The 56,374-nt window shown below is 67.0% G+C and carries 50 protein-coding genes (2 of these 50 only partly in view); 28 read left to right on the top strand and 22 right to left on the bottom strand.

Going from position 1 to position 56,374, the window contains the following annotated elements; all coding sequences use genetic code 11:
• Positions 1–328: the 3' portion of a hypothetical protein gene (locus ACK8OU_RS10665; protein ID WP_410303392.1), read on the top strand. Its footprint begins 62 nt before the window's first position; 328 of the gene's 390 nt are visible here — the last part of the coding sequence; the start codon falls outside the window, past its left edge; its stop codon occupies positions 326–328.
• Between the two features lie 7 nt (positions 329–335).
• Here the strand turns inward: ACK8OU_RS10665 and ACK8OU_RS10660 are convergent, their stop codons facing one another.
• From ACK8OU_RS10660 to ACK8OU_RS10640, 5 genes are all read right to left on the bottom strand, one after another.
• On the bottom strand, positions 336–503 hold the full coding sequence (locus tag ACK8OU_RS10660) for a hypothetical protein (RefSeq protein WP_250040873.1): 168 nt from the start codon (positions 501–503) through the stop codon (positions 336–338).
• 54 nt (positions 504–557) lie between these two features.
• Complete coding sequence (locus tag ACK8OU_RS10655; protein WP_410303391.1) at positions 558–1,079, bottom strand: gamma carbonic anhydrase family protein; 522 nt, start codon at positions 1,077–1,079, stop codon at positions 558–560.
• Positions 1,076–1,711 (bottom strand): guanylate kinase, encoded by a 636-nt coding sequence (gene gmk, locus ACK8OU_RS10650; RefSeq protein ID WP_410303390.1) that lies wholly within the window; start codon positions 1,709–1,711, stop codon positions 1,076–1,078. Before gmk ends, ACK8OU_RS10655 begins: the two co-directional genes overlap by 4 nt.
• A gap of 4 nt (positions 1,712–1,715) precedes the next feature.
• Entirely contained in the window at positions 1,716–2,597 is an 882-nt protein-coding gene (locus tag ACK8OU_RS10645; RefSeq protein WP_410303412.1) for a YicC/YloC family endoribonuclease, read from the bottom strand.
• A 61-nt stretch (positions 2,598–2,658) separates the two neighbouring features.
• Positions 2,659–2,880 (bottom strand): hypothetical protein, encoded by a 222-nt coding sequence (locus ACK8OU_RS10640; protein ID WP_410303388.1) that lies wholly within the window; start codon positions 2,878–2,880, stop codon positions 2,659–2,661.
• On the opposite strand from ACK8OU_RS10640, the gene ACK8OU_RS10635 reads away from it, so the two are divergent.
• Positions 2,879–3,538, top strand: coding sequence for a PAS domain-containing protein (locus ACK8OU_RS10635; RefSeq protein WP_410303387.1), 660 nt, complete (start codon positions 2,879–2,881; stop codon positions 3,536–3,538). The two genes, ACK8OU_RS10640 and ACK8OU_RS10635, sit on opposite strands and share 2 nt — an antisense overlap.
• 81 nt (positions 3,539–3,619) lie before the next feature.
• On the opposite strand, the gene ACK8OU_RS10630 is transcribed toward ACK8OU_RS10635, so the two are convergent.
• Positions 3,620–4,990, bottom strand: coding sequence for a class II 3-deoxy-7-phosphoheptulonate synthase (locus tag ACK8OU_RS10630; RefSeq protein WP_410303385.1), 1,371 nt, complete (start codon positions 4,988–4,990; stop codon positions 3,620–3,622).
• Positions 4,991–5,158: 168 nt separating this feature from the next.
• Here ACK8OU_RS10630 and ACK8OU_RS10625 point away from each other — a divergent pair, with 168 nt between their 5' ends.
• The 7 genes from ACK8OU_RS10625 (at position 5,159) to guaA (ending at position 13,319) form a co-directional block, all read left to right on the top strand.
• Positions 5,159–6,244 carry a GlxA family transcriptional regulator gene (locus ACK8OU_RS10625; protein ID WP_410303383.1) on the top strand — a complete coding sequence of 362 codons (1,086 nt, stop codon included), beginning with the start codon at positions 5,159–5,161 and terminating at the stop codon, positions 6,242–6,244.
• Positions 6,245–6,374: 130 nt separating this feature from the next.
• On the top strand, positions 6,375–7,559 hold the full coding sequence (locus ACK8OU_RS10620; RefSeq protein WP_410303382.1) for an ABC transporter substrate-binding protein: 1,185 nt from the start codon (positions 6,375–6,377) through the stop codon (positions 7,557–7,559).
• A 108-nt stretch (positions 7,560–7,667) separates the two neighbouring features.
• A complete protein-coding gene (locus ACK8OU_RS10615; protein ID WP_410303381.1) occupies positions 7,668–8,531 on the top strand; it encodes an ABC transporter ATP-binding protein in 864 nt (287 codons plus the stop codon).
• A gap of 88 nt (positions 8,532–8,619) precedes the next feature.
• Complete coding sequence (locus ACK8OU_RS10610) at positions 8,620–9,324, top strand: ABC transporter ATP-binding protein (protein ID WP_410303379.1); 705 nt, start codon at positions 8,620–8,622, stop codon at positions 9,322–9,324.
• Between the two features lies 1 nt (position 9,325).
• Positions 9,326–10,333, top strand: a complete 1,008-nt coding sequence (locus ACK8OU_RS10605; protein WP_410303378.1) for a branched-chain amino acid ABC transporter permease — start codon at positions 9,326–9,328, stop codon at positions 10,331–10,333.
• Positions 10,330–11,661, top strand: a complete 1,332-nt coding sequence (locus tag ACK8OU_RS10600; RefSeq protein WP_410303377.1) for a branched-chain amino acid ABC transporter permease — start codon at positions 10,330–10,332, stop codon at positions 11,659–11,661. The genes ACK8OU_RS10605 and ACK8OU_RS10600 overlap by 4 nt, the downstream gene beginning before the upstream one ends.
• Positions 11,662–11,759: 98 nt before the next feature.
• Positions 11,760–13,319 (top strand): glutamine-hydrolyzing GMP synthase, encoded by a 1,560-nt coding sequence (guaA, locus tag ACK8OU_RS10595; RefSeq protein WP_410303376.1) that lies wholly within the window; start codon positions 11,760–11,762, stop codon positions 13,317–13,319.
• A gap of 49 nt (positions 13,320–13,368) precedes the next feature.
• On the opposite strand, the gene yecR is transcribed toward guaA, so the two are convergent.
• The 3 genes from yecR to ACK8OU_RS10580 all read right to left on the bottom strand — a co-directional run bounded on the left by yecR (position 13,369) and on the right by ACK8OU_RS10580 (position 15,614).
• A complete protein-coding gene (gene yecR, locus ACK8OU_RS10590) occupies positions 13,369–13,686 on the bottom strand; it encodes a YecR family lipoprotein (protein ID WP_410303375.1) in 318 nt (105 codons plus the stop codon).
• Between the two features lie 273 nt (positions 13,687–13,959).
• Positions 13,960–15,069, bottom strand: coding sequence for a 3-dehydroquinate synthase (gene aroB, locus ACK8OU_RS10585; RefSeq protein ID WP_410303373.1), 1,110 nt, complete (start codon positions 15,067–15,069; stop codon positions 13,960–13,962).
• Positions 15,069–15,614, bottom strand: a complete 546-nt coding sequence (locus ACK8OU_RS10580; protein WP_410303410.1) for a shikimate kinase — start codon at positions 15,612–15,614, stop codon at positions 15,069–15,071. Before ACK8OU_RS10580 ends, aroB begins: the two co-directional genes overlap by 1 nt.
• Positions 15,615–15,855: 241 nt before the next feature.
• Between ACK8OU_RS10580 and ACK8OU_RS10575 the strand changes: the two genes are divergently transcribed.
• The 4 genes from ACK8OU_RS10575 (at position 15,856) to ACK8OU_RS10560 (ending at position 20,000) form a co-directional block, all read left to right on the top strand.
• Complete coding sequence (locus tag ACK8OU_RS10575; RefSeq protein ID WP_410303371.1) at positions 15,856–15,993, top strand: hypothetical protein; 138 nt, start codon at positions 15,856–15,858, stop codon at positions 15,991–15,993.
• Positions 15,980–17,602, top strand: a complete 1,623-nt coding sequence (locus ACK8OU_RS10570; RefSeq protein WP_410303370.1) for a hypothetical protein — start codon at positions 15,980–15,982, stop codon at positions 17,600–17,602. The genes ACK8OU_RS10575 and ACK8OU_RS10570 overlap by 14 nt, the downstream gene beginning before the upstream one ends.
• Positions 17,599–18,600 carry a site-specific tyrosine recombinase XerD gene (locus ACK8OU_RS10565; protein ID WP_410303368.1) on the top strand — a complete coding sequence of 334 codons (1,002 nt, stop codon included), beginning with the start codon at positions 17,599–17,601 and terminating at the stop codon, positions 18,598–18,600. Before ACK8OU_RS10570 ends, ACK8OU_RS10565 begins: the two co-directional genes overlap by 4 nt.
• Before the next feature lie 74 nt (positions 18,601–18,674).
• Positions 18,675–20,000, top strand: a complete 1,326-nt coding sequence (locus tag ACK8OU_RS10560) for an HlyC/CorC family transporter (RefSeq protein WP_410303366.1) — start codon at positions 18,675–18,677, stop codon at positions 19,998–20,000.
• Between the two features lie 90 nt (positions 20,001–20,090).
• On the opposite strand, the gene ACK8OU_RS10555 is transcribed toward ACK8OU_RS10560, so the two are convergent.
• The 4 genes from ACK8OU_RS10555 to ACK8OU_RS10540 all read right to left on the bottom strand — a co-directional run bounded on the left by ACK8OU_RS10555 (position 20,091) and on the right by ACK8OU_RS10540 (position 25,130).
• The gene (locus tag ACK8OU_RS10555; RefSeq protein WP_410303364.1) at positions 20,091–21,650 is read right to left on the bottom strand and encodes a trimethylamine methyltransferase family protein; all 1,560 of its coding nucleotides are present in this window, start codon (positions 21,648–21,650) and stop codon (positions 20,091–20,093) included.
• Positions 21,651–21,761: 111 nt separating this feature from the next.
• Positions 21,762–22,898: a carbohydrate ABC transporter permease gene (locus ACK8OU_RS10550; protein ID WP_410303363.1), complete on the bottom strand. Its 1,137-nt coding sequence runs from the start codon at positions 22,896–22,898 to the stop codon at positions 21,762–21,764.
• Positions 22,895–23,764: a carbohydrate ABC transporter permease gene (locus ACK8OU_RS10545; protein ID WP_410303362.1), complete on the bottom strand. Its 870-nt coding sequence runs from the start codon at positions 23,762–23,764 to the stop codon at positions 22,895–22,897. The genes ACK8OU_RS10550 and ACK8OU_RS10545 overlap by 4 nt, the downstream gene beginning before the upstream one ends.
• A gap of 16 nt (positions 23,765–23,780) precedes the next feature.
• Positions 23,781–25,130 (bottom strand): ABC transporter substrate-binding protein, encoded by a 1,350-nt coding sequence (locus tag ACK8OU_RS10540; RefSeq protein WP_410303361.1) that lies wholly within the window; start codon positions 25,128–25,130, stop codon positions 23,781–23,783.
• 275 nt (positions 25,131–25,405) lie between these two features.
• Here ACK8OU_RS10540 and ACK8OU_RS10535 point away from each other — a divergent pair, with 275 nt between their 5' ends.
• The 8 genes from ACK8OU_RS10535 to ACK8OU_RS10500 all read left to right on the top strand — a co-directional run bounded on the left by ACK8OU_RS10535 (position 25,406) and on the right by ACK8OU_RS10500 (position 31,189).
• Complete coding sequence (locus tag ACK8OU_RS10535; protein ID WP_410303359.1) at positions 25,406–25,681, top strand: STAS domain-containing protein; 276 nt, start codon at positions 25,406–25,408, stop codon at positions 25,679–25,681.
• The gene (locus tag ACK8OU_RS10530) at positions 25,678–26,043 is read left to right on the top strand and encodes a response regulator (protein ID WP_410303358.1); all 366 of its coding nucleotides are present in this window, start codon (positions 25,678–25,680) and stop codon (positions 26,041–26,043) included. Before ACK8OU_RS10535 ends, ACK8OU_RS10530 begins: the two co-directional genes overlap by 4 nt.
• Before the next feature lie 10 nt (positions 26,044–26,053).
• The gene (locus tag ACK8OU_RS10525) at positions 26,054–28,264 is read left to right on the top strand and encodes a chemotaxis protein CheA (RefSeq protein ID WP_410303357.1); all 2,211 of its coding nucleotides are present in this window, start codon (positions 26,054–26,056) and stop codon (positions 28,262–28,264) included.
• A gap of 5 nt (positions 28,265–28,269) precedes the next feature.
• Positions 28,270–28,737 carry a chemotaxis protein CheW gene (locus ACK8OU_RS10520; RefSeq protein ID WP_410303355.1) on the top strand — a complete coding sequence of 156 codons (468 nt, stop codon included), beginning with the start codon at positions 28,270–28,272 and terminating at the stop codon, positions 28,735–28,737.
• Complete coding sequence (locus ACK8OU_RS10515) at positions 28,734–29,609, top strand: CheR family methyltransferase (protein WP_410303354.1); 876 nt, start codon at positions 28,734–28,736, stop codon at positions 29,607–29,609. The genes ACK8OU_RS10520 and ACK8OU_RS10515 overlap by 4 nt, the downstream gene beginning before the upstream one ends.
• Positions 29,600–29,986, top strand: a complete 387-nt coding sequence (locus tag ACK8OU_RS10510; RefSeq protein ID WP_410303352.1) for a response regulator — start codon at positions 29,600–29,602, stop codon at positions 29,984–29,986. The genes ACK8OU_RS10515 and ACK8OU_RS10510 overlap by 10 nt, the downstream gene beginning before the upstream one ends.
• Positions 29,983–30,369 (top strand): hypothetical protein, encoded by a 387-nt coding sequence (locus ACK8OU_RS10505; protein ID WP_410303351.1) that lies wholly within the window; start codon positions 29,983–29,985, stop codon positions 30,367–30,369. Before ACK8OU_RS10510 ends, ACK8OU_RS10505 begins: the two co-directional genes overlap by 4 nt.
• A gap of 202 nt (positions 30,370–30,571) precedes the next feature.
• On the top strand, positions 30,572–31,189 hold the full coding sequence (locus ACK8OU_RS10500; protein WP_410303349.1) for a class I SAM-dependent methyltransferase: 618 nt from the start codon (positions 30,572–30,574) through the stop codon (positions 31,187–31,189).
• 24 nt (positions 31,190–31,213) lie between these two features.
• On the opposite strand, the gene ACK8OU_RS10495 is transcribed toward ACK8OU_RS10500, so the two are convergent.
• The 6 genes from ACK8OU_RS10495 to ACK8OU_RS10470 form a co-directional block, all read right to left on the bottom strand.
• Entirely contained in the window at positions 31,214–32,824 is a 1,611-nt protein-coding gene (locus ACK8OU_RS10495) for an FMN-binding glutamate synthase family protein (RefSeq protein WP_410303348.1), read from the bottom strand.
• Positions 32,825–32,899: 75 nt separating this feature from the next.
• Entirely contained in the window at positions 32,900–33,673 is a 774-nt protein-coding gene (locus ACK8OU_RS10490; protein WP_410303346.1) for a beta-keto acid cleavage family enzyme, read from the bottom strand.
• The gene (locus ACK8OU_RS10485) at positions 33,670–34,998 is read right to left on the bottom strand and encodes an aspartate aminotransferase family protein (RefSeq protein ID WP_410303345.1); all 1,329 of its coding nucleotides are present in this window, start codon (positions 34,996–34,998) and stop codon (positions 33,670–33,672) included. The genes ACK8OU_RS10490 and ACK8OU_RS10485 overlap by 4 nt, the downstream gene beginning before the upstream one ends.
• A gap of 5 nt (positions 34,999–35,003) precedes the next feature.
• Positions 35,004–35,429, bottom strand: coding sequence for a universal stress protein (locus tag ACK8OU_RS10480; RefSeq protein ID WP_410303344.1), 426 nt, complete (start codon positions 35,427–35,429; stop codon positions 35,004–35,006).
• An 11-nt stretch (positions 35,430–35,440) separates the two neighbouring features.
• On the bottom strand, positions 35,441–38,092 hold the full coding sequence (locus ACK8OU_RS10475) for a TRAP transporter permease (RefSeq protein WP_410303342.1): 2,652 nt from the start codon (positions 38,090–38,092) through the stop codon (positions 35,441–35,443).
• 76 nt (positions 38,093–38,168) lie between these two features.
• Positions 38,169–39,131, bottom strand: a complete 963-nt coding sequence (locus ACK8OU_RS10470) for a TAXI family TRAP transporter solute-binding subunit (RefSeq protein ID WP_410303341.1) — start codon at positions 39,129–39,131, stop codon at positions 38,169–38,171.
• 109 nt (positions 39,132–39,240) lie between these two features.
• On the opposite strand from ACK8OU_RS10470, the gene ACK8OU_RS10465 reads away from it, so the two are divergent.
• Entirely contained in the window at positions 39,241–40,104 is an 864-nt protein-coding gene (locus ACK8OU_RS10465) for a MurR/RpiR family transcriptional regulator (RefSeq protein ID WP_410303340.1), read from the top strand.
• A gap of 65 nt (positions 40,105–40,169) precedes the next feature.
• Here ACK8OU_RS10465 and ACK8OU_RS10460 read toward each other — a convergent pair whose 3' ends face one another.
• Entirely contained in the window at positions 40,170–41,768 is a 1,599-nt protein-coding gene (locus tag ACK8OU_RS10460; RefSeq protein WP_410303339.1) for a GMC family oxidoreductase, read from the bottom strand.
• A gap of 108 nt (positions 41,769–41,876) precedes the next feature.
• Here ACK8OU_RS10460 and ACK8OU_RS10455 point away from each other — a divergent pair, with 108 nt between their 5' ends.
• The 4 genes from ACK8OU_RS10455 to ACK8OU_RS10440 all read left to right on the top strand — a co-directional run bounded on the left by ACK8OU_RS10455 (position 41,877) and on the right by ACK8OU_RS10440 (position 49,813).
• Complete coding sequence (locus ACK8OU_RS10455) at positions 41,877–42,866, top strand: LysR family transcriptional regulator (protein WP_410303338.1); 990 nt, start codon at positions 41,877–41,879, stop codon at positions 42,864–42,866.
• A complete protein-coding gene (locus ACK8OU_RS10450) occupies positions 42,848–44,512 on the top strand; it encodes an MBL fold metallo-hydrolase RNA specificity domain-containing protein (RefSeq protein ID WP_410303337.1) in 1,665 nt (554 codons plus the stop codon). Before ACK8OU_RS10455 ends, ACK8OU_RS10450 begins: the two co-directional genes overlap by 19 nt.
• Positions 44,513–44,516: 4 nt before the next feature.
• On the top strand, positions 44,517–47,063 hold the full coding sequence (locus ACK8OU_RS10445) for a cation-translocating P-type ATPase (protein ID WP_410303336.1): 2,547 nt from the start codon (positions 44,517–44,519) through the stop codon (positions 47,061–47,063).
• A 233-nt stretch (positions 47,064–47,296) separates the two neighbouring features.
• Entirely contained in the window at positions 47,297–49,813 is a 2,517-nt protein-coding gene (locus ACK8OU_RS10440) for a cation:proton antiporter (protein ID WP_410303335.1), read from the top strand.
• Between the two features lie 49 nt (positions 49,814–49,862).
• Here the strand turns inward: ACK8OU_RS10440 and ACK8OU_RS10435 are convergent, their stop codons facing one another.
• Complete coding sequence (locus ACK8OU_RS10435) at positions 49,863–50,432, bottom strand: peroxidase-related enzyme (RefSeq protein ID WP_410303334.1); 570 nt, start codon at positions 50,430–50,432, stop codon at positions 49,863–49,865.
• Between the two features lie 131 nt (positions 50,433–50,563).
• Positions 50,564–52,786: an NADP-dependent isocitrate dehydrogenase gene (locus ACK8OU_RS10430; protein ID WP_410303333.1), complete on the bottom strand. Its 2,223-nt coding sequence runs from the start codon at positions 52,784–52,786 to the stop codon at positions 50,564–50,566.
• A gap of 466 nt (positions 52,787–53,252) precedes the next feature.
• Between ACK8OU_RS10430 and ACK8OU_RS10425 the strand changes: the two genes are divergently transcribed.
• The gene (locus ACK8OU_RS10425; protein WP_410303332.1) at positions 53,253–54,545 is read left to right on the top strand and encodes an efflux RND transporter periplasmic adaptor subunit; all 1,293 of its coding nucleotides are present in this window, start codon (positions 53,253–53,255) and stop codon (positions 54,543–54,545) included.
• A 3-nt stretch (positions 54,546–54,548) separates the two neighbouring features.
• On the top strand, positions 54,549–56,374 hold the 5' portion of the coding sequence (locus ACK8OU_RS10420) for an efflux RND transporter permease subunit (RefSeq protein WP_410303331.1). The gene runs 1,261 nt beyond the window's last position; the window shows 1,826 of its 3,087 coding nt (coding positions 1–1,826); its start codon is at positions 54,549–54,551; its stop codon lies off the right edge, out of view.

The raw sequence follows: 56,374 nt of genomic DNA, 5'->3' as shown, positions 1-56,374 counted from the left end.
CGACCGCCGGTGCATCCTGGTGGTCGAAACCAGCCAGGTGCCGCCCCTTGCGATGCAGGGCGTGTCGGGCGCGGTGGCGACGATCATCAAGTTCCCCGATCTTGACGGCGCCCTTCTGGCGCGGCTTCAACCCGATATTGTGGTGGCGCCGCTGATCGGGGATCGTTTCGACATCCTGGATCTGGCGGTGGAACTGGACCGTCTGGGCTATCGTGGCGCGCTGCGTGCGGTGACGCGGCCCTTGCCCAATGCCGACCTTGTGCGCCGCGAAATCGCCGCGCAATGTCCGCGGATCGATTTCGCGCTGATCGAACTGCCGCTGGTCTGACCCCTGATCAGGGCAGAAACAGCCGCCGGAACACCCAGCCCGACAGCAGCGTCAGCCCCGCGCCGGGAAAGACCCAGCCGGTGGCAAAGGCATAGGCCGCGCCCGCCAGCGGCACCGCTACCACCAAAAGCCGCATCGGCAGCGGGCGCAGCAGGGGATGTTGTGGATCGATCATGCTTTGGCCTTTCCTGATCTGCCCTGCGGGTCACAGGGCCTTGCCGGGCGGATCTTATCCGATGGCGCGCAGCCCCGCACGATAGCGCGCCGCATTGTCGCGGTAATGCTGCGCCGAGGCCAGAAGCCGGGCCACCGCCGCCTCGTCCAGCTGCCGTACCACCTTGCCGGGCGCCCCCATCACCAGGCTGAAATCGGGGATTTCCTTGCCCTCGGTGATCAGCGCGCCCGCGCCGATCAGGCAGCCCCGGCCGATCTTCGCGCCGTTCAGCACCGTCGCCCCCATCCCGATCAGCGACCCTTCGCCAATGATGCAGCCATGCAGCATCGCCTTGTGCCCGATCGTGCAATGCGCACCGATCACCAGCGGATAGCCCATGTCGGTGTGGCAGACGACGTTTTCCTGAATGTTCGCGCCGCGGCCCACGCGGATTTCCTCATTGTCGCCGCGCAGGGTGGCGCCGAACCAGACCGAGGCCTCATCCTCCAGCACCACCTTGCCGATCAGGTTGGCATCGGGGGCGACCCAGACGCCCTGCCCCAGCACCGGGGCCACACCGTCCAGTTCATAGATCATCGTGCCTCAAACTCCTTGTTCAGGCCGCGCACGAAATCGTTCAGCCCCGGCTGGCGGTCGCGGCGCATCCGTTCAGCCATCAGGATAGTTCTCAACTGGGCCTCGGCGGTATCCAGATCGCGGTTGACCAGGACATAGTCATATTCCGCCCAATGGCTGATTTCCGCCTGCGACCTGGCCATCCGGCCCGCGATCACCTCGGCGCTGTCCTGCGCGCGGGTCCGCAGGCGGCTTTCCAGTTCCGCGATCGAGGGCGGCAGGATGAAGACCGACACCACATCCTTGCCCAGCGACGAGTTGCGGATCTGCTGGCCGCCCTGCCAGTCGATGTCGAACAGCGTATCGCGCCCCGCGGCCATCGCGGCCTCGACCGGGGCCTTTGGCGTGCCGTAGAAATTGCCGAAGACCTCGGCATGTTCCAGCATCTCGCCGGCTTCGACCATCGCTTCGAAATCGGCGCGGCTGCGGAAGTAATATTCGCGTCCGTCCTGTTCCCCCGCGCGCGGCGCCCGCGTCGTGGCCGAGACCGAGAATTTCAGCGACGGGTCCCAGACCATCAGGCGCTTGGCCAGCGTCGATTTGCCCGCGCCCGAAGGCGAGGACAGGATGATCAGAAGGCCCCGGCGATTCATCGGCTTACTCCACGTTCTGGATCTGCTCGCGCATCTGGTCGATCACATGTTTAAGGTCAAGCCCGATCGCGGTCAGCCGCGCGGAACCCGATTTGGAACACAGCGTATTCGCCTCGCGCACGAATTCCTGGGTCAGAAAGTCGAGCTTGCGGCCCACGGGCGCGGCATCGCGCAACAGGGCGCGGGCGGCGGTGACATGGGCGCGCAGCCGGTCCAGTTCCTCGGCCACATCGGCCTTGACCGCCAGAAGCGCCAGTTCCTGCGCCACGCGCGCCGGATCGGCGCCCGGCGCACCGTCCAGCACGCGGGCAAGGTTCGCCTGCAGCTGGGCGGCCAGCTCGGGGCGGCGGGCCTCGGCGGCCTCGGCGGCCGTTTCGGTCAGGGCGGCGATGCGGTCGATCTGGGCCGCGATCACCGCGCCGATCTGGCGTCCCTCGGCGGCGCGCATCGCGGCAAAATCGGCCAGCAGCAGGTCCAGACCGGCCAGAAGCGCCGCCAGCAGCGGGCCGGTATCGCCCGGATCCGTGCCGCCCTGTTCGGTCACCCCGCGCAGCGCCAGAATGTCCGCGGCACTGGCGGGGTGGACCACCAGCCCCTGCCCCCGCGCCGCGGCCTCGACCTGCGCCAACGCCGCCAGCGCGCCCGCCAGCCCCGCCGGGCTGATCCGCAGCGCCTCGGCCCCCTCGGCCCGGGTCAGCTTCAGCCCCAGCGTGACATTGCCCCGTGCCGCCACCCGCGCCACCGCCGCGCGGACCGCGGGTTCCAGCCCCTCGATCCCGTCGGGCAGCCGCAGGCGCAGATCCAGCCCCTTGCCATTGACCGACCGGATTTCCCAGGCCCAGTCCTGCCCTGCCCCCGACCCGTTACACGCGGCAAAGCCGGTCATCGACACGGTGGCCAGCGGGGCTTGGGTATGGGACGCTTCGATACGGGACGCTTCGGGATACTTAACCATTTAAGACTTTAATTCTCCCTGCAGCGGAAAAATGGCGTATTAATACTTCAGTAAGCATTTCCCCCCCGGGGTCAACCGCCAGCGCGGTCATCGCCCGGGGGATCGCGGGTTCGATGGCCCGTGGCAATAATCCGCAGGGGCCGCGCGCGCCGGTCAAAAGGAACAGGTAGAACATGTTTGGGCGGGATGATCCCTCGGGGAAGGTGGTCTCCATGACGCGGCAAGGGTCTGGCACGGCACGGCGCGCGGTCGCGGAACTGCGCGCCTATTGGGAGGCGCTGCGCCGCGGGCGGCTGGTGCCCGCGCGGACGGATGTGAACCCGCGCGGAATTGAACGGTCGCTGGAATATGCCTTCATCCTGGAACGCGTCGCGCCGGGGGTGGCGCGGTTCCGGCTGGCGGGGACGCATCTGACCGACCTGATGGGGATGGAGGTGCGCGGCATGCCATTGGGCGCGCTGTTCGTGCCCGCGGGGCGCCAAAGGCTGGCCGATGCGCTGGAAACCGTCTTCCAGGGCCCGGCGGTGGCCGAACTTTCGCTGGCCGCGGAAACCGGCATCGGCAAGCCGCCGCTGGCGGCACGGCTGCTGCTGTTGCCGCTGAAATCCGATCTGGGCGATATCACCCGCGCGCTGGGGTGTCTTGTGGCCGAGGGCGAGATCGGTCGCCGCCCGCGCCGTTTTGCGATAAGCGGGGCCGAGATGACGCCCCTGTCAAGCGAAATCCCGCAGCTTGAGCCTGCCCCGCGGGATCGCGCGCCCTGCGCGCCGGTCGCTGGTCTTGCCGAACCGCCCGCCCCGCAGATACCAGATCCCGCCATGACCCCCGAACTGCGCCGCGCGTTGTTGCGCGTGGTTCGCGCAGAGGATTAAAAATACCCCATAAGGCACCTTCATAAAACAAAAAAACCGCGCCAATGGCGCGGTTTTCCCTGGCCGGACATTGACCCGAGATCAGAGCGCGGCAGCCTTTTGCATCTGCCGGCGGTCCTGCAGTTCCTCGGCCACCAGGAAGGCCAGTTCCAGCGATTGCGAGGCATTCAGCCGCGGGTCGCAGGCGGTATGATAGCGATCCGACAGATCCTCATCCGATACGGCGCGCACACCGCCGGTGCATTCGGTCACGTCCTTGCCGGTCATCTCGAAATGCACGCCGCCCGGGATCGTGCCTTCTGCCTTGTGGATGGCAAAGAATTCGCGCACCTCGCGCAGGACCGAATCGAAGGGCCGCGTCTTGTAACCCGAGGCTGCCTTGATCGTGTTGCCGTGCATCGGGTCGCAGGTCCAGACGACATTGGCACCTTCCTGCTGCACGGTGCGGATCAGCCGCGGCAGGTTGTCGCCCACCTTGCCCGCCCCGAAGCGCGCGATCAGCGTCAGCCGGCCGGGCTCGTTTTCCGGGTTCAGCCTGGCCATCAGCACCTTCAGATCCTCAGCCGTGGTCGAGGGCCCGCATTTGAGCCCGATCGGGTTTTGCACGCCGCGGCAGAATTCCACATGCGCGCCATCGGGCTGGCGGGTACGGTCGCCGATCCAGATCATGTGCCCGGACCCCGCCACCGGCAGGCCGCTGGTCGAATCGATCCGGCACAAAGCCTCTTCATATTCCAGCAACAGCGCCTCGTGGCTGGTGTAGAAATCCACCGTCGCCAGCGAATGCGCCGTGGTCGAGGTGACGCCCGCCGCGGTCATGAAATCCATCGCATCGGCAATGCGGTTGGCGATTTCACGGTAGCGTTCGGCCTCATCCTCTTCGGTGAAACCCGCGATCCAGCTTTGCACGCGGTGGATATCGGCATAGCCCCCGGTGGAAAAGGCGCGCAGCAGGTTCAGGCTGGCCGCGGCCTGGGTATAGGCCTGCAGCATCCGCGACGGATCGGGCTGGCGCGCGGCCATCGTGGGTTCGAAACCGTTGATGATATCGCCGCGATAGCTGGGGTATTCGACGCCGTCGATCACCTCGGTGGGGGCGGATCGGGGCTTGGCGAACTGGCCGGCCATGCGGCCCACCTTGACCACCGGCAGTTTGGCGCCCCAGGTCAGCACCACCGCCATCTGCAGGATCACCTTGAAGGTGTCGCGGATGTTGTCGGCCGAGAATTCGGAAAAGCTTTCCGCGCAATCGCCCCCCTGCAACAGGAAGGCCCGGCCTTCGGCGACCTTGGCCAGATCGGATTTCAGCCGCCGCGCCTCGCCCGCAAAGACCAGTGGCGGCATCTTGGATAACGTCGCCTCAACCGCGCGCAGCACCGCCGGGTCGGGATAATCCGGCATCTGCACCCGCGGTTTTGCGCGCCAGTCCGATTTCGTCCATCCCTTGCCCATCTTCGCCTCCGGGTCACATGCCACTGCGCCGCTTATACCGCCCGGGCCCCCGAGAACAAACCCCCAATTGCGCGCGCCGCCTGCACCCCTTTGCGCCGTGCCAAGCCATCTTGCGGGGGCGCGGCGCGCGTGATTTGCTGGCGGGATACGACATGCAAAGGGTCGCTTATGCACAAGCCGTCCGCCCCTGCCCCTTCTGTCCCGGCCCGTTCCGCCGGCGCCCCCGCCACGAAACCGCGCCGCTTCATCTTTTTGCTCCTGGACAATTTCACCCTGATCTCTTTCGCCGGCGCGATCGAGCCGCTGCGCCTGGCCAACCGGGTGTCGGGGCGGGCGTTGTACGACTGGCGGCTGGCGGGTGAAAACGGGCGCGAGGCGCGCTGTTCCAACGGTACGGTGCTGCGGCTGGACATGGGCCTGGACGAGGTTGGCCGCGACGATACGGTGCTGGTCTGCGGCGGCGTCGACGTGGCCGAGGCCACGACCCGCCCGATCCTGAACTGGCTGCGGCGCGAGGCGCGGCGCGGCGCGGGGCTGGGGGGGCTTTGCACCGGGGCCTGGGCGCTGGCCCGCGCGGGGCTGCTGGAAGGCAGGCGCGCCACCATCCACTGGGAAAACCAGGACAGTTTTCAAGAGGAATTCCAGGATCTGACCCTGACCAAATCGGTCTTTGTCGTCGACGGCAACCGGATGAGCAGCTCGGGCGGGATATCCTCGATCGACCTGATGCTGAAACTGATCGCGCGCGATCATGGCGAGGGGCTGGCCAATACGGTGGCCGATCAGCTGATCTATACCTCGATCCGCACCGATCAGGACAGCCAGCGCCTGTCGATCCCCACCCGCATCGGCGTGCGCCACCCCAAGCTTGCCCAGGTGATCGGCCGGATGGAAGGCAATATCGAGGACCCGATCAGCCCCGCCCGCCTGGCCGATGAGGTCGGCATGTCCACCCGTCAGCTGGAACGGCTGTTCCGCCGCTATCTGAACCGCAGCCCCAAGCGTTACTATATGGAATTGCGCCTGCAAAAGGCGCGCAACCTGCTGATGCAGACGGAAATGAGCGTGATCAACGTGGCGCTGGCCTGCGGCTTTGCCAGCCCTTCGCATTTTTCCAAATGCTACCGCGCGCATTACGCCACCACCCCCTACCGCGAACGCGGCACTTCGGGCGGTGCGGTGGCGGATGGTCCGGGGGGCGATGACGCGATGGCAGACGGCGCGATGGGCGCCGGGGCACATCCCCTTCCCTAAGGTCATGCGCAAAATGCCCCCGACCTGCGGCTTTTGGACAGCCCAAACCGGCGCCATGGGGGATTTTCTTTTCAGCAAGGCCACACTAACTTGCGTGGTCAGGATAACGATCCAATATGGGAGTGAACGAATGAAAAAGCTTCTTCTGGCCACCGCCGCCACCGCGCTGGTCGCAGGCGCCGCGCAAGCCGAGGATGTCAGGCTGGGCGTTCTGCTGGGCTTCACCGGCCCGCTGGAATCGATGTCGCCCTCGATGGCCGCGGGCGCCGAGATGGCGATGAAGGAAGTCACGGATTCGGGCAAGTTCATGGGCGGGTCCGCCGTGGTTCCGGTGCGCGGTGACACCACCTGCATCGACGCCGCCGCCGCCACCGCCGCCGCCGAACGCCTGATCACCGCCGATGGCGTCAAGGGTATCGTGGGGGGCATGTGCTCGGGCGAAACCACCGCCTCGCTGCAAAACGTCGCCATGCCCAATGGCATCGTGATGATCTCGCCCTCGGCCACCTCGCCGGCGCTGTCCACGCTGGAAGACAACGGCCTGTTCTTCCGCACCTCGCCCTCGGATGCGCGTCAGGGCGTGGTGATGACCGAAATCATCATGGAACACGGCATCAAGGAAGTCGCCGTCACCTATACCAACAACGACTATGGCAAGGGTCTGGCCGACAGCTTCCAGGCCGCGTTTGAGGCCGCGGGCGGCAAGGTCACGATCAACGCCGCCCATGACGACGGCAAGGCGGATTACGCCGCCGAAGTCGGTGCGCTGGCATCGGCCGGGGGTCAGGCGCTGGTGATCGCGGGCTATGTCGATCAGGGCGGTTCGGGCATCCTGCGCGGTGCGCTCGATTCGGGCGCGTTCGAAACCTTCGTCTTCCCCGACGGCATGGTCGGCGGCGCGCTGGAAGCCAACTTTGGCGCCGAGCTGTCCGGGTCGTTCGGTCAGATCCCGTCGTCGGAAGGCGAAGGCAAGGACAAGTTCCTGGAGCTGGCCACCGCCGCAGGCTTTGACGGCACCGGCGTCTATTCCAGCGAGGCCTATGACGCCGCGGCCCTGATCATGCTGGCAATGGCCGCGGCCGGGTCCACCGACGCCGCGGCCTACAAGGACAAGGTCATGGATGTGGCCAACGCCCCGGGCGAACCGATCCTGCCGGGTGAACTGGGCAAGGCGCTGGAACTGATCGCGGCGGGCACCGAGATCGATTATGTCGGCGCCACCGCGGTCGAGCTGATCGGCTCGGGCGAAAGCGCCGGCACCTTCCGCGAAATCGAGTTCAAGGACGGCAAGATCGAAACCGTCCGCTACCGCTAAGGCGCGGAGAGACGACTTGGGCAGCCCGGATCAATCCGGGCTGTTCCCATTAAATAACAGGCCACTAAAGGCCGTTCTTCATGAAAATCATGAAGTCAGGGGATGAAGATGATCCGGGTTGAGAACCTGCACAAGCATTTCGGCGGCTTTCGCGCCGTGGACGGGGCGTCGCTGGAGATTGCGACCGGCTCGATCACGGGGTTGATCGGCCCCAACGGCGCGGGCAAGTCCACGCTGTTCAACGTGATCGCCGGGGTGCACAAGCCGACCTCGGGACGCGTGATCATGGATGGCGAGGAAATCACCGGCCTTGCCCCGCATGAGCTGTTTCACAAGGGCCTGCTGCGCACCTTCCAGATCGCGCATGAATTTCCCACGATGAGCGTGCGGGAAAACCTGATGATGGTGCCGGGCGCGCAATCGGGGGAAACGCTGTGGAACGCGCTGTTCGCACGCGGCAGGATCGCGCAGGAAGAGACCGCCCTGCTGAAGAAAGCCGATGAGGTTCTTGATTTCCTGACGATTTCGCATCTGAAGGATGAAAAGGCCGGCAACCTGTCGGGCGGGCAGAAAAAGCTGCTGGAACTGGGCCGGACGATGATGGTCGAGGCCAAGATCGTCTTTCTGGATGAGGTCGGCGCGGGCGTGAACCGGACGCTGCTGAACACGATCGGCGATGCGATCGTGCGGCTGAACAAGGAGCGCGGCTATACCTTCTGCGTGATCGAGCATGACATGGATTTCATCGGCCGTCTGTGTGACCCGGTGATCGTCATGGCCGAGGGCAAGGTGCTGGCCGAAGGGTCCGCCGAAAGCATCATGCAGAACGAGGCGGTGATCGAGGCCTATCTGGGCACCGGCCTGAAGAACAAGGTCAAGGCCGAGATCGGGCTGGAAACCGCGCGCCACGAAAGCCACGGCGCGCAGCCCGGCCTTGGCGACGAGGCGGGCCGGGGGGGGATCGGCGCATGACCGGCCGCGCGCATTTGGGCGCAGGTTGCGCCATGAGTATTTTTTCCAAGAAGAAGCAGCAGGTTGCGGCGCTTCGTGGGGGTGTTGCATGAGCTTTCTTCTGGCAGAGGGAATGACCGGCGGCTATGGCGCGGCAGATATCCTGCATGGCTGTACGCTGAAGGTCGAAAAGGGCCAGATCGCGGTGATCGTGGGGCCCAATGGCGCGGGCAAGTCGACCGCGATGAAGGCGGTTTTCGGCATGCTGAAGCTGCGGGGCGGCCATGTGATCCTGGATGGCGAGGATATCACCACGCTCAGCCCGCAGGCGCGCGTGGCCAAGGGCATGGGCTTTGTGCCGCAGGTCAACAATGTCTTCCCTACCATGTCGGTCGAGGAAAACCTGGAAATGGGCGCCTTCCTGCGCCGTGACGATTTCCGCGACACGATGGGGCAGGTCTATGACCTGTTCCCGATCCTGAAGGAAAAGCGCCGCCAGAACGCGGGCGAGCTGTCGGGCGGGCAGCGCCAGCAGGTCGCGGTGGGCCGCGCGCTGATGACCCGGCCGAAGCTGTTGATGCTGGATGAACCGACGGCCGGTGTTTCGCCCATCGTGATGGATGAGCTGTTCGACCGCATCATCGAGGTGGCGCGCACCGGCATTTCCATCCTGATGGTGGAACAGAACGCCCGGCAGGCGCTGGAAATCGCCGACATGGGCTATGTTCTGGTGCAGGGCGCGAACCGCTATACCGACACCGGGGCCGCGCTGATGGCCGACCCCGAGGTCCGCCGCACCTTCCTGGGGGGCTGAGATGGATATTCTGAACGCGCTGGTCGCACTTTTGAATTTCGTGGTGGTCCCCGCGGCCGCCTATGGCGCGCAGCTGGCGCTGGGGGCGCTGGGGGTGACGCTGATCTATGGCATCTTGCGGTTTTCCAACTTTGCCCATGGCGACACGATGGCCTTTGGCACGGCGATGACCATCCTGGTGACCTGGGCGCTGCAGGCGGCAGGCCTTACGCTGGGCCCCTTGCCCACGGCGCTTCTGGCACTGCCTTTCGCGATCGCGCTGACGGCGGGGCTGGTGCTGGCGACCGACCGGGTGGTCTATGGCTATTACCGCCGGGTACGGGCGGCGCCGGTGATCCTGGTGATGGTGTCGGTCGGGGTGATGTTCGTGATGAACGGGCTGACGCGCTTTGTGATCGGGGTGGATGAGATCCAGTTTGCCGATGGCGCGCGCTTCGTGATCTCGGCGCGTGGCTTTCGTGAGGCGACGGGCCTGGCCGAACCGCTGACGCTGCGCAGTTCGCAGCTGATCACGCTGATCACCGCGGCGCTGGTGGTCTGGGCGCTGTTCCGGTTCCTGGGGCGCACCCGCACCGGCAAGTCGATGCGCGCCTTTTCCGACAATGAGGATCTGGCGCTGTTGTCGGGGATCAACCCGAACCGGGTGGTCGCGGTCACCTGGATCATCGCGGCGGCGCTGGCCACCACGGCCGGCACGCTTTACGGGCTGGATAAATCCTTTAAGGCCTTCAACTATTTCCAGCTGCTGTTGCCGATCTTCGCCGCCGCCGTGGTGGGCGGACTGGGCAGCCCGGTAGGCGCCATCGCCGGCGGCTTCGTGATCGCCTTTTCCGAGGTGGGCGTGACCTATGCCTGGAAGAAGGTGGCAGGCTATCTGATCCCCGCCTGGCAGCCCGAAGGGTTGCTGCAGCTTCTGTCCACCGAATACAAATTCGCCGTCAGCTTTGCGATCCTGATCATCGTGCTGCTGTTCAAGCCGACGGGCCTGTTCAAGGGGAAAGCGGTATGAGCCTTCGTCAACCCGACGCCGCCACGGGTGGCCGCCTGCGCGCGCCACTGCTGTTTGCCGCCATGGCCGCGCTGATTGCGATCGAAGCCGCCACGGGCGGCTGGAATACCGCGCTGGGCATCGTCAACATGGGCCTGATCTCGGCCGTGCTGGCGCTGGGCATCAACATGCAATGGGGCTATGCGGGCCTGTTCAACACCGGCATCGTGGGCTTTCTGGCGCTGGGCGGCCTGGCCCCGGTGCTGGTCGCAATGCCGTCCACGCCTGGCGCCTTTTCCGGCGGCGGACCGGGCATCGCACTGGCCGCGCTGGTGGCGCTGGCCAGCGTCATCGCCGCCATCGCCGTCAATCGCCGCCTGCGGGGCAGGCCGCGCGCGGTGGCCATTATCGCGGTTCTGGGCGCGGGCTTCTTCGCCTATCGCGCGCTCTTTGATCCCGCCGTGGCGATGATCCAGGCCATCAACCCCTCGGCCCAGGGCAATCTGGGCGGACTGGGCCTGCCGGTGCTGCTGGCCTGGCCCGTTGGCGCCATGTTCGCTGCCGGTGCCGCCTGGATCATCGGCAAGACCGCGCTGGGCCTGCGCTCGGACTATCTGGCCATCGCCACGCTGGGCATCGGCGAGATCATCGTGGCCGTCCTGCGCAATGAGGAATGGCTGTCCCGCGGTGTGATGAACGTGAACGGCATCCCCCGCCCCTGGCCCGTCCCCTATGAGGTGCAGCTTCAGGCCGACCCCGCCTTCGTCAGCCGCATGGCGGGCCTGGGCGTCGATCCCGTCACCGGATCGACGATCATGGTCAAGCTGCTCTATACCGGGCTGTTCCTGATCGTGCTGCTGGCACTGATCTGGGCCGCGCAGATGGCGCTGAAATCGCCCTGGGGCCGGATGATGCGCGCGATCCGCGACAATGAAACCGCCGCCGCCGCCATGGGCAAGGATGTCACCCGCCGCCACCTGCAGATCTTCGTGATCGGCTCGGCCGTCTGCGGGCTGGCGGGCGCGATGATGATCACGCTCGACGGCCAGATGACGCCGGGCAGCTACAACCCGCTGCGCTACACCTTCCTGATCTGGGTGATGGTGATCGTGGGCGGATCGGGCAACAACTGGGGCTCGGTGCTGGGCGGCATGCTGATCTGGTACCTCTGGATCAAGGCCGAGGCCTGGGGCCCGGTGCTGATGTCCGTCATCACCTCGGGCATGGCCGAAGGCGCGCTGAAATCCCACCTGCTCGATTCGGCGGCGCATATGCGGCTGTTCACCATGGGGCTGATCCTGCTTCTGGTGCTGCGCTTCGCGCCCCGCGGCCTCTTGCCTGAAAAATGACCCGGGTCCTTCTTCTTGGGTAAAATACTCCGGGGGGTCCGGGGGGCAGCGCCCCCCGGCCTCTTGCATTGCGCGCGGCTCCCGCCTATTCCGCGCACATGACACAGCACCAGCGCCTCCTCATCATCGACTTCGGCTCCCAGGTCACGCAGCTGATTGCGCGGCGCCTGCGCGAATTGAACGTCTATTGCGAAATCCATCCCTTCCAGAAGGTGACGGAACAGACGATCCGCGACCTTGCGCCGCGGGCCGTGATCCTGTCGGGCGGCCCCGCCTCGGTGACCGAGGATGGTTCTCCCCGCGCGCCGCAGGCGCTGTTCGATATGGGCCTGCCGGTCTTCGGCATCTGCTATGGCCAGCAGGTGATGATGACGCAACTGGGTGGGCGCGTCGAATCCGGCCATCATGCCGAATTCGGGCGCGCCTTTGTCACCCCGGCCGAAGGGCACCGCACCGACGGCATCTTTGCGGGCCTGTTCGAGACGGGCCGCGAAGAAGTCTGGATGAGCCATGGCGACCGCGTCACCGAGCTTGCCCCCGGCTTCCAGGTCATCGGCACCTCGCCCAACGCGCCTTATGCGATGATCGCGGATGAGGCACGCCATTTCTACGCGGTGCAATTCCACCCCGAGGTGCATCACACCCCGAATGGCCGCCGGATGCTGGAAAACTTCCTGCGCATCGCGGGCTTCACCGGCGACTGGACGATGGCCTCCTACCGCGACGACGCGATTGCCAGGATTCGCGCCCGGGTCGGTGACAAGCGGGTGATCTGCGGCCTCTCGGGCGGGGTCGACAGTTCGGTCGCCGCCGTGCTGATCCACGAGGCGATCGGCGATCAGCTGACCTGCGTTTTCGTCGACCACGGTCTCTTGCGTCAGGGCGAGGCGGACGAAGTCGTCACCATGTTCCGCGACAATTACAACATCCCGCTGATCCATGCGGATGAAAGCGAATTGTTCCTGGGTGAACTGGACGGGGTCTCCGACCCGGAAACCAAGCGCAAGACCATCGGGCGCCTGTTCATCGACGTGTTCCAGAAATACGCCAACCAGATCGAGGGTGCGGAATTCCTGGCCCAGGGCACGCTGTATCCCGACGTGATCGAATCGGTCAGCTTCTCGGGCGGGCCCTCGGTCACGATCAAGTCGCACCACAACGTCGGCGGCCTGCCGGAAAAGATGGGCCTGAAACTGGTGGAACCGCTGCGCGAACTGTTCAAGGATGAAGTCCGCGCACTTGGCCGCGAACTGGGCCTGCCCGAAAGCTTCATCGGCCGCCACCCCTTTCCCGGCCCGGGCCTTGCCATCCGCTGTCCCGGCGAGATTACCCGCGAAAAGCTGGATATCCTGCGCAAGGCGGATGCGGTCTATATCGACCAGATCCGTAAACACGGCCTTTACGATGACATCTGGCAAGCCTTCGTCGCGATCCTGCCGGTCAAGACGGTGGGCGTGATGGGCGACGGGCGCACCTATGACTATGCCTGCGCGCTGCGCGCGGTCACCTCGGTCGATGGCATGACAGCGGATTACTATCCTTTCTCCCACGACTTCCTGGGCGAAACCGCGACCCGCATCATCAACGAGGTCAAGGGCATCAATCGCGTGACCTACGACATCACCTCGAAGCCGCCAGGCACGATTGAGTGGGAGTGACCCAACATGGAAACGCCCCCTTTCGGGGGCGTTTCAGTTAACACTGTCGTCAGTTCACGCACTGATAAGTCTTGGAGACCTGAAAAATACTCGGACCCGCGTAGCTGCGGGCCTCTCCTTCGAAGGCATCCGCGCGACGATAGCCCCAAGCCTGACACCGCTTGTCCGCATTCTTCTGCGCGGCAACCCAGTCAACCCGCGCAATTTCCATTTCATGCAGGGTATAACCAAGAACCACAGTTCCGTCCGCGCGGCTTCCACCGATCGGCAGGGCATCTTTAGGCACTTCACACCCGGCAAGCATCAATGCAGCTAGGATCAACAATCCGGAAGAATGCTTCACGTTTATCTCCTTGATCACAAACATGTGAATGCTAGATGCCCAAAAAGCTGCAGTCAAGTTTATGAAAAACAAAAACTTACGAAAATCTTTGCAGATATCTCCGCACTGCCTTCGGCATTTCCGGCCCTACCCCTCCTTATGATACGTCACATCGGCTTGAGGGGCTCTGCCCCCGCTCGCTTGCGCGAGCTCCCCCGAGGTATTTTTTGCAAGATGAAAGCGCCAATGCGCCGTTCGTTTCATCTTGCCACAAATACCTTGGGGTGAATTGGCGCCAGCCAAGAGGAGCAAAGCCCCTTAGCCCCGCCCCGCCAGCGCATCGGTCAGCAGGGTTTTCAGCACATCGCGCGGCACGTCCGAGGTCACAAACGCCGCGCCGATGCCGTGGGCGAGGATGAAGCGCATCTTGCCGTCCAGCACCTTCTTGTCCTGCGCCATCAGCGCGATCAGCGCCTCGGCATCGGGCAGATCGCCGGGGATATCGGCCAGGTCGACCTTCATGCCCATCTGCGCCAGATGCGCGCGCACGCGGCTGGGGGCCTCCTGCGAACACAGGCCCATGCGCTGCGACAATTCGAAAGCCAGCGCGCAGCCGATGGCAACGCCTTCGCCATGCAGCAGCCGGTCGGAGTAGCCGGTGGCCGATTCCAGCGCGTGGCAGAAAGTGTGGCCCAGGTTCAGCAGCGCGCGGTCACCCTCTTCCGTCTCGTCGCGTTCCACGATCCCGGCCTTCATCTGGACCGAGCGCGTGACCGCATGCAGCCGCGCCGCCTTGTCGCCTGCGGCAAGCCGCGGGCCATTCGCTTCCAGCCAGTCAAAAAAGGCCGCGTCCCCCAGAAGGCCGTATTTCACCACCTCGCCATAGCCTGACAGAAAATCCCGCCGCGGCAGGCTGTCCAGAAGATCGATATCGGCCAGCACCAGGCCTGGCTGGTGGAAGGCGCCGATCAGGTTCTTGCCGTGGGGTGAATTGATGCCGGTCTTGCCGCCGACCGAACTGTCGACCTGCGCCAGCAGCGTGGTGGGGATCTGCACGAAGCGCACACCGCGGCGCAGGACGGCCGCCGCAAACCCCACCAGATCGCCGATCACCCCGCCGCCGAAGGCGATGACAATATCCTTGCGTTCGACCTTTTGTTCCAGCAGCCATTCCACGGTGCGCGAAAATTCGGGCCAGCCCTTGGTCGCCTCGCCTGCGGGCAGCGAGAGGCTGACCATCCCGATATCGCCAAGGCCTGCGCGCAGGGCCTCAAGGTGCAGCGCGCCCACGGTTTCGTCGGTCACCACCGCCACGCGCGGGCGGCGCAGCAGCGGCGCGATTTCGGCGCCCGCACGCGCCAGAAGCCCGGTGCCGATGCGCACCTCATAGGATCGTTCGCCCAGGTTCACCGCCACCGTTTCGCGCATCATTCCCCCTTTGCCGCAAAGGCACCGGGCTGCGTTTGCAGCGCGGCGACGACCTTTTGCGCCATATCCTCGATCGACAGGCCGGGCTGTGCCTCGACCACCACCTGCGCCAGCGCATAGACCGGTTCGCGGTCCGTCAGAAGCCGCGCCAGCGTGCCCTTTGGGTCGGGCGTGCGCAACAGCGGCCGGGTGTTCTTGTGCCGGACCCGGTTCCACAGCAGGTCCAGGTCGGCCTTCAGCCAGACCGACACCCCCCGTTCGGCAATGGCCGTGCGGTTGCGATCGGCCATGAAGGCCCCGCCCCCGGTCGACACCACCGCCGGCACCCCCGCCAGCAGCCGCGCCAGCACCTCTGATTCCCGGGCGCGGAAAAAGGCCTCGCCGTCGCGGGCAAAGATTTCGCTGACCGTCATCTGCGCGGCGCGTTCGATTTCCTCATCGCTGTCCAGGAAGGGCACGCCCAGAAGGCGTGCCAGCGCCGTGCCGACCGCCGTCTTGCCCGAGCCCATCATCCCCACAAGCACCACCGGCCGTGTCAGGCGCAGCCCGCCCCCCCGTGCCGGGCCCGGTCCATCCGGGCCCGATCCCGCCCGCGATCCTGACTGCGTCTGCGCCACGCGCCCGCCCCCTGCCTGCCCTGCGCGGCGCCCCGCTGATGGGCGGGCGCTTGCGCAATCGTGATTTTCATCGCCCTGAATGGCGTGATCTTCCGCGAAATGCCATATATAATCGCACCACTTCGGCACGGAACAGGCCGCGTCACAAGCGGCCGGAAAGAAAGAACTCATGGGGCGCATCTTCAAGGCTATCGTGATCCTGGTCCTTCTCGCGGCGATTGGCGTCGTGGGCTATGCCTATCTGGGGGACATGTCGCCCGAACGGCAGGAACAAAGACTTGAGGTGGATCTGAATGGGGCGGGCTGATCCCGGCCCGCACCGATCCCACGGCCGGGGCGCCATGGTGCGGGCGCGGCGGTGTCTTGTCCTTGTCCTGGCCGGGTGCCTGCAGGGCCTGCCCGCGCCGGCGCAGGACAGCGCGCCGATGTCGGCGATCGACTGGCTGTCGCGGTCCGTTCTGACGCCCGCCGCGGCCCCCTGGATTCAGGGCGGTTTCCCCGCGCCCTTGCCCGAGCCGCCCGTCAGCAGCGGCGCGGCGATCGATCCGGTTCTGGTCACGCCGCTGGACCGGGCCGGGCTGAACGGGCTGGGGCTGTTGCCTGCCGCGCGCACCGGGCTGCCGCGCGATCTGTGGGGGCTGACGCCCGAGCCGGTGCTGGCACAAAAGCTGGCGCTGGACCGGGTCGAGACGCTGCCCGCGATCCAGGCCTTCCTGCTGATGCTGCTGGTGGCCGAATTCGACCCGCCCCGCATCCCCGACCCCGAGGCGCGCGACCTGCTGTTTCTGGCCCGCATCGACCGGCTTCTGGCCCTGGGTGCGCTGGAACCGGCGCTGGCGATGCTGGATCTGGCCGGCGCGCGCAGCCCCGAGGTGTTCCGCCGTCGCTTTGATGTGGAACTGTTGCTGGGGCATGAGGATCGCGCCTGCGCGATCATGGGCACGGCGGCGGGCATCGCGCCCTCGTTTCCCGCGCGGATCTTTTGCCTGGCGCGGCGGGGTGACTGGAACGCCGCGGCCCTGTCGCTGGGCACCGGGCGCAGCCTGGGCCATATCGACGATGAGATGTCGGCGCTGCTGGAACGCTTCCTGGACCCCGAACTGGCCGAGGAGGAAGGCGATCTGCCGCCGCCCGCCCACCCTTCGCCGCTGGTCTTTCGCATGATGGAGGCGATCGGCCAGCCGATGCCCACCACGGCGCTGCCGGTCGCCTTTTCGCAGGCCGATCTGCGCGCCAATACCGGCTGGAAGGCACGCATCGAGGCGGGCGAGCGGCTGGCGCGGATGGGGGTTCTGGACCCCAATCAGCTGCTGGGGCTTTATACCGAACGCCAGGCCGCGGCCTCGGGCGGGGTCTGGGCGCGGGTGACTGCGGTCGCGCGGCTGGATCAGGCGATCGCGGCGGGCGATGCCGATGCGGTGGCCGCCGCCCTGCCCGTGGCGCATGCGGCAATGGCCGCGCAGGGGCTGATCCCGATCCTGTCGGCGCTTTACGCGCGCCCGCTGGCCTCGCTGGAACTTGAGGGGGCGGCGGGTGCGCTGGCCTTCCGGCTGGGCCTGCTGAGCGAGGATTACGAAACCCTGTCCCGGATGCGCGCCCCCGCCGATGCGGCCGAGGCGCTTCTGATCGCGCTGGCCCAGGGCCGGACGGCGCAGGTAGATGCCGGCGATCCCCTGGGTCAGACGCTGAAAGAGGTCTTTGACACCCCCGTTACCGCCGCGCCCGATCCCTATCGCGCGATCCTGCCCGACCGGCTGGGCGAGGCGCTTCTGGCGGCGATCGACGATATCACCGAGGGCGCGCGCGGCGATTACCGCCGCCTTGGCGCGGGGTTGCGGATGCTGCGCTTTGCGGGGCTGGAAACGCTGGCACGGCGCAGCGCGCTGGAATTGGTGGTGCTGGGGGCGCGCGGATGACGACCGGCCCCACCCCCCCCGACCCCGCACCCGACCGGCCCCTTGGCGCCGATGACCGGCGCTGGATCGCCACCTTTCTGGAGGCCCAGGCCGCCGAGGCGGGGGCCGCGCGCAACACCATCCTGGCCTATGGCCGCGATCTGGCCGATGCGGCGGGCTGGCTGGCCCATCGCGGCCATGATTTCGCCCGCGCCCGCCGGGAGGATATCGAGGCCTATCTGATTTCCTGCGAGGCGCAGGGCCTGTCACGGGCCACGCGCGCGCGCCGGCTGGCCTCGATCCGCCAGCTTTACCGCTTTGCCTATGAGGAAGGCTGGCGCGCCGACAATCCCGCGATCCGCATCACCGGGCCCGGCAGGGACAAGCGGCTGCCCAGGACGCTTGGCATCGATGAGGTCGAGGCGCTGCTGGCCGCGGCGCGCGATCAGGGCCGCAACCCGGCCGAACAGGCCCGCAACCGTTGCCTGATGGAACTGCTGTATGCCACCGGGATGCGGGTGTCGGAACTGGTCACCCTGCCGGTTGCCGCGGCGCGCGGCGATCCGCGGGTGCTGTTGATCCGGGGCAAGGGGGCCAAGGAGCGCATCGTGCCGCTGTCGCCGCCCGCGCGCGCGGCGCTGGCCGACTGGCTGGGCCTGCGCGACGCCGCCGAGGATCAGGCACGGCTGCGCCACAGGCAGGCGCCGTCACGCTTCCTGTTTCCGTCTTCGGGGCGCGACGGGCATCTGACGCGGCAGGGCTTTCACGCGCTGCTGAAGGATATTGCGGTGGCCGCCGGGATTTCACCCGCGCGGGTGACGCCGCATGTGCTGCGCCATGCCTTCGCCACGCATCTTCTGCAAGGCGGGGCGGATCTGCGCGCGATCCAGATGCTGCTGGGCCATGCCGATCTGTCGACGACGGAAATCTACACCCATGTTCTGGACGAACGGCTGAAGGATCTGGTGCTGGCCCACCACCCCCTGGCCCGCACCCCCGAAACCCCGCCGGACCCCTGAGCCCCGCCCCGTGACCCATGGCCGCGAACAGCGCCCTTGAATGCGGCGCATCGGCAGCACATAACCTTTTCATCATGGATACAAACCCTACCGTCATGCTGGACACCACCTTCTGGTTCACCGCAGCCGCCATTCTGGGTCTGCTGCTGATGTCGGCCTTCTTTTCGGGATCGGAAACCGCGCTGACGGCGTCGAGCCGGTCCAAGCTGCGCGCGCGTGCCGACAAGGGCGATGCGGGCGCCGAGGCCGCGCTGCGCGTGACCGAGGACAGCGAGCGGCTGATCGGCGCGATCCTGCTGGGCAATAACGTCGTCAATATCCTGTCGGCCTCGCTGGCGACTGCGTTGCTGACGCGGCTGTTCGGGGATTCGGGCGTGGCGCTGGCGACGCTGGGAATGACGGCGCTGGTGCTGGTCTTTGCCGAAGTGCTGCCCAAGACCTATGCGATCACCCTGCCCGAAACGGTGGCCGCGCGGGTGGCCCGGCCGATCCGGGTGCTGACGAAGGTGCTGGCGCCGGTCGTTTCGGTGGTGCGCGCCATTGTGCGCGGGCTGCTGTGGGGCTTTGGCGTGCGCACCGATGCCAACCAGCACATGTTTTCCATCCATGAGGAAATCGCCGGCGCGCTGGCCATCGGCACGTCCGAGGGGACGGTGCAGAAAGAGGACCGCGACCGCCTGCTGGGCGCGCTGGATCTGGGCAACCGCACGGTCGAGGAAATCATGCGCCATCGCAGCCAGATCGAGATGATCGACGCCGATGACAGCCCCGATGCGATCCTGGCGGCGGTGCTGGCCTCGCCGCATACGCGGTTGCCGCTGTTCCGGGGCGAGCGCGAGAATGTGGTGGGCGTGATCCTGGCCAAGGACCTGCTGCGCGCGGTGGAACGCATCCTGCGCGGGGGCGATGGCACGCTGGGATCGATCGGCGACATGGATGTGATGAAGGTGGCGATGAAGCCCTATTTCATCCCCGAAACCACGCCGCTGGACGAACAGATGCGCGAATTCCTGAAGCGGCGGACGCATTTCGCGCTGGTGGTGGATGAATATGGCGATTTGAAGGGGCTGCTGACGCTGGAAGACATCCTGGAAGAGATCGTGGGTGAGATCACCGATGAATTCGACCCCAAGGGCGAACGCCAGCTGCGCCCGGCCGAAAGCGGCGAATATATCGTGGACGGGGCGATGACGATCCGCGACCTGAACCGCGAAACCGATTGGGCCCTGCCCGATGATGAGGCCAATACGATCGCGGGCCTGGTCATCCACGAGGCGCAGACCATCCCGACCGAGGGCCAGGTCTTTGCCTTCCACGGCTTCCGCTTTGAAGTGGTGGCGCGCAAGGACAACCGCCTGACGCGGCTGAAGATCAAGCCGCTTGCGCCGAAGGTCGACTAGGGGCGGCAAGGCCGGGGGCTTCGCGCCCCCGGACCCCCGCGGGATATTTGGACAAAGCCGAAGGCAGCCGGGCGTTCAGGCCCCGGGCCGTCAGAGGAAGGCATCGGGCACGGCGGCCTTCTTGCGCGCGACGTAATCATCCAGCGCCTCGGCCACGGCGGGGTCGAGCGCGGGGGGCTGATAGTCGCCCAGCATCTTTTCGACCCGTTTGCGGGCCAGGGCGACGGTGTCGCGGGCGCCCTCTTCCTCCCATGTCTCGAAGGGTTTGTAATCCAGCAGGTCGGTTTTCCAGAAGGCGGATTTGAAATTGGCCTGGGTATGGGCGCAGCCCAGGAAATGCCCGCCCGGGCCCACTTCGCGCAGTGCCCCCATCGCCTGGCCATTGGCCGACAGGTCGATACCTTCGGCCAGACGGTGCAGGATTCCCAGCTGATCGGCATCCATCACATATTTTTCGTAGGATGAGACCAGACCGCCTTCCAGCCAGCCGCAGGCATGCAGCATGAAATTCACCCCCGACAACAGCCCGATGTTGAGGCTGTTGGCGCTTTCATAGGCGGCCTGGGCATCGGGCAGTTTCGACCCGCAGAATGCGCCCGCGCTGCGGTAGGGCAGCCCCAGGCGGCGGGCCAGCTGGCCTGCGCCCAGCGTGATCTGGGCGGCTTCGGGCGTGCCGAAGGTGGGGGCGCCGGAATTCATGTCGATCGAGGTGACGAAGGCGCCAAAGATCACCGGCGCGCCGGGGCGGACCAGCTGCGCATAGGCCACGCCGGCCAGAACCTCGGCCAGAACCTGGGTCAGCGTGCCGGCCACCGTCACCGGGGCCATCGCGCCGCCCACGATGAAGGGCGAGATGATGCAGGCCTGCCCCGCGCGGGCATAAACCTCCAGGGCGCCCATCATGACCGAATCGAAGGTCAGCGGGCTGTTGATGTTGATCAGCGAGGTCATCACCGTGTTCTGATCGACGAAATCGGCCCCGAAGAGGAGTTTCGACATCTCGACCGAATCCGCGGCGCGTGACGGTTCGGTGACCGATCCCATGTAAGGCTTGTCCGACAGCGTCATATGGGCGTGCAGCATGTCCAGATGGCGCTTGTTCACCGCGACATCCGTCGGTTCGCACACCGTGCCGCCGGAATGGTGCAGCCATTTCGACATCTGCCCCAGTTTCACGAAATTGCGGAAATCCGCGATCGTGGCATAGCGTCGGCCGCTGTTCAGATCGCGGATGAAGGGCGGTCCGTAAACGGGCGCCAAAACAAGGTTTTTTCCGCCTATGATCACGTTTCTATCGGGGTTGCGGGCGTGTTGGGTAAAGCTGCGTGGGGCGGTGGCGCACAGCGCCCGCGCAAGGCCGCGCGGGATGCGCACGCGCTCGCCCGTGACCTCGGCCCCGGCGGCACGCCACAGATCCAGCGCGGCGGGATTTTCGACGAAATTCACGCCGATTTCTTCCAGGACGGTTTCGGCATTGGCCTCGATGATGGCCAGGGCTTCGTCGTTCAGGATATCCAGGTTGGGAATGTTGCGTTCGATGTGGCGGGCAAATTCCACCCGCACCGCGGTGCGTTCGGCCCGGCGTGCCGCGCCGCCCCCGCCGCGCGCGCGCCGCCCGGCGCCGGCCTCGGTCGTGCCCGTTGTGTCCATTGCCCTGTCCTCCGGCTGTTCATGGCCCGGTTGTAGCGCGCCCCGGGTCCGCGCCGCGGACGGATTGCGACCTTCGCGGTAAGGAAGCGACCGCGTGCGATGCCGGGGCCGTCAGCCCCCGGGCCCGGCGGCCGCCGTCAGCGCGCGGCGCAGCGGGCGCTGCAACGCCACGAAGACCGTAACGGGCACCACGATCGAGACCAGCGCCGAGGCCGCCAGGATGTGCCATTCGCCCCCGCGCGCGCCCATCAGCGCCCGCAGATGCCCGCTCAGCACCAATTGGCCCGGCGTGTTGCCCAGAAAGACGGTGGCCACCAGCAGATCATTCCAGACCCACAGGAACTGTAGCGCGGCAAAACCCGCGACCGCAGGCAAGCACAGCGGCAGCACGATGCCCCACAGGATGCGAAGTTCCGATGCGCCATCCAGCCGTGCCGCATCCAGAATGTCACGCGGCACCGCCGTCATGGCCGATCGCAGCACGAAGATCGCCAGCGGCAGGCCAAAGCCGGTATGCGCCAGCCAGACCGACCAATAGCCCTTGCCCAGGCCCAGGGCGTTGTGCAGCGACAATAGCGGGATCAGCGCCAGCTGTGGTGGCACGACCATCAGCCCGACGACGCCCGCCAGCACCAGCCCGCGGCCCGCAAAGCGCATCCCCGCAAGGGCATGGGCGGCAAAGGCCGCCAGCAGGATCGGCAGCGCCGTGGCCGGGATCGCCACCGCCAGCGTATTGGCAAGCGCGCGACCCAGCCCCCCGGCCCCGGTCACATGGGCGATGTTGTGCAGCGTCAGGCGGGGCGGCGCGGGCGTGGTGACAAAGATCCGCTGGCCGCGCGGGTCGGAAAACGGCCCGGGCGCGGTCAGCCGATAGCTGCCGTCAATATCCACCGTCAGGACCCGCCCGCCCGGCAGCGCGGCGTTGTCCCCCGGCGCATGGGCGCGCGGGCTGCGCGCGGCCAGCCCCCAGGCCTGCAGCCGCGCGCCGGGTTCCAGAAGCCGGCCTTCGATCACAAAGCCCGTCTTCCCGGACCGCTGCGCCCCGGCCCCGGCGGTGCGCAGGGCCGTGGTCGTCTGTGTGGCAAAGGGCGCGCGCCACCAGCCCGAGGCGGCGATCTGGTCGGCCGGGCGCAGCGCCGTCAGCACCAGCCCCAGCACCGGCACCAGCCACAGCACCGCCATCAGCGTCACCGCAACCGCCGCCGTCACCCGCGCTGCGGGCGCCTGAACCGGGCGCCCGCGGTTCATCGGCGCGCCCTTGCCGCCCAAAGATTGCGCACCATCAGCGGCAGCACCAGCGCCATCAGCACCACCGCCACCGCCGATCCGCGCCCGTAATCGCCCCCCCCGCGGAACAGCCAGTCATGCACCTGCGTGGCCAGAACCTGCGTGCCCCATTGCCCGTTCGTCATCACATGGACGATGTCAAAGACCTTCAGCACCATGATCGTGATCGCGGTCCAGACCACCGCCAGCGCGCCCCGGATCTGCGGCAGGCGGATCCGCCAGAACAGCTGCCAGGGACCGGCGCCGTCCAGCGTCGCGGCCTCGATGATCTGGCACGGAATGGCGCGCAGCGCGGCATGCAGGATCACCATGGCAAAGCCGGTCTGCGCCCAGATCAGCACCGCCATCAGCAAAAGGCTGTTCCAGACCGGCAGCGACAGCCAGGCCAGGGGCTCGGCCCCCAGCCAGACCCGCATCGCATTCAGAAGGCCCACCTGCACCTGGTCCCCGCCGCGATAGTCATAGACGAATTTCCAGATCACCGTCGCCCCGGTGAAGGAAATCGCCGTGGGCAGGAAGATCGCCGCCCGCGCAAGCCATCCCCAGCGCAAGCCATCGGACAGATGCGCCGCCATCAGCCCCAGCGCGGTGGCCAGCGCGGGCACCACCAGAAGCCACAGCGCCGTATTGGCCAGCGCCCGCACAAAGCCCGGATCGGCCCAAAGCCAGGCATAATGCGCAAGCCCCACCCAGGCGCCATCGCCCCCCTGATGCAGGCTGCGCCAGACCGTCCCCGCGACCGGCCAGGCGCCATACAATATCAGCAACACCGCCGCCGGCGCCAGGAACAGCCAGGGCCGCAGCCAGGCCAGGCTTGTTGACCCCATGCCCACGCGCCCTGCCCTAATCCAGGCTGTCCCAGAGGCGCTGGATCCGGCCCGCAACCTCGGTCGCGTCCTTGCCGCCGACATAATCGATCATGCCGGTCCAGAACGCCCCGGTGCCGATCGCGCCGGGCATCAGATCCGATCCGTCAAATCGAAAGACCGTGGCGCTTTGCAGGACCGCGGCCATCTTGCGCAGCGCCGGATCGCCGTAAAGGTCGGGGTTGACGCCCTTGTGCGGGGTCAGGAACCCCTGCTGCGCCATCCAGATCTCATGTGCGAGGGGGCTTTGCAGAAAGCCCAGAAAGGCGCGGCCCGCCGGGGCATCGGACAACAGCGCAAACAAGGTGCCCGAACCCAGAACCGGCTGATCGGCGCTGCCCGCACGCGCGGGGAAATAAAAGAAATCGACATCCCGCCCCATGTCCACGCCCTCGGGGAAGAAGGCGGGGATGAAACTGGCCTGCCGGTGCAGGTAGCACTGCGGCGGGATGCTGAACAGGCCCCGGGGGCTGTCGCGGAAATCGGTTGCGGCCACCCCCACCGGGCCGCCCGCCACGAAGGCGCCGGTGCGTGCAAACCAGCCGAACCCCTCGATCGCCGCGATCACCTGCGGGTCGTCAAAGCGCAGCGCATGGCCGACCCAGGCATCATAGACCGACACCGGGTAAAGCCGCAGCATCAGATCCTCGACCCAATCGGTCGCAGGCCAGCCCGTCGCCCCGCCCGAGCCCAGCCCGATGCACCAGGGCGTGGCCCCATCTTCGGCAAGGGCGCGCGTCAGATCCTGCAGCCCCTCGAACGTGCCGGGGGGCGCATATCCGGCCTCGGCCAGGTTTTCGGGCACATACCAGACCAGCGATTTCAGGTCCGCCCGGTAGGGCAAGGCATAAAGCCGCCGGATGCCATCGGGGCCGCGATAGCTTGCCAGATCGACCCAGCTTTCGCCCGCCGCATAGGTTTCGGCCAGCCAGTCCGCCATCGCCTGCGGCAAGGGGCGCAGATGACCCCGGCGCGCCAGATCCGCCGCCAGCCCGGGCTGGGGAAAGATCGCGATGTCGGGCGGGCTGCCGGCCTCGGTGTCGATGACGATCTGCTGTTCGAAGGAATCCGATCCCGCATAGATCACCTCGGCCCCGGTAGCGGCCTGGAAATAGGCCACGACGCTTTCGAAAGCCGCCTTGTCCGGGCCCAGCCAGGGGCCCTGGATCGTCAGCCGCTGGCCCGACAGATCGGTTTGCGCAAGGGCCTGATAGGACGCCCAGTCGAACCGCGAATCTTCCAAAGGTGGAAAAACAAGATCATGCGCGACCACAGGTTGCGTGACCCAGGCACAGATCAGCGCGGCAATTCCTGCTACTCGAACCATCAGAACCCCTTGAAATCCTGCCCCGAAACCTTGCCCCGGCCAAAGCCCCGCCGGCAAGCGCACATCGCGCAGCCGCGTCGAAAGGGTTTACCAAAATGCGCAGGCTGTCAATCAGGCCCCCATATCCTTGCCCGGGCGCTGCGGCGCTGCGGCGCTGCGAAAAATCCGGCGCTGTCAAACCTATCTTAACCGCTGGGGTCGTAAGGGTCATGCATCCTTGCAGGAAAGGGGCACAAGGTGCGCGATGACCGGATGATGACGTTGACGGGGGCCCGATGACCCGGCTGGCCCTTGCCGCGCGGCTTGACCTTTCGGCTGCGGAACCGCTGGCGGCGGCGCTGCGCGCCCACGGCGGCGCGGATCTGGTGATCGACGCCAGCGGCGTCAGCCACCTGGGCGCACTGGGCCTGCAGCTGTTGGGCGCGGCCGCCCTCAGCTGGCGCGCCGCCGGCCACCGCCTGCGGATCGCGCCGCGATCTGACGCCTTCGATACCGCGCTGCAGACCTTTGGCATCCCCCTGTCCGCCCTCGAATCGGAGCCCGTTCCATGACCCTGACCGTCCTGGCCGTCGATGACAGCCGCACCATCCGCGACATGCTGCGCCTGACCCTGACCGGGGCCGGGTTTTCCCTGCATCTGGCCGAAGACGGCATCCACGGGCTGGAGGTGCTTGGGGGCATCGCGCCGGATGTCATCATATCGGATATCAACATGCCGCGCCTGGACGGGTTCGGTTTTATCGAGGCGGTGCGCAGCCAGGACCGCCACCGCGCGACGCCGATTCTGGTGCTGACCACCGAATCCGCCCCCGAACTGAAGGCGCGCGCGCGCGCGGCGGGCGCGACCGGCTGGATCGTAAAACCCTTTGATCCGCCGAAACTGATCAAGGCGCTGCAGATGGTCGCGGGCTGAGGGGGCGGCGATGGCACTGGACCCGATGGCGGAAATCCGCGCCTCGTTCTTCGTCGAATCCGAAGAGTTGCTGGAAAGCCTGCAAGACGCGCTGTCGGTGATCGACGATGGCCAGCACGATGGCGAAACGATCAACGTCGTCTTCCGTGCCGTGCATTCGATCAAGGGCGGCGCGGGCGCCTTCGGCCTGGATGCGCTGGTCGCATTTGCCCACCGCTATGAAACGGTTCTGGATGAATTGCGCGCGGGCCGGCTTGCGGTGACGCCCGAGGCGGTGAAGCTGTTCTTCCAGGCCGCCGACCTGCTGCATGATGAGGTGCGCGCCGCCCGCGACGGTGCGCCCCCGCCCGCGGGCGCCGAAGCCTGCCTGCTTGCGCTGGAATCCCTGATCGGTGGTTTCCCCGCGGCCGAGACGGTTGAAGAGATATCCGATTTCCAGCCGATGACGCTGTCGCTCGATCTTGATTTCGATCTGGGCGGCGATCCCCCCGGGCCACAGGGCTGGCGCATTGCCTTTCGCCCGCGCGCGGAACTTTACGCCTCGGGCAATGAGCCGCTGCACCTGCTGCGCACGCTCTGCGCGCTGGGTGAGGCGGCGGTCGACTGTGCGCTGGACGCGCTTCCCGCGCTTGAGGATCTGACGCCCGAGGCCGCGTATCTGGCCTGGGTCGTCACGCTGGCTGGCGACATTTCCGAAGCCGACATCCGCGAGGTGTTCGATTTCGTCGAGGATCTGGCCGAAATCGAGATCACGCCGATCGCGCAAGCCGACCCGGATGCCCGGCTGCCTGCCCCTTTGGACCAGGACCTGCCCCCCGCCGCGCCGGACACGGTGCTACCGGTCACGCCCGGCCCGGCTGCGGGGATCGGATCTGCCCTGTCCGCCCCCGGCCCCCGGCCCGCCAGCGCGCCCCTGCCGGATGGGACGGCCGCGGCAGCTGGCGCGGCCCCGCCCACCGTTGATGCCGCGCCAGGCCGCGGACCAGGCGGCGCGCAGGGCACCGCAGCGGCAGAGCCCCCCTCTGCCACAGTCCGGGTCGATCTGGACCGGATCGACCGGCTGGGCAATCTTGTGGGCGAACTGGTCATCAACCAAGCCATGCTGGCCCAGACCGTCGCCGAGGCCGGCCTGCCGCCGAATTCCCCGGTGATGACGGGGCTTGAAGCCTTCATGATGCTGACGCGCGACATCCAGGACAGCGTGATGATGATCCGCGCCCAGCCGGTGAAACCGCTGTTTCAGCGCATGGCCCGGATCGTGCGCGAGGCCTCCTCGGCAATCGGCAAGGAGGTGCGCCTGAAGACCGAGGGTGAGAATACCGAGGTCGACAAGACCGTCATCGAACGGCTTGCCGACCCGCTGACGCACATGATCCGCAATGCCGTCGATCACGGCCTCGAACCCCCCGAGGTCCGCGCCACCACCGGCAAACCCGCCGAGGGGCTTGTCACGCTGAGCGCGCAGCACAGGTCCGGCCGGGTTCTGATCGAACTTTCCGATGATGGCGCCGGGATCAACCGCCCGAAGGTGCGCGAAATCGCCATCGAACGCGGCATGATCCCCGCCGATGCCGTGCTGAGCGATTCGGATATCGACAACCTTCTGTTCCTGCCCGGGTTTTCCACCGCCAGGCAGGTCTCTGCACTGTCAGGCCGCGGGGTTGGCATGGATGTGGTGCGATCGGCGATCCAGGCTTTGGGCGGGCGGGTCTCGATCCATTCCGAACCGGGCAAGGGCACCCGCTTCTCGATCTCGTTGCCACTGACGCTTGCGGTGCTGGATGGCATGGTCGTCTCGGTCGCGGGCGAAACGCTGGTGGTTCCACTGTCCGCGATCCTGGAAACTGCCTCTCTGGCAAGCGGCGACATCCGCGTGCTTGGTCCAGAGACGAACGTCATCCACCTGCGTAATGCCTTCATGCCACTTTACGACATCGGCGCCGAACTGGGCTACAGAAAGCCGCAAGCCAGTTATGAAGGCGGTATCGTGCTGCTGACCGCGCTGGAAGACGGCTCGCGCGCCGCTCTGGTGGTCGATTCGATCATGGAACAGCGCCAGGTCGTCATCAAGGGCCTGCAACAGAGCTTCGGGCATATTCATGGCGTCGCCGCGGCCACGATCCTCGGCGATGGCCAGATCGCCCTGATCCTCGACCCGGCCGATCTGGTCAGCAACGCCAGCGGCCGCACCCGCATTCCCGACACCGCACTCGCAGGATGATCAAGATGAGCACGGAAAACAGCACGAAATCCTCCGGAGAGCTTGAACTGCTCTCGTTCCGGCTGGGTGAGCAGGAATACAGCGTCGACATCATGTCGGTGCGCGAAATCCGCGGCTGGACCCGCGCCACGCCCCTGCCCCACACCCCGCCCCATGTGCGCGGTGTGATCAACCTGCGCGGCACCGTTCTGCCGGTGGTGGATCTTTCCGTACGCCTCGGCATGCCGCCGGTCGAAGGCGCCGCGCGCAATGTCATCATCGTGGTTCAGGTGGGCGCCCAATGCGTGGGGCTTCTGGTGGACGCCGTTTCCGACATTCTCGCGCTGCCGCGCAGCGACCTGCAGCCCCCGCCGGATTTTTCCGCCGACGCCGGCGCAAGTTTCATCGAGGCGCTGACCATCATCGACGGGCGGATGATCCGGGTGCTCGACCTTGGCTCCGTGCTTCCCGACCACGCATCAGAGGCCGCATGACACAGTCCGCCCCCTTTCTCAATACGCCAACCCCGTCCAAAGCCGATGTTGCCCGGATCGCGGCGATCCTGCATGAAGCCGCCGGAATTGTCATCGCGCCCGGCAAGCAGTCAATGGTGCAGTCGCGCCTGGCCAAGCGCCTTCGCGCGCTGGGTCTGACGGATTTCGCAAGCTATCTGGCGCTGGTCACCTCGGACCGGGGCGCCGAGGAACGGCGCAGGATGGTGTCGGCCCTGACCACAAACGTCACGCATTTTTTCCGCGAGGCACATCATTTCGAAACCCTCCGCACGAAGGTGCTGCCCCCCCTTTTGCAACACGCCCGCGCGCGCCAACGGGTGCGGCTGTGGTCGGCGGGCTGTTCCAGCGGGCAAGAAGCCTATTCCATCGCGATGACCATCGCCGATCTGGCCGGGCCGGATCTGGACCGGCTCGATCTGAAGATCCTTGCCACCGATATTGATGGCGATATGGTCGCACGCGGAACCGCCGCGCTCTATGACGCCGCATCCATCGAAGGCGTTCCCGACGCAATGCGCCAACGTTTTCTGACACCCGAAGCGGGCGGTTTCCGGGTCGTTCCGGCCCTCAGGGCAATGGTCAGTTTCCGCGAACTCAATCTGCACGACCGATGGCCGATGAAGGGATGCTTCGATGTCATCTTCTGCCGCAACGTCGTGATCTATTTCGACGCGCCGACGCAGGAAAAGCTGTGGGCACGCTTCGAAACGGCGCTCACCCCAGGTGGATGGCTTTTCGTGGGCCATTCGGAACGAGTGCCGCTGCGCGCGAACGGCGCACTGCGCACCGCCGGAATCACGACTTACAGACGGGACGAAATCCCGCAGAACGGAGATCCGACATGGCATTGAGAGACCAGATTCGCATCATGGTGGTGGATGACATGTCCACCAGCCGGGGGCTGATAACGCAGGCTTTGGATGCCATGGGCATCCGGCAGGTCGGATATGCGACTGACGGTCCAGGCGCCCTTGAAATGCTGCGCAAGACGCCCGTGCATCTTGTGATTTCGGATTATAACATGCCCGGCATGGATGGGCTGCAATTGCTGCACGCGCTGCGAACGGATGCGCGGACGAAGGGGCTTGGTTTCATCCTGGTCACCGGGCGGGCGGACAAGGAAATCATCGATACCGGCCGCCGCCTCGGCATGAACAACTTTCTGAAAAAACCATTCACGCCCCAGGATCTGCGCAGTTGCATCGAAGCTGTCGTGGGCCGGCTATGACGGACCTGGCCCAGACCGCGCCCGACGCACGCAGGGTCGGCCTGTCGCAGCTGACCGCGCGCATCGCGGCCGAACTTGAGCGGCTGGCGCGGATCACGGCCGATGTTCAGGTGGCGCTGTCGATGTGCCACCTGGAGCTGGCCGGTCCGCTGGGCCCCGAGGTCATCCGCGGATTGCAGCGCATCGATCGGGTCACGCAAGAGCTTGAGGACCTGAGCCGCCTTCTGGGCGGCATGTCCGACGGCATTCCCGCGCAGTCCGAACTCTGTGCCGCCCCTTTGTTTTCAACGCTGCGACTGCATGAACTGGGGCTTGCGCTCGACCCTGCCAAACCGATCCACCCTGACGTCGCGGACAACGATGGCACGGTGGAATGGCTCTGATCCTGTTACGTCCACGGGCCCCCGGCAGGACGGCCAGGCCATCGTGACCCGGGGCCGCAGGGTGCTCTGGCGGCGCGGGCGGGTCTGACGTGCGAAACCTTGCCGGTGGCGCGCCTTGCCCTGGCAGGTGCGACACAAACGCCTTGCGCCATGCAGCAACGCTCGCTACCACCTTTGGGCAGAAGTGACGCAAGGTAAGTATATGGATCTGGCCGCCATTCAGAAAAGCTATGCCCGCTGGGCGCCAGTCTATGACGGGACCTTCGGCCCGTTGACCAACCCGGGGCGCAGAAGGGCGGTGGCCTATCTGAACGCCCGCGGCGGCACCGTGCTGGAGGTGGGCGTCGGCACCGGGCTTGCCTTGCCACTATATGGGCCGCAGATGCGGGTGACCGGGGTCGATTACAGCACGGACATGCTGGACAAGGCGCGCGCCAAGGTGGCCGATCAGGGCCTGTCGCAGGTTGTCGCGCTGCACCGGATGGACGCCCGCGCGCTTGAATTTCCCGATGACAGCTTTGACAGCGTCGCGGCCATGCATGTGCTGTCCGTCGTCCCGGAACCCGAACGTGTGCTGGCCGAAATGGCGCGGGTCTGCAAGCCGGGGGGCAAGATCGTGATCACAAATCACTTCGCCCAGGACAGCGGTCTTTGGGGCGTGATCGCGCGCGCCTTTGCGCCGCTGGCCAACCTGCTGGGGTGGCATTCGGATTTCAAGCGCGACCGGGTGCTGGGCACGCCGGGCCTGCGGCTGTGCGAAAGCGCCGCCCTGCCGCCGCTGGGGATGATGACCTTCCTGGTCCTGGAAAAAACCGCCTGATCGGGGCCGGGGTGGCGCGTCCGGTCAGACGCCATCGTCGAAGGGCTCGAAACTTTCGGCCCGCGACCGGCGCCAGCGCATCAGATAGCCAAAGCGCGTGTCATCCTCACGCAGCAGAAATCCCTCGGGCATGTAGGGATAGACCTCTTCGCCGGTTACCATGTCGCGGTCGTTCTCGCGCATCAGCAGATGATGTGGCAGAAAGCCACCCGGATGGGTCAGGCCCGCGGCGGCCGTCATTTCTGCCAGCGCCTTGAGCGTGTTGCGGTGGAAATTCACCACCCGTTCGGCCTTGTCGGGCACGACCAGCGCGCGCTGGCGCAGCCGGTCCTGTGTCGCCACGCCCGTCGGGCAGCGGTTGGTGTGGCAGGACTGCGCCTGAATGCAGCCGATCGCGAACATGAAGCCCCGCGCGGAATTCGCCCAGTCCGCGCCAAGCGCCAGCGCGCGGGCGATGTCGAAAGCGTGGATCAGCTTGCCCGAAGCGCCGATTTTCACCCGGTCGCGCAGGCCCACGCCGCGCAGGGTGTTGTGCGCGAAGGTCAGCCCCTCGACCAGCGGCATGCCCATGTGGTTGGCAAATTCCAGCGGCGCGGCACCGGTGCCGCCCTCTTTGCCATCGACCACGATGAAATCGGGCGTGATGCCGGTTTCCAGCATCGCGCGTACAATGCACATGAATTCGCGCCGGTGTCCGATGCACAGCTTGAACCCCACGGGCTTGCCCCGGGACAGATCGCGCAGCTGGCCGATGAAGCGCATCATCCCGACCGGCGTTTCAAAGGCGCTGTGGGCGGGCGGCGAAATGCAATCCACCCCCATCGGCACGCCCCGCGCCTCGGCGATCTCGGGTGATATCTTGGAGGCGGGCAGCATCCCGCCATGGCCCGGCTTGGCCCCCTGGGACAGTTTCACCTCAATCATCCTGACCTGCGGATCGGCGGCCAGATCGGCGAATTTCGCCGGATCAAAGCGCCCCTCGGCGGTGCGGCAGCCAAAATAGCCCGAACCCAGTTCAAAGATCAGATCACCGCCTTCGCGGTGATGGCGGCTGATCCCGCCCTCACCCGTGTCATGGGCAAACCCGCCCATCTTCGCGCCGCGGTTCAGCGCCATGATCGCATTGGCCGACAGGGCCCCGAAGCTCATGGCCGAGATGTTGTAGATCGAGGCGTCATAGGGCTGGCGACAATCTGGCCCGCCGATGCGAACGCGGAAATCGGTGTTTTCGATATGCTTTGGGCGGATCGAATGGGTCAGCCATTGATAGCCGCCGTCATAGACGCGCATGCGCGTGCCGAAGGGGCGCTTGTCCTCGACATTTTTGGCGCGCTGATAGACGATGGACCGGGCGTCACGGGAAAAGGGTTCCTCATCCTGGTCGCTTTCGATCAGATACTGCCGGATTTCCGGGCGGATCCCCTCGAACAGAAAGCGAAAATGGCCCAGCAGCGGGTAATTGCGCAAGATCGCGTGGCGCGGCTGGATCATGTCATGCAGGCCCAGCAGAAACAGCGCGCCGAAGATCGCCAGCGGCAGCGCGAACCAGCCCGATTGCGCAAGCCCCGCCACGCAGGCCAGCGCCAGAACCAGCACCAGCGCCAGCGGCACATATCGCAACGTCGAGATTGCCATCCCCGATCCTTCCGCCAAAGGCCCTGCCCGCAGGCATAGGGCCGCAAGATGTATATTCGGTAAACCGCGGCCGTCTCAGCCCGCCGCGTCCAGCTGCGCGCGAAAATCGCGCACCCGATCGGCATTGGACCGCGCAATCGTGCCATCGGCCTGGATCCGGTTGTTTTCAAACCCGATCCGCACCTTGCCGCCTTCGGCCACCGCGCGCAAAAGGCAGGCGGTTTCGGGCGGGCCAAAGGCGCAGACGGCCCAGTCCGGTGCCCCCCCCAGCGCGCGCAAGGCCGCCAGCGGGGCATCCAGTTCCCCCGGGGCGGCCAATTGCCCCGTCGCATAACGGCCCAGCACCAGAAGCACCGCCAGCCCTTCGGGGGCGATCACGCCCGCGGCCAGCATCCGGCCCAGACGGGCCACATCATCGGCATCATACAGGATGTGCTGCACCTCAACCCCCGCCTCGCGGCAAAAGGCAAAGAAGCGCGCGGTTTCGGCATGATCCGGTTCGGCCAGGATTTCGCGCAGCGCGATCGACACGGCGCGCGGGCGCAGATCGCGCACCAGCGCGCGCTGCTCGGCGGGGGAATAGCGGCCCACGGCCTCGGTCGTGACCTGCGCGTAAAGGCCCGGCGCCTGCAGCGCCAGTTCGCCCAGCAATTCGCGGTAAAGACCGGCATCCAGCACATGCCGGCCCGCATCATCGCGGACATGGGCATGCAGCCCGTCGGCGCCCGCGGCCTGACAGTCGCGCGCGCAGGCGATGATCTGGGGGATGGTGACGGGCAGCGCGGGGTGGTCGGCGCGCGTCAGCCGCGCGCCATTGGGCGCCACCATGATCCGGGGCAAGGGCCTCATGCCGCCAGCGCCCGATCGATCGCGCCCGCCAGCTTGCCCACCAGTTCGTCGATCTGGCCATCCTCGATGATGAAGGGCGGCGCCAGCAGGATGTGATCGCCCCGCTGCCCGTCGATCGTGCCCCCCATCGGATAGCAGATCAGGCCGGCCTCGAACGCCTCGGCCTTGATCCGGGCGTGCAGCTTGCGGGCGGGGTCGAAGGGGGCCCTGGTGTCGCGATCGGCCACCAGTTCAACGCCGCGGAACAGGCCCCGGCCGCGGATATCGCCGACATGGGCATGCTGCCCCAGCGCCGTGCGCAGCGCCGCATCCAGTTTCGCACCCTGTTCGCGCACCCGGGTCAGCAGGTCGCGTTCGGCGATCTCGGCCAGCACCGCATTGGCGGCGGCGGCGGCCATCGCGTGGCCCATATAGGTGTGGCCATGCTGGAAAAAGCCCGACCCGGCGGCGATGGCGTCATAGATCCGCCCCTGCACCAGCAGCGCGCCGATCGGCTGATAGCCCGCGCCCAGGCCCTTGGCGATGGTGATCATGTCGGGGACCACGCCGTCTTCGGTACAGGCGAACAGATGGCCCGTGCGCCCCATGCCGCACATCACCTCATCCAGGATCAGCAGCACGCCGTGGCGGTCACAGATTTCACGGATGCGCTTAAGGTATCCCGGCACCGCCGGCACCGCGCCCGCGGTGGCGCCCACCACCGGCTCGGCCACAAAGGCCATCACCGATTCGGGGCCCAGGCGGGTGATCTCGGCCTCCAGCTCATCGGCGACGCGCAGGCCATAGGCCTCGGGCGTTTCCCCCTCGGCGCGACCGCGATATTCGTAGCAGGGCGCGATATGGGTGGTTTCCACCAGCATCGGCGCGAATTGCGCGCGCCGCCATTCGTTGCCGCCCGTGGCCAGCGCGCCCAGCGTATTGCCGTGATAGCTTTGCCGCCGTGCGATCACGCGGTGGCGCTGTGGCTGGCCGATTTCTAGGAAATACTGGCGTGCCAGCTTCAGCGCGGCCTCGACCGCCTCGGACCCGCCTGACACCAGATAGACCCGGTCGATCCCCTGCGGCGCCGCCGCCACCAGCGTATCGGCCAGCTGTTCTGCCGGGTCCGAGGTGAAGAACCCGGTATGGGCAAAAGCCAGCCGGTCCAGCTGATCATGCAGGGCGGCGCGCACCGCGGCATTGGAATGGCCCAGGCAGGACACCGCCGCGCCCCCCGATCCGTCAAGATAACGCTTGCCCGCCGCATCGATCAGATAGCAGCCGTCGCCGGCCACGGCAGTGGGAAGATGGCCGCGGGTCGAGCGGCCGAAGATGTGATGGGGCATGGGTCCTAGGTCCTGACAACAAAAACGGATTGACGGGCATGGCGCACGACGCGCGCGGCATTGGGGCCCAGCAGATAGTCCTTCAGCTCGGGCCGGTGCGAACCGATGACGATGACATCGACCTGCAGCCGGTCGGCGGCGCGCAGGATTTCGTCATAGATCGTACCGTGCAACACATGGGGATGGGCATCGACCGCATCGGGCACATGGGTATTGACCCATTCGGTCAGGGCCTTGCCAAGGCCGCTCAGCGCCTCTTTTTCAAAGCCCTTGCGGAAATAGCCCGACACCTGCGCCAGCCCGAAATCGGGCAGGACCGAGACGACATGCAGCACGCCCCCGTCCCGCACCAGATCCAGCGCCGCGGCCAGCGGGCCGGCATTGGCGACCGCATTGCCAAGATCGACGGTCAGAAGAACGTTGCGGGTCATCTTCGGCTCCCTCAGAAGGCGGGTTTGGTCTGGCGACGGCGCTGCATCATCACCACCAGCGCCAGCAGCAGCAGCGCGGGGATGTAGAACACCTGCCTGGGCATCCGGTCGGCGGGCGACAGCAGCCCCACCACCTCGACCCGGTCGGCGCCGTAGAAATCAAATCCCGACAGCTTTTCCTGATAGGGCGTGCCGAACATCGGTTCGTCCATGAACAGCCGCTCGCCCTCGGGCATCAGGAACAGGCCCGCGGCTTCGGCCCGGCCAGTGGCGGGTTCGGCCCCGGTCACGGTATGCACCAGCGTCAGTTGCGTCGGCGCGCCGGTGGTGAAGGACGGCCCCGCCACGACAAAGCGCACCCCCTCGCCCGGCGCGGCATGATCGAAGGCCGCGGCCAGTTCGGTGGGGGGCAGATCCTCGAACCGGGGCTGGATGCGGTCCAGCCAGAACCCCGGCACGAACAGCGTGAAGGCCACCAGCAACAGCGCAGCACTTTCCCACATCCGCGAGGGCGCCAGGAAATAGCCCTGGGTGGCCGCCGCGAACAGCAGCATCGCGAATGTCGCCACGGCAAAGATGAAGATCGCCTGCCCGATGCCCGCCGCCGTGCCCAGATCGACGCCATACAGGATCAGCGTGGGATTATAGATGAACAGGAACGGCAGCGCGACGGTGCGCAGCGAATAGAAGAAGGCGGTAAAGCCCGTGCGGATCGGGTCGCCCCCCGAAACGGCGGCGGCGGCGAAACTGGCCAGCCCCACCGGCGGGGTCACATCGGCCATGATCCCGAAGTAGAAGACGAACAGATGCGCCGCGATCAGCGGCACGATCAGCCCCTCCTGCGCGCCAAGGCTGACCACGACCGAGGCCATCAGCGATGACACCACGATGTAATTCGCCGTGGTCGGCAGCCCCATCCCCAGGATTAGCGAGAACACGCCCACCAGAAGCAGCATGATCATCAGATTGCCGCCCGACAACAACTCGACCAGGCCCGCCAGTTCGGTGCCGATCGGGGTTTTCGTGACCGTGGCCACGATGATACCGGCCGCGGCCGTGGCCACGCCGATGCCGATCATGTTGCGCGCGCCCGCGATCATGCCTTCGATGAAATCGCCGATGCCCGCCCGCGTGGCCGCCATCACATCCTCGCCCCGGAACAGCGCCTTCAACGGGCGCTGGGTCAGGATGATGACCAGCATCACCGCCACCGCGTAAAAGGCCGATTTGGCGGGCGACTGCATCTCGATCATCAGGAACCAGACCAGCACCAGGATCGGCAGCAGGTAATGCAGGCCGGTGGGAAAGACCTCGGCCACGGTGGGCAGGGTGAATTTCTGCGCATTGGGATCATCCAGCGCCAGATCGGGCCGGCGCGCCGACAGCCGCACCGCCGCGACATAAACGACCAGGATCGCCGCCAGAACCAGCGGATCGGCAATGCCGGGGGCGGCTGCGCGCAGCCCCTGCACCGCCCAGACCAGCGCCGTGAAGGCCAGCCCGGTGACCACGAACCCCACCGCGATCCTGAGAAACATCCGCGACAGGCTGGCCGCGGGCCCAAGCGCGGGCATGTCCTTCTTCAGCGCCTCAAGATGCACGATATAGACCAGCGCGATGTAGGAAATCACCGCCGGGATGAAGGCGTGCTTGATCACCTCGACATAGGAAATGCCGACGAATTCCACCATCAGGAAGGCCGCGGCCCCCATCACCGGCGGCATGATCTGGCCATTCACCGACGAGGCCACCTCGACCGCGCCCGCCTTTTCGGATGAAAAACCCACGCGCTTCATCAGCGGGATGGTGAAGGTGCCGGTGGTCACCACATTGGCGATCGACGACCCCGAAATCAGCCCCGTCATCGCCGACCCGACAACCGCCGCCTTGGCCGGCCCGCCGCGCAGCGCGCCCAGCCCCGCGAAAGCCAGCTGGATGAAGTAATTGCCCGCCCCCGCCTTGTCCAGGATCGCGCCGAACAGCACGAACAGGAACACAAAGGCCGTCGACACACCCAGCGGGATACCGAAAACCCCCGTCGTATCAAGCCATTGCGCATTGATGATCGCGGTGAAGGACAGCCCCGCATGTTCGATGATGTCGGGGATCAGCCAGCCCGTGCCGACATAGGCATAGGCCAGGAAGATCGCCCCCACCACCGTCAGCGCCGGCCCCAGCGCGCGGCGCGACGCCTCCAGCAGCAGCACGATGCCGATGCTGCCCACGATCACCTGGGTCTGCGTCGGCAGGCCCGAGCGCGCCGTCATCGCCAATTCGCGCGAGAAGAGAAAGACGTAAAACGCGCAGCCCGCGGCCGCCAGCGCCAGCACCCAATCGACCAGCGGCACCCGGTTGCGGGGCGAGGATTTCAGCGCCGGATAGACCAGGAACGCCAGCAGCAGCGCAAAGGCCAGATGCACAGGCCGCGTCTGCGACGAATTCAGAACCGGCAGATATTGCGCGAACCACAGCTGCGGCTGCGCGATCCAAAGCTGAAAGACCGACCACAGAAAGGCCACCGCCGCGATCAGCAGCGCCACGCCCCGGTTGTCGGGCGCGCGCCCGCCGCTGTCGGTGCTGGCGACCAGATCCTGAAGTTCCGCCTCGGAAAAGGCGCGCCCGCCGCTTTGGCCGCCGGCCGCCCCATTCGGATCTGCGCTCATCGTATTCCCCTGCCCTGATCCCTGCCCCGGTTGCGCGGATCGGGCCGCCACCCCGCGGCGGCGGCCCGAAAGGTCATCACTCGATCAGACCGGCTTCGCGGAAATACTTTTCCGCCCCCGGATGCAGCGGCGCGGACAGGCCGTCATTGGCCATTTCCTTGGGGTCAAGATTGGCAAAGGCCGGATGCAGGCCGCGGAACTGGTCCATATCCTCGAAAACCGCCTTGACCAGCGCATAGACCACATCCTCGGGCACCGCGGCCGAGGTCACCAGCGTGGCGCCCACACCGAAGGTCTGCACATCGGCGTCGCTGCCGCGATACATGCCGCCCGGAATGGTCGCCTTGCGGTAATAGGGATGGTCGGCCACCAGCTTGTCGACCGCCGCGCCCGCGACATTGACCAGAACGGAATCGCAGGCCGTCGTCGCCTCCTGGATCGAGCCCGAGGGGTGGCCCACGGTATAGACCATCGCGTCGATGTTGTTGTCGCACAGCGCCTGGCTTTGCTCACCGGCCTGCAGTTCGGACACCATCGCGAAATCCGACATCTGCCAGCCCAGTTCCGTCATCAGCACTTCCATCGTGTCACGCTGGCCCGACCCCGGGTTGCCGACATTGACGCGCTTGCCCTTCAGATCGTCGAAATTGGCGATCCCGGCATCGGCGCGGGCAACCACGGTGAAGGGTTCGGGGTGGATCGAAAAGACCGAGCGCAGATCGGGATTGGCGCCCTGATCGGCAAAGTTGCCCTCGCCGGCATAGGCCTTGAACTGCACATCCGATTGCGCCACGCCGAATTCCAGTTCGCCCGAGCGCACGGCGTTCACGTTATAAACCGACCCGCCCGTCGATTCGACGCCGCAGCGGATGCCGTGATCCGCCCGCGTGCGCGACATCATCCGGCAGATCGCGCCCCCGGTCGGGTAATAGACGCCCGTCACGCCACCCGTCCCGATCGAGATGAACTTTTCCTGCGCGAAAACCGGCGATGCCGCGACCGACAGCGCCAGAACCGCGCCGAATGTCTTGATGTTCATGAACCTCTCCTGAGTTGCATATCCGTTTCTGGACGAACGATAACACATTTGTTTTATTTTGGAAGCCATGATAAAGCATATGCATGATCACAAAGGCTGCCGCACCCCGATGACCGCCCCTCCCCCCAGCCTGCGCGACCGCCTGTCCCGCATTGCCGCCACCGGCGCGCCGGCGCTGGCGCAACTGGCCGCCTGGGTGCTGGACCAGTCGTCCGAGGTCGCCTTCAGCTCGGTCCGGGGGCTGGCGGGCAAGGCGGGGGTCAATGCCAATACGGTGACGCGGCTGGCCAAGGAACTGGGCTATGACGGCTTTGACGCCTTCCGCGCCGATATCCGCAAGGCGCTGGCGCAGCGCGCGCCCAGCTATGCCGCGCGCGCCCGGGCGCTGCGGCTGCGCACCAATACCGACATCTTCACCGAGATGCTGGACGCCAACCGCGCCAATGCCGATCTGCTGCACACGCCCGAGTTGCTGGAGACGCTGGAATCCTGCATCGACCCGCTGCTGGGCGCGCGCCGGGTGCATTCGGTGGGGGTGCGGTCCTGCTATGCGATCGCGCATTACTTTGCCTATGTCGGCAGCATGGCTTTTGCCAGTTTCCGCGAATCCCCCGCACAGCCCGGCGCGATCATGGATCAGCTGTCGATGACGGGCCCCGAGGATATCGTGATGGCGATCAGCTTTGCCCATTATTCCACCGAGGTGGTCCGCGCCTGCCAGATCGCGCGCGATTGCGGGGCGCGGGTGCTGGCGCTGACCGACAGCCACCGATCGCCGCTGGCGGTGGGCGCGTGGAAGGTGGTGGCGCTGCCGATGGCGGGGCCGCAGCTGCTGCCCTCGTTGTCCACGGCCTTTTCGGTGGTCGAGATGCTGCTGTCGGGCATGGCCGCGCGGTCGCCCGATGCGGTGGCCAATGTCACCGCCTTTGAAGACCGCATCACCCGCTATGGCGGCTATATCCGGCAGGACTAGGCCCCGCGCGGGGGCCGGATCTCAGGCCCCCCGGATCTCAGGCCCCGTCTCTCAGGCCCCGTCTCTCAGGACCTTGCATCCTCCAGGATCATGCGGGCGGCCTTTTCCGCGATCATCAGCGTGGGCGAATTGGTGTTGCCCGAGGTAATCGTGGGCATGACCGAGGCATCGGCGATGCGCAACCGGCCCAGCGCGCGCATCCGCAGCCGCGGGTCCACGACCGAGCCCGCATCCGCGCCCATCCGGCAGGTGCCGACGGGATGGAAGATCGTCGTGCCGATATCGCCCGCGGCACGGACCAGATCATCATGGCTTTCACAGGCCGGACCGGGGCGGTATTCCTGCGGCTGAAAGCGCGCGAAGGCGGGCTGAGCCACGATCGCCCTGGTCAGGCGGATGGCGCGCACGGCCACATCGCGGTCGCCCTCGGTCGACAGGTAATTCGGCGCGATCGCGGGGGCGGCGCGGAAATCGGGGCTTTTTACATGGACCGAGCCGCGGCTTTCGGGGCGCAGGTTGCACACGCTGGCGGTCATCGCCGGGAAGGGATGGACCGGGTCGCCGAACTTGTCCAGGCTGACGGGCTGGACGTGATATTCCAGATCCGCGGTTTCCTTGTCGGGGCCAGACCGGGTAAAGATCCCCAGCTGGCTGGGGGCCATCGACATCGGGCCCGACCGCCGGAACAGATATTCCAGCCCGATCGCGGCCTTGCCCCACAGGCTGCTGGCCTTTTCGTTCAGCGTGGGCACGCCCTGCACCTTGTAGACCAGGCGCAGCTGCAGATGGTCCTGCAGGTTTTCGCCCAAGGCGGCCACCTCGGCCTGCGGCGTGATGCCCGCGGATTGCAACACATCGCCCCGCCCCACGCCCGACAGTTCCAGAATCTGGACCGACCCGATCGACCCCGCGCTGAGGATGGTTTCGCGCGCGGCGCGGGCCTCGGTCCGGCGGCCTTCGTGGTGGAAGACGACGCCCTGCACCTCGCCGCCCGCGATGATCAGCCGCTCGGCCTGCGCGCCGGTCAGCACGCGCAGGTTGGGCCGCCCCATCGCCGGGCGCAGAAAGGCCTTGGACGTGTTCCAGCGCACGCCCGACCGTTGGTTCACCTCAAAATAGCCGGCACCTTCATTGTCGCCGGTGTTGAAATCGTCACTGCGCGGAATGCCGGCCTGCACGGCGGCATCCAGAAAGGCGTCCAGCACCTGCCAGCGCACGCGCGCCCGTTCCACCCGCCATTCGCCGCCCGCCCCGTGCAGATCGCTGGCGCCGCGGTGGAAATCCTCTTGCGCGCGAAACAGCGGCAGAACATCGTCCCAGCCCCAGCCGGTGCAGCCCATCTGCCGCCACTGATCGTAATCGCGCGCCTGCCCGCGCATATAGATCATGCCGTTGATCGACGAACATCCCCCCAGCACCCGCCCGCGCGGATACAGCAGCGCGCGTCCGTTCAGCCCCGGCTCGGCCTCGGTCCGGTAACGCCAGTCGGTGCGCGGGTTGTCGATGCAGTAAAGATAGCCCACCGGAATGTGGATCCAGTGATAATTGTCGCGCCCCCCCGCCTCCAGCAACAACACCCGGTTGCGCGGATCGGCAGACAGGCGATTGGCCAGCACACAGCCCGCGCTGCCCGCGCCGATCACGATGTAATCATACTGGTCCATGGTTCCCCCCGCCGTTGCCCGCAAAGGTTCCCCGGAATCCGCCTTTGACACAAGAGTTCAGACCGGATTAATTTCAGACAGGTTCTGAACATTTTTGAACAGGCACGAATGACGAATTTCGACTGGGACGATCTGCAGGTCTTCCTGGCCCTTGCGCGCGAGGGGCAGTTGTCGCGCGCCGCCCGTGTGCTGGGCAGTTCGCATGTGACGGTGTCGCGCCGGGTCGACCGGCTGGAAGGCGCGCTGAAGCTGCGGCTGTTCGAACGCAACCCGCGCGGTTATGTGCTGACGGGCGCGGGCCGGCGGCTGGTGGAAACCGCCGAGCGGATGGAGGCCGAGGCCACGCGGCTGGGCGCCGATCTGGCCGAGGCCGCCTTTGCCCAGGGCGGCACGCTGCGGCTGGCCGTGCCCGAGGGCTTTGGCAGTTTCTTCAGCCGCGACATGCTGTCCGGTTTCACCCGCCGCTTTCCGCGCATCTCGCTGGAACTGATCACGCTGACGCAGGTGCTGGCGCTGTCGCGGCGCGAGGCCGACATCTCGGTCACGCTGGATCCGGCCAAGGCCGGGCCCTACAGGTCGGAACGCATCGTCGATTACAGCCTGCACATCTATGGTGCGCGGTCCTATCTGGACGCCCGTCCCCCGATCCGCACGCGCGATGACCTGCGCGGGCAGACCTTCATCGGCTATATCCCAGAAATGATCTTTGCCCCCGGTCTGGACTATCTGGACGAGGTCCATCCCGCGATCCGGCCCTGGATCAAAAGTTCCAGCATCTTCAACCAGCTGGCGGCGGCACGGGGCGGGCTGGGGCTGTGCGTGCTGCCCGATTACATCGCGCGCGACTGCGCGGGTCTGGATCTGGTCCTGCCCGATCAGGTGGCGCTGACGCGCAGCTACTGGCTGACCTGCCACCGCGATCTGCGCCAGATCCCGCGCGAACGCGCCGTGATCGCCTTTCTGACCGAGGCCCTGCGCGCCCGCGAAGGTCAGCTGCTGCGCCATCACCAGACGCTTCCCCCCGCCAGCGGCGCCGGCCAGGCTGGCCCTGCCCCCGAAGCCGGCAGAAAGGACAGCCCATGCAGGACCCGGAACTGAGCTTTCACGGCGCGGCCCATTGCGTGACGGGGTCGTGCTTTCGCCTGAAGACGGCGGGCGGCACGGTGCTGATCGACTGCGGCATGTTCCAGGGCGCCAAGACGGAAAAGGAACTGAACTACCGCCCCTTTCCCTTCCCCGCCTCGTCAATCGACGCGGTGATCCTCAGCCACGCGCATATCGACCATTCGGGGCTTTTGCCGAAACTGGTGCGCGAGGCGTTTCGCGGCGCGATCCACGCCACCGAGGCCACGCGCGATCTGTGTTCGGTCATGCTGCCCGACAGCGCCCATATCCAGGAATTCGAGGTCGAACAGCTGAACCGGCGCAACCTGCGCCGCGGCCGCGCGCCCGTCAGCCCGATCTATACGGGCGAGGATGCCGAACGCTGCCTGGCGCTGTTTCAGCCACAGGATTATGGCCAGTGGTTCGCGGTGATCCCGGGGCTGCGCGCGCGGTTCTGGAACGCGGGCCACATGCTCGGGTCAAGCTCGGTCGAGGTGGAAATCGCCCGTGACCCCGACCAGCCCCCCCTGCGGCTTTTGTTTTCCGCCGATATCGGCCCGGATTACAAATTGCTGCATCCCGACCCCGAGGGCCCCGCGGGCGTCGATTATCTGATCGTCGAAAGCACCTATGGCGATACCGACCGCGAGGATGCCACCGCCGCACGCCGTCGCACGGTGCTGTGCGAAGAGGTGCGCGCCGCGATGCATCCGCATGGCGCGCTGCTGATCCCGTCCTTCGCGGTGGAACGCGCGCAGGAACTGATCACCGATCTGGCGCAGCTGATGGCCGAAGGCGCGCTGCCGAAGATCCCCGTGCATGTGGATTCGCCGCTCGCCACCCGCGCCACGGCGATCTTTGCCCAGCACGCCGCCGATCTGGAAGGCGGCTCTGCCCTGATACAGGCGCTGGAGGCGCGGCAGATCCACTTCACCGAGACGCTGGAACAAAGCAAGGCGCTGGACAACCTGCGCGAATTTCACATTGTCATCGCCGCATCCGGCATGTGCGAGGCGGGCCGCATCCGTCACCGGCTGAAGAACTGGATCTGGCGCGATGAGGCGACGGTGCTGATGTGCGGCTATCAGGCCACCGGCACGCTGGGGCGCATCTTGCAAGAAGGCGCGCGCGCCGTGCGCATCCAGGGTGAGGATTATGCCGTGCGCGCCCGCATCCGCGCGATCGACCTCTATTCGGGCCATGCCGACGGGCCGGAACTGGCGGCCTGGGTTCGCGCGCGCCTGCCCGTCGCACATGAGGTTTTTCTGGTGCATGGCGAGCCCGAGGCGATTGGTGGCATGGCCGCGCGGCTGACGGGGATGATCGCGCCCGACCGGGTATTGCAGCCTGCGCTGGATGACAGCTTCCGGCTGACCGATGGCGGCGCGGTGCGGCTGGCGGGCGCCGCCCCGCCGCGCATCGACCCTGCCGACGTGGCGCGGCTGGACTGGCACAACGATGTGTCCGGCCTGATCCTGGACATCAATGCGGCGCTGGCGGCCGAGCCCGATGAAAAGGCCCGCGCCGTTCTGATCCGCCGCCTGCGCCGCGCGATGGAAGCCGAGGGCGCCCCCCCGCCCGGCAAGACGCACCGGCACAATTCGCAGGCCCGCAAGGCGCACCACCGCCGGGGGCATTGATCCGATGACAGATGTGCCAACCGGCCTTGGCGCGGCCGAGGCCGCCGCGCGGCTGGCGGCCGAGGGCCCCAACGAATTGCCCCGCGCGCGCCGCCGGTCGGGCCTGCGCATCCTGGCCGAGGTGTTGCGCGAACCGATGCTGTTGCTGCTGGTGCTGGCGGCCATCGTCTATCTGATCTTCGGCGATCTGCATGAGGCGCTGATCCTGCTGGTCGTGGCCACGCTGTCGGTCACCATCACGGCCGTGCAGGAAAGCCGCACCGAACGCGTGCTTGAGGCGCTGCGCGATCTGTCCTCGCCGCGCGCGTTGGTGCTGCGGGGGGGCGAACGGCTGCGCATTCCGGGGCGCGAGGTGGTGCGCGGCGATCTTCTGATCCTGGCCGAGGGCGACCGCATCCCCGCCGATGCGCAGCTGTTGCAGGCCGAGGGGCTGAGCGCCGATGAATCGCTGCTGACGGGCGAATCCGTGCCCGTGCGCAAGCGCGCCGCCCACCCCGATGCACCGCCCGATGCACCGCCCGATGCACCGCCCGATGCACCGCCCGATGCCCCCCCCGGCAGCGAGGATCTGGCGATGGTGTTTTCCGGCGCGCTGGTGGTGCGCGGGTCGGGGCTTGCCCGCGTCACCGCCACGGGCGCGGCCAGCGCCATCGGGCGCATCGGCCATTCGCTGGCCGGGCTGGACCGCGAACCGCCCCGCCTGCGCGCCCAGACCGCGCGGCTGGTGCGGCTGGCGGGGGCCTTTGGCGGGGCGGTGTCAGTCACGGTGGTGCTGCTTTATGGCAGCCTGCACGGCGACTGGATGCAGGCCGCGCTGGCCGGGATCGCGCTGGGCATGGCGATGCTGCCCGAGGAATTTCCCGTCGTGCTGACGGTCTTCATGGCGATGGGGGCCTGGCGCATTTCGCGCGCGCGGGTGCTGACGCGCCGCGCCGCCTCGATCGAGGCGCTGGGGGCGGCGACGGTGTTGTGCACCGACAAGACCGGCACGCTGACGCAAAACCGCATGATGGTGGCCCAACTCTGCCCCGCCCCGGGTGTCGCGGATGGGGGCGATGCGGCGCAGGCCCTGCGCGCGGGCCTGTTGGCCAGCGCCCCCCATCCCGTCGATCCGATGGATGCCGCCTTCCACACGCTGGCCGCCGCGCGCGGCATCGGCGCCACCGGCGCGTGCGGTCAGGCGCTGCGGCTGGCGCGCAGCTTTGGCCTGCGCGACGATCTGCTGGCCGTGACCCAGATCTGGACCGGCGCGGGTCCGGGCCTGATCGCCGCCGCCAAGGGCGCGCCCGAGGCCATTGCCGCGCTGTGCCACCTTGACCCGGCGGTGGCCGATTGGCTGCACGGCGAAACCAACCGGATGGCCGGGGATGGCCTGCGCGTGCTGGGGCTGGCGCTGGCCGAAGCGCCGGGCACGGCATTGCCCGACGCGCCCGAGGCGCTGGACTTCCGGCTGGTGGGGCTGGCGGGCCTGGCCGATCCGCTGCGCGAGGGCGTCCCGCAAGCGGTGCGCGAATGTCAGCAGGCGGGCATCCGCGTGGTGATGATCACGGGCGATTATCCGGTGACCGCGCGCGCCATCGCCGCCGAGGCGGGCCTGCCCGCGGGCACGGTGATGACCGGGGCGCAGATCGCCGCGCTGGACGATGACCGGCTGGCCGAAACGCTGGCCGGCACCGCGATCTTTGCCCGCGTCCTGCCCGAACAGAAGCTGCGCCTTGTCACCGCGCTCAAGGCGCGGGGCGAGGTGGTGGCGATGACCGGCGACGGGGTCAATGACGCGCCCGCGCTGAAGGCCGCGCATATCGGCATCGCCATGGGCGGGCGCGGCACCGATGTCGCGCGCGAAGCCGCCGGGATCGTGCTGCTGGACGACGATTTTTCCTCAATCGTGCGGGCGGTGCGTCTGGGCCGGCGGATCCATGACAACCTGCGCAAGGCGATGGGATTCATCCTGGCGGTGCATGTGCCCATTGCGGGGCTGGCGCTGATGCCGTTGCTGATGGGCACGCCGATCGTTTTCGGCCCGCTGCACATCGCGCTGATGGAGCTGCTGATCGACCCGGTCTGCGCGCTGGTCTTTGAGGCCGAACCCGAGGAAGACGATACCATGCGCCGCCCGCCGCGCCCGCCATCGGCCTCGCTGTTTTCGCCCGCGATGCTGGGCTGGGGGCTGATCCAGGGGCTGGTGGCCTTTGCCGTGGTGGCGGCGGTCTATTTCGGGGCGCTGGGCCGTGGCCCGGACCCCGAGAACCTGCGCACCCTGTCGTTCCTGGCGCTGGTTGGCGCGGTGCTGGGGCTGATCTATGTGAACCGGTCCTACAGCGCCTCGCCCTGGGGGGCACTGGTGCGGCCGAACCGGGCGCTGGCGCTGGTGCCGGTCGCGGTGGCGCTGGTGCTGGCGCCGATCCTGCTGTGGCCGCCCGCCGCCGCGATCTTTGGCTTTGCCCTGCCGGGGGCGGCCGATCTGGCGCGGGTCGCCGGGGCGGCGGCGCTGGGCTTTCTGGCGCTTGAGGCGGTCAAGCGCGTGCTGGGCCCGCGGCTGCGGCGCTGAACAGCGCCGGACCTGCATCCGCCCCTTCGCACCGATCTCCTTCGCACTGGCCCCATCACACCCGCCCCATCACACCCGCCAGCGCAACCCAGGGCCGCCGCCGGGTCATGACCGGCCCCCGGGGCCCGCCTGCGCGCGCAAATTCGCCTGCGCCCCGGGCCGGGCGATCACGAAATCGAAGCCCCCCGCCAGATCCCATTCCGCAGGACGGCAAAGTCTGTAATATCAACAGAATGGACATCGTGGTTTTCCTTGCGATCTTTGCATCGCTGTTTCTTGTGATCGGCGCGGCCGAGCCGCTGGCCGCGCGGTTGCGGCTGCCCTTCACCGTGCTGCTGGCCGCCCTTGGCATCCTGATCGGCATCGCCGCCGCCTTCTTCCTGCGCACCGATCTGACCGATGCGCTGAACCCGGTGGCCGAGGCGATTCTGGGCCTGCCGATCCGGTCAAACGTCTTCCTTTATGTCTTTCTGCCCACCCTGATCTTTCAGGCCACGCTGGAAATGAACCTGCGCCGGATGCTGGACGACTGGGTGCCGATCCTGGTGATGGCGGTGCTGGCGGTGGTGGTGGCGACGCTGGCGGTGGGCTATGCGCTGGCCGGCGTCTCGGCGCTGCCGCTGATGGCCTGCCTGATGCTGGGTGCGATCGTGTCGACCACGGACCCCTCGGCGGTGGTGACGATCTTCCGCTCGCTGGCCGCGCCGCGCCGGCTGAGCCGGATCATCGAGGGCGAAAGCCTGCTGAACGATGCCGCCGCCATTGCGCTGTTCGGGGTCTTTGCCGCCTTCGTGCGCCGCGGCACGCCCGACCCCACCCTGTCGGGCGCGCTGGGGCAGTTTCCCGTGCTGATCCTGGGGGGGGTGCTGGTGGGCTGGGCGCTGGCGCGGGCCGGGCTGCGGATCATGTGGCTGTTCGAGCGTTTCCCGCTGGCGCAGGTCTCGGCCTCGGTGGCGCTGCCCTATCTGGCCTATATCCTGGCCGAACAGGTGCTGGCGGTGTCCGGTGTGATCGCGGTGGTGGCGGCGGGGATGACGCTGAACTACCTTGCGCCAGGCAAGCTGGCGCCCGCGGCCTGGGCCTTCCTGCGCGATGTCTGGAATGTGCTGGCGCATTGGGCGGGGGCGCTGATCTTCGTGCTGGCGGCGCTGCTGATCCCGCGGATGCTGGACGGGGTCACCTGGACCGATCTGGGGCTGACGCTGGTGGTGCTGGCGGCGGCGGTCGCGGCGCGCGCGGTGATCCTGTTCGGGCTTTTGCCGGTGCTGACGGCCCTGCACCTGTCGCCGCCGGTCGAGCGGCCCTACCGGATCGCGATCCTGTGGGGGGGCTTGCGCGGGGCGGTCACGCTGGCGCTGGCGCTGGCGGTGACCGAAAGCCTGCTGATCCCGGCCGACATCCGCCGGATGGTCGGTATCCTTGCGACATCCTTCACGCTGTTCACGCTGATCGTGCAGGGGTCCAGCCTGCGCTGGGTGATCGGGCGGCTGGGGCTGGACCGGCTGTCGCCGCTGGATGCCGCACTGTCCAAGCAGGTGATCGCGGTGGCCTTGCAGACCGTACGCGAAGAGGTGGCGCGTGCCTCGGACAATTACGAACTGACGCGCGAGACGGTGCGGTCCGAGGCAAAGCGATTTGGCGAACGGCTGGACCGCGCGGTCAAGGCGGCCGAGGACAGCACCGAGCTGCAGGACCGCGACCGCATCACGCTGGGCCTGATCGCGCTGGCGGGGGCGGAACGCGACCTGATCCTGGCGCGGCTGCGTGAACGGGCCATTTCGGTGCGGCTGGCCGAACGTATCCTGTCGGATGCCGACCGGCTGATCGAGGCGGCCCGCGCGGGCGGGCGCAGCGGTTATCAGGCCGGCGCCCGGCGCAGCCTGGGCCATGACGGGCGTGGCTTTCGCGCGGCGGTGTTCCTGCACAACCGGCTGCGGATTTCGGTGTTCCTGGGGCGGCTGATGGCCGACCGGCTGGAAATCCTGCTGACCCAACGGCTGATCCTGCGCGACCTGCACGGCTTTATTGACGCCCGCATCCGGCGCATCCATGGCCGGCGCGTGGCCGATCTGCTGCATGAAATGCTCGACCGGCGCCTGAATGAGGTGGACAAGGCACTGGACGGGCTGCGGCTGCAATATCCGGGCTATGCCGAGGAACTGGAACGCGGTTTCATCCGCCGCACCGCGCTGCGGATCGAAGAACGCGAATACGAATCGATGCATGACGACGGGCTGATCGGGGCGGAACTGTATACCGCGCTGAGCCAGGACATGGCGGCACGGCGCGCCGAACTGGACCGCCGCCCGCCGCTGGACCTGGCCTTGCAGAAACGCGAACTGGCACGCGCGCTGCCGCTGTTTGCCGATCTGGACGATGCGGTTCTGACGCGGCTGTGCCGGCAGCTGCGCGCGCGTTATGCCCGCGCGGGCGAGGTGATCCTGCGCAAGGACAGCCCCGGGCGGACGGTCTATTTCATCGCCTCGGGCGCGGTCGAGCTGAAGACCGCGAACCAGACCCTGCGACTGGGCCGGGGCGAGATGTTCGGCCAGATGGCGATCCTGATGCGGCGCGCGCGGCGTGCCGAAGTGCGCGCGATCACGCCCTGCATGTTGCTGACGCTGGATCAGGACCGCTTCCTGCGGCTGTTGAAACGCAGCCGCAGGGTGCAGAAATCCGTGCTGGAGGCCGCTGGCAAGCGCGGCATCGCGATCGAGGAACTGGACGCTATTTCCAAACCTGAAATGTAGCTTAACCAGTGACTTGCGCACATAAGATAAAGCTCTGCATCAAGTTTCATCACCCCCGCCCGAGGCTGTAGAATTCGTCATTTGGCCGCAGCGATGCCATGTTGGCAATCCGGTTCGACATGCCGAAAAAGGCGGCGATGGCACCAATGTCCCAGATATCCCCGGCGTCAAATCCCTGCGCTTCCAGCGCGGCGCGGTCGTCGGGCGACAGATCCTGCGCGCGCAGGCAGACCTTCATCGCATAATCCAGCATCGCGCGCTGGCGCGCGGTGATGTCGGCCTTGTGATAGTTGACCGCGACCTGATCGGCGATCAGGGGGTCCCTGGCCCGGATGCGCAGGATCGCACCATGGGCGATCACGCAATACTGGCACTGGTTGGCGGCGCTGGTCGCAACCACGATCATCTCGCGTTCGGCCTTGGTCAGACCGCCGGGCTTGTCCATCAGCGCGTCGTGATAGGCAAAGAAGGCGCGGAATTCATCGGGCCGATGCGCCAGCGCCAGAAAGACATTGGGGATAAAGCCCGATTTTTCCTGCACCTGCGCGATCCGGGCGCGGATATCCTCGGGCAGGCTGGCAAGATCGGGAATGGGGAAGCTGCTGATCGGATGGGTCATGGCGGGTCCTTTGGCGATGCGCAGGCCCCATGTTCCGCCGGGACGGCGCGAAAGCCAAGCCCTTCCTGCCCGCCCAAAAGGCAAGGCGCAGGGTTTCCCCCGCGCCCCGCCAGATCTTGCGCCGCGGCGCCTTAGCCGATGATGGCGTTCAGCGTGGCCGAGGGCCGCATCACCGCCGCCACCTTGGCCGGGTCGGCATGGTAATAGCCGCCCATATCCACCGGCTTGCCACGACCTTCGTGCAGTTCCGCCAGGATCTTGGCCTCATCCGCGACCAGGGCCTTGGCGACCGGCGCGAAATGCGCGGCCAGGGCGGTATCCTTGCCCTGCGCGGCCAGCGCCTCGGCCCAGTAGCGCGCGAACCAATAGTGGCTGTCGCGGTTGTCGGGCTGACCGGCCTTGCGCCCGGGCGAGCGGTTGTCATCCAGGATGCCCTGGGTGGCCAGATCGACCGCCTCGCCCAGCACGCGCGCCTTTTCATTGCCGCGCACATCGGCCAGGAACTTCAGGCTTTCCCCCAGCGCGCAGAATTCGCCAAGGCTGTCCCAGCGCAGATGGTTTTCTTCCATCAGCTGCTGCACATGCTTGGGCGCCGAGCCGCCCGCGCCGGTTTCGAACATGCCGCCGCCCTGCATCAGCTTGACGATCGACAGCATCTTGGCCGAGGTGCCCAGTTCCAGGATCGGGAACAGGTCGGTCAGATAATCGCGCAGCACGTTGCCGGTGATGGCGATGGAATTTTCCCCCTTGCGGATGGTTTCCAGCGTCAGGCGGGTCGCCTCACGCGGGGCAAGGATCAGGAATTTATCTTCAACACCAGCGGCTTGCAGGATGGGCTTCACATATTTGATCAGCTCGGCATCATGGGCGCGGTTCGCATCCAGCCAGAAGATCGCCTGGCAGCCTTCGGCGCGCTGACGATCGATGGCCAGCTTCACCCAATCCTCGATCGGCGCCTTGCGCGCCGAAGCCGAACGCCAGATGTCGCCCGCCTCGACCTCATGCGCATGCAGCACCTCGCCATTGGCCAGCACCATGCGCACGGTGCCGTCCTGGGGGATTTCGAAGGTGGTCGGGTGGCTGCCGTATTCCTCGGCCTTCTGCGCCATCAGGCCGATGTTCTGCACGGTGCCCGCGGTGCGCGGGTCCAGCGCGCCGGTTTCCTTGAAATAGCGGATCGTCTCATCATAAACCGGCGCGTAGGAGCTGTCGGGGATGACGCAGTTGGTGTCATGTTCCTTGCCATCCGGGCCCCAGCCCTTGCCGCCAGCGCGGATCAGCGCGGGCATCGAGGCGTCGATGATCACATCGGACGGCACATGCAGGTTGGTGATGCCCTTGTCGGAATTCACCATGTACATCGGCGGGCGCGCGGCCATGACCTTTTCGATCTCGGCCTCGATCCCGGCCTTTTCGGGCATTTCGGCCACGCGGGCCAGCACATCGCCCAGGCCCGAATTCGGGTTCACGCCCGCGGCGGCCAGCTTGTCGCCGTATTTGTCGAACACCGGCGCCAGGAAGACGCGCACCGCATGGCCAAAGATGATGGGGTCGGAAACCTTCATCATCGTGGCCTTCATGTGCAGTGAAAACAGCGTGCCTTCGGCCCTGGTCGCCTCGATCTGTTCGGCCAGGAAGGCATCCAGCGCGCGCGCCGACAGGAAGGTCGCATCGACCACCGCGCCTTCGGGGAATTTCACGCCCTCTTTCAGCACCGCGACCGAACCGTCCTTGCCCACCAGTTCGATGCGCACGGCACCGGCCTGCGCGGCCGACAGGGTGGCGGATTTTTCATTCGAGAAGAAATCGCCCGACCCCATGGTCGCCACGCGGGTCTTGCTGTCGCGGGACCAGGCCCCCATCGAATGCGGGTTGGCCTTGGCAAAGTTCTTGACCGCCACCGCGGCGCGGCGGTCGGAATTGCCCTCGCGCAGGACGGGGTTCACGGCCGAACCCTTGATCGCGTCGAACCGGGCGCGGATGTCCTTTTCCGCCGCGGTCGCGGGGGCCTCGGGGTAATCGGGGATGGCATAGCCCTGCGCCTGCAGTTCCTTGACCGCCGCCACCAGCTGCGGCACCGAGGCCGAGATGTTGGGCAGCTTGATCACATTGGCCTCGGGCGTGGTCACCAGCTTGCCAAGTTCGGCCAGATCGTCGGACTGGCGCTGCGCCTCGGTCAGCTGTTCGGGAAAGGCGGCGATAATGCGCCCGGCCAGCGAAATGTCGCGCGTGCCGACGCTGACACCGGCGGCGGCGGCAAAGCTGCGGATGATCGGCAGAAGCGATGCAGAGGCCAGCTCTGGCGCTTCGTCAACCTTGGTATAGATGATGTCGGGGGTGTTCACTTCAGCCATGGTATCCATGCCTCCTTGCTTCTGGGGGCTCTATACCGGAACGGTATACAAAGGTCTACCGAAACGAAAAGCCCACCGGCGGAAATCCGGGGGGATCATCGCGGGGCGCGAAACGCCGGCCAATACCGCGCGCCACCCTGGCTTTGGGGCAGCCCGGCCCGTGACAGGAAGCGCCCCGCCCCGGGTGGCGTGCATTGCGACAGAATCGGATGCGGTGTTCGACGCTTTCTGGTGACCGCATCCCGCCCAGGGCGCTTTTCCGGTTGCCGTAAAAGCGGGCCGGCGGATGCCGGTCGCAGGGGATGGGCCCGTGTGCAGGCCTGTTGCGGCTGACGGCGGAAAAGTGACCGCGCCGCCCGTCGCCCTGCGACGGAACCACTGGACAGCCGCGTATCAACGCTGTCTGCTGCGCCCATCGCGAACGCCCTGCCCCCAAAGCCCCGACAAGAGGACCCGGAAAATCCCGATGCCCATCCGCCTTGCCCATGCCGCCCGCCGCCTTGCGACGGCTGCCGCCACCGCCACCCTGTTCGGTGTCACGCTGGCCGGGGCCCTTGCCCTGCCCGTGCCCGCCCAGCAATCGCGCCCCCCGGGCCAGAGCCCGGGCCAAGGTCAGGGGCAGGGTGCCGCCCCCCGCCCGCCCGAGGTGGGCGTGATGATCCTGCAAGAGGCGGTCGTGCCGGTCAGCACCACCCTGCCCGGCCGCGCCGTTTCGCCAAATGCCACGGTAATCCGCCCGCGTGTGGGCGGCGCCATCACCGAAATCCTGTTCACCCCCGGCAGCCAGGTTGACCCCGGCACGCCGCTGTTCCGCATCGATCCGGTCCAGCATGAGGCGGCGCTCGCCTCGGCCCGGGCTGCGCTGGAACGCGCGCGCGCCGCCCTGCCGGTGGCGGAAACCGCCTTTGAACGGGCCCGCACGCTGGCCGCCACCGCCGCCGCCAGCCGTTCGGCGCTGGATAATGCCGAGGCCGAGGCGCTGAAGGCGCGCGCCGACGTCGCCAAGGCCGAAGCCGATCTGCGCCTGGCCGAGGCGCAGCTGTCCTGGACCACGATCACCGCGCCCGTGGGCGGCGTGATCGGCGTTCCGCTGGCCGCGGTGGGCGATGTCGTCACCGCCAATCAGGCCGCCGCGCTGGCCGATCTGGTGCAGATCGATCCGATCTATGTGGATGTGACCGAACCCACCGTCGCCCGCCTGCGTCTTGAGGCCAGCATTGCCGCGGGCGAGATCACCCCGCGCGCGCCCGACCTGAACCTGACGCTGGAAACCGGCGCGCCCTATGACCATGCCGGAACGCTTGTGTCGCCGGGCCCGACGGTTTCGACCACCACGGCCACGCGGGTGCTGCGCTTCAGCGTGCCCAATCCCGACGCGCGCATCCTGCCCGGCATGTTCCTGCGCGGCGATCTGTCCCTGGGCGAGACGCGCACGGTTCTGGTCCCCCAGCGCGCCACCGAACGCGCCCCCGACGGCAGCCTGACCGCGTTTTTCGTCGAAGACGGTGTGGCGCGCAAACGGGTGCTGGTCGAGGCGGGCACGCATGACAATGCCTGGATCATCCGGGCGGGGGCATCGGCGGGCGATGTGGTGGTGATCGACGGGCTGGCACGGCTGCGCGATGGCGCACAGGTCACCACCGTCCCGGTCGCGATCGACGCCACCGGCGTCGTGCGCGACCTTGTCCCCGACGCGGCCCAACCCGTACAGGCCCAACCCGTACAGGCCCGGCCCGAAGCCGCCCGCAAGGTCAACTGAGCCATGGCGCAGTTCTTCATCTCGCGCCCGGTCTTTGCCTGGGTGATCGCCATCATCACCATGCTGTTCGGCGTCTGGGGCCTGTCGACCCTGCCGATCGAACAATATCCCGACATCGCCCCCACCACGGTACGCGTCAGCGCCACCTATAACGGCGCCTCGGCCGAGGTGGTGGAAAACTCGGTCACTTCGGTGATCGAGGACGGCATGACGGGGCTGGATGGCCTGTTGTACATGACCTCGACCTCGTCGGCGACGGGGCGGTCCTTTGTCTCGCTGGTCTTTGCCGATGACATCGCCCCGGATGCGGCGCAGATACAGGTGCAGAACAAGCTGCAGCTGATCGAGAATGCCCTGCCCGAAAGCGTGCGCCAGCGTGGCCTGTCGGTCAGCCGGACGGGGTCGTCGACGCTGCTGGTGGGCGCGCTGGTGTCGCGCGACGGGCGTTATGAAACACAGGCGCTGGGCGATCTGACCGGCCAGCTGATCGAGGATGCGGTGCTGCGCACCGAAGGGGTCGGTTCGGTCGACAGTTTTTCGTCCGGCTATGCGATGCGGGTCTGGCTCGATCCGCTGCGGCTTGCGCGCTATCAGATCACACCCGCCGATGTGACCCAGGCCATCGCCGAACAGAATTCGACCGTCAGCGTGGGATCGCTGGGCAGCCAGCCGGTGGTGCCGGGACAGCAATTGTCGGTGGCGCTGTCGGCGCAAAGCCAGCTGGCCTCGGTCAGCGAATTCGAACGCATCATCCTGCGCACCGAGGATGAGGGCGGCACCGTCTATCTGTCCGATGTCGCCGATATCGAGATCGGCACCGAAAGCTATGGCCGCAGCGCCGAACTGAACGGGGCCAATGCCGCCGGCTTTTCCGTCAGCCTGGCGACCGGCGCCAATGCGGTGGAAACCGCCCGGCGCGTGCGCGAGACGCTGGACCGTATCGCCCCCGCCCTGCCCGAGGGCGTCGAGGTCGCCCTGCCCTACGACATCTCGCCCTTCATCGAAGCCTCGATCGGCAAGGTCTATGCCACGATGTTCGAGGCGGTCGGGCTGGTCTTTCTGGTGATCCTGATCTTCCTGCAAAGCTGGCGCGCGACGATCATTCCCACCATCGCCGTGCCGGTCGTGCTGTTGGGCACGTTCGGGGTGCTGGCGGCCTTTGGCCTGTCGATCAACACGCTGACCATGTTCGCGCTGGTGCTGGCCATCGGCCTGCTGGTCGATGACGCGATCGTGGTGGTGGAAAATGTCGAACGCGTGATGGAGGAAGAGGGGCTGGACCCGCGCGAGGCGACGCGCAAATCCATGCGCGAAATCACGCCCGCGCTGATCGGGATCGTGCTGGTGCTGTCGGCGGTGTTCCTGCCGATGGCCTTCATGCCGGGATCGACCGGGGTGATCTACCGGCAGTTTTCCGTGACCATCATCGCGGCGATGCTGCTGTCGCTGGGGGTGGCGCTGATCCTGACGCCGGCGATGTGCGCGGGCCTTCTGCGCGCGCGCCGCCATGGCGGCAATACCGCGCCCGCGCGCTGGTTCAACCGCAACCTGGACCGCGCCACGCTGGGCTATGGCAAGGTGGTGGGCGTCACCCTGCGCCGGCCGTTCCGCATGTTCGTGCTGCTGGTGGCCATCGCCATCGGCGCGGGCGGGATGTTCCGCATCCTGCCCTCGTCCTTCGTGCCGCAAGAGGATCAGGGCGGGCTGATGGTGCAGCTGCGGCTGTCCGAAGGGTCCACCATCGCACAGACCACCGCCGTCGCCGAAGAGGTGCGCGACTGGCTGCTGAACGATCAGGCCGAAATCGTCGACGCCGCCTTTGTGGCGCT

The sequence above is a fragment of the Pontitalea aquivivens genome, from assembly GCF_046507575.1.
Taxonomy (GTDB): Bacteria; Pseudomonadota; Alphaproteobacteria; order Rhodobacterales; family Rhodobacteraceae; genus Pontitalea; species Pontitalea aquivivens.
The sequence above is the reverse complement of the archived record's forward strand: the minus strand, read 5'-3'. Positions and strand labels throughout refer to the sequence as shown.

Excerpts from the sequence above, each read along its gene's own strand:
- ACK8OU_RS10660 (WP_250040873.1), bottom strand. The coding sequence starts at position 503 with ATGATCGATCCACAACATCCCCTGCTGCGCCCGCTGCCGATGCGGCTT.
- ACK8OU_RS10655 (WP_410303391.1), bottom strand. The coding sequence starts at position 1,079 with ATGATCTATGAACTGGACGGTGTGGCCCCGGTGCTGGGGCAGGGCGTC.
- gmk (WP_410303390.1), bottom strand. The coding sequence starts at position 1,711 with ATGAATCGCCGGGGCCTTCTGATCATCCTGTCCTCGCCTTCGGGCGCG.
- ACK8OU_RS10645 (WP_410303412.1), bottom strand. The coding sequence starts at position 2,597 with ATGACCGGCTTTGCCGCGTGTAACGGGTCGGGGGCAGGGCAGGACTGG.
- ACK8OU_RS10635 (WP_410303387.1), top strand. The coding sequence starts at position 2,879 with ATGACGCGGCAAGGGTCTGGCACGGCACGGCGCGCGGTCGCGGAACTG.
- ACK8OU_RS10640 (WP_410303388.1), bottom strand. The coding sequence starts at position 2,880 with ATGGAGACCACCTTCCCCGAGGGATCATCCCGCCCAAACATGTTCTAC.
- ACK8OU_RS10630 (WP_410303385.1), bottom strand. The coding sequence starts at position 4,990 with ATGGGCAAGGGATGGACGAAATCGGACTGGCGCGCAAAACCGCGGGTG.
- ACK8OU_RS10625 (WP_410303383.1), top strand. The coding sequence starts at position 5,159 with ATGCACAAGCCGTCCGCCCCTGCCCCTTCTGTCCCGGCCCGTTCCGCC.
- ACK8OU_RS10620 (WP_410303382.1), top strand. The coding sequence starts at position 6,375 with ATGAAAAAGCTTCTTCTGGCCACCGCCGCCACCGCGCTGGTCGCAGGC.
- ACK8OU_RS10615 (WP_410303381.1), top strand. The coding sequence starts at position 7,668 with ATGATCCGGGTTGAGAACCTGCACAAGCATTTCGGCGGCTTTCGCGCC.
- ACK8OU_RS10610 (WP_410303379.1), top strand. The coding sequence starts at position 8,620 with ATGAGCTTTCTTCTGGCAGAGGGAATGACCGGCGGCTATGGCGCGGCA.
- ACK8OU_RS10605 (WP_410303378.1), top strand. The coding sequence starts at position 9,326 with ATGGATATTCTGAACGCGCTGGTCGCACTTTTGAATTTCGTGGTGGTC.
- ACK8OU_RS10600 (WP_410303377.1), top strand. The coding sequence starts at position 10,330 with ATGAGCCTTCGTCAACCCGACGCCGCCACGGGTGGCCGCCTGCGCGCG.
- guaA (WP_410303376.1), top strand. The coding sequence starts at position 11,760 with ATGACACAGCACCAGCGCCTCCTCATCATCGACTTCGGCTCCCAGGTC.
- yecR (WP_410303375.1), bottom strand. The coding sequence starts at position 13,686 with ATGTTTGTGATCAAGGAGATAAACGTGAAGCATTCTTCCGGATTGTTG.
- aroB (WP_410303373.1), bottom strand. The coding sequence starts at position 15,069 with ATGCGCGAAACGGTGGCGGTGAACCTGGGCGAACGATCCTATGAGGTG.
- ACK8OU_RS10575 (WP_410303371.1), top strand. The coding sequence starts at position 15,856 with ATGGGGCGCATCTTCAAGGCTATCGTGATCCTGGTCCTTCTCGCGGCG.
- ACK8OU_RS10570 (WP_410303370.1), top strand. The coding sequence starts at position 15,980 with ATGGGGCGGGCTGATCCCGGCCCGCACCGATCCCACGGCCGGGGCGCC.
- ACK8OU_RS10565 (WP_410303368.1), top strand. The coding sequence starts at position 17,599 with ATGACGACCGGCCCCACCCCCCCCGACCCCGCACCCGACCGGCCCCTT.
- ACK8OU_RS10560 (WP_410303366.1), top strand. The coding sequence starts at position 18,675 with ATGGATACAAACCCTACCGTCATGCTGGACACCACCTTCTGGTTCACC.
- ACK8OU_RS10555 (WP_410303364.1), bottom strand. The coding sequence starts at position 21,650 with ATGGACACAACGGGCACGACCGAGGCCGGCGCCGGGCGGCGCGCGCGC.
- ACK8OU_RS10550 (WP_410303363.1), bottom strand. The coding sequence starts at position 22,898 with ATGAACCGCGGGCGCCCGGTTCAGGCGCCCGCAGCGCGGGTGACGGCG.
- ACK8OU_RS10545 (WP_410303362.1), bottom strand. The coding sequence starts at position 23,764 with ATGGGGTCAACAAGCCTGGCCTGGCTGCGGCCCTGGCTGTTCCTGGCG.
- ACK8OU_RS10540 (WP_410303361.1), bottom strand. The coding sequence starts at position 25,130 with ATGGTTCGAGTAGCAGGAATTGCCGCGCTGATCTGTGCCTGGGTCACG.
- ACK8OU_RS10535 (WP_410303359.1), top strand. The coding sequence starts at position 25,406 with ATGACCCGGCTGGCCCTTGCCGCGCGGCTTGACCTTTCGGCTGCGGAA.
- ACK8OU_RS10530 (WP_410303358.1), top strand. The coding sequence starts at position 25,678 with ATGACCCTGACCGTCCTGGCCGTCGATGACAGCCGCACCATCCGCGAC.
- ACK8OU_RS10525 (WP_410303357.1), top strand. The coding sequence starts at position 26,054 with ATGGCACTGGACCCGATGGCGGAAATCCGCGCCTCGTTCTTCGTCGAA.
- ACK8OU_RS10520 (WP_410303355.1), top strand. The coding sequence starts at position 28,270 with ATGAGCACGGAAAACAGCACGAAATCCTCCGGAGAGCTTGAACTGCTC.
- ACK8OU_RS10515 (WP_410303354.1), top strand. The coding sequence starts at position 28,734 with ATGACACAGTCCGCCCCCTTTCTCAATACGCCAACCCCGTCCAAAGCC.
- ACK8OU_RS10510 (WP_410303352.1), top strand. The coding sequence starts at position 29,600 with ATGGCATTGAGAGACCAGATTCGCATCATGGTGGTGGATGACATGTCC.
- ACK8OU_RS10505 (WP_410303351.1), top strand. The coding sequence starts at position 29,983 with ATGACGGACCTGGCCCAGACCGCGCCCGACGCACGCAGGGTCGGCCTG.
- ACK8OU_RS10500 (WP_410303349.1), top strand. The coding sequence starts at position 30,572 with ATGGATCTGGCCGCCATTCAGAAAAGCTATGCCCGCTGGGCGCCAGTC.
- ACK8OU_RS10495 (WP_410303348.1), bottom strand. The coding sequence starts at position 32,824 with ATGGCAATCTCGACGTTGCGATATGTGCCGCTGGCGCTGGTGCTGGTT.
- ACK8OU_RS10490 (WP_410303346.1), bottom strand. The coding sequence starts at position 33,673 with ATGAGGCCCTTGCCCCGGATCATGGTGGCGCCCAATGGCGCGCGGCTG.
- ACK8OU_RS10485 (WP_410303345.1), bottom strand. The coding sequence starts at position 34,998 with ATGCCCCATCACATCTTCGGCCGCTCGACCCGCGGCCATCTTCCCACT.
- ACK8OU_RS10480 (WP_410303344.1), bottom strand. The coding sequence starts at position 35,429 with ATGACCCGCAACGTTCTTCTGACCGTCGATCTTGGCAATGCGGTCGCC.
- ACK8OU_RS10475 (WP_410303342.1), bottom strand. The coding sequence starts at position 38,092 with ATGAGCGCAGATCCGAATGGGGCGGCCGGCGGCCAAAGCGGCGGGCGC.
- ACK8OU_RS10470 (WP_410303341.1), bottom strand. The coding sequence starts at position 39,131 with ATGAACATCAAGACATTCGGCGCGGTTCTGGCGCTGTCGGTCGCGGCA.
- ACK8OU_RS10465 (WP_410303340.1), top strand. The coding sequence starts at position 39,241 with ATGACCGCCCCTCCCCCCAGCCTGCGCGACCGCCTGTCCCGCATTGCC.
- ACK8OU_RS10460 (WP_410303339.1), bottom strand. The coding sequence starts at position 41,768 with ATGGACCAGTATGATTACATCGTGATCGGCGCGGGCAGCGCGGGCTGT.
- ACK8OU_RS10455 (WP_410303338.1), top strand. The coding sequence starts at position 41,877 with ATGACGAATTTCGACTGGGACGATCTGCAGGTCTTCCTGGCCCTTGCG.
- ACK8OU_RS10450 (WP_410303337.1), top strand. The coding sequence starts at position 42,848 with ATGCAGGACCCGGAACTGAGCTTTCACGGCGCGGCCCATTGCGTGACG.
- ACK8OU_RS10445 (WP_410303336.1), top strand. The coding sequence starts at position 44,517 with ATGACAGATGTGCCAACCGGCCTTGGCGCGGCCGAGGCCGCCGCGCGG.
- ACK8OU_RS10440 (WP_410303335.1), top strand. The coding sequence starts at position 47,297 with ATGGACATCGTGGTTTTCCTTGCGATCTTTGCATCGCTGTTTCTTGTG.
- ACK8OU_RS10435 (WP_410303334.1), bottom strand. The coding sequence starts at position 50,432 with ATGACCCATCCGATCAGCAGCTTCCCCATTCCCGATCTTGCCAGCCTG.
- ACK8OU_RS10430 (WP_410303333.1), bottom strand. The coding sequence starts at position 52,786 with ATGGCTGAAGTGAACACCCCCGACATCATCTATACCAAGGTTGACGAA.
- ACK8OU_RS10425 (WP_410303332.1), top strand. The coding sequence starts at position 53,253 with ATGCCCATCCGCCTTGCCCATGCCGCCCGCCGCCTTGCGACGGCTGCC.